Raw genomic sequence first — 57,231 nt, 5'->3', positions numbered from 1 at the left:
GGTGATCGTGAAAGGGAGGACGACGCGTGAGGAGATCCTCGCCAAGATCGGCACACCCAACTCGATCCAGAGAAGGTCGGTGGGTGTGGCCACCGGCCCGGCCCAGGTCTGGAACTACTGGACCGCGCCGCCGCTGCAAGCCGTGGCGAAGGGAGGACAGCAGCCCGTCACGACGCTGACGGTAAGCTTCGATGACAGCGGCGTGGTGCAGGAGTACAAGGCGGTGGATACCAGCGTGGTCATACAGTAGGGGGACCGCCAACGTTTCAAAGGCCCGCGACTGCTCCCTCAGAAGGGGCGCAGCGCGGGCTTTTTAATTCTGGAGATGGACTTTGCGGCGGGTGCGGCCGCCGGGCCGTAGCTCCTGGGGTTATCGGAGTGGCAGCTCGAGGTGCACGTCCTCGGGTAGCTGGTGCCGTCGTAGCTGGCCACGATCTTGAAGTTGGTGGCGAAGTTGATCAGGTGGGAGTTTTTCTGGTCGCTGGCCCCGGCGGCACGGCTGGTGCCGTGGGGGTCGTGGCAGATGAAGCAGGGCACCCCCTGTTGCACGACATGCACGTCGTGCAGGGCGAGCCCGCTCGCCGGCACCGAGAACGGGGAGGTGGCGGCGAAGAGGCGCTCCTGGGCATGGCAGCGAAAGCACAGCGCGTAGTTTGAGTCGCTGTAACTGCGCGGGTAGGTCTCGGTGTCGTAGCGGGCCAACAGCAGGTAGGGGTAACTGGAGCCGTGGGGACCGTTGGGGCCGGTGCCTCCGGCCTTGACGCTCTGGTCGCTGCCGTGGCAGGCGGTGCAGTAGATGATGCTGGAACTGGTGTAGCCCAGGTCGTTGCGCAGACTCTGCACCGGCGAGACCTTGCCCGGGCCCTCGACCGGGTGGTACGAGGGGTTCTCCAGGGCGAATTTCAGGCGCAGGTTGAGCGAGGGGAGCTGCCGCACGATGGTGCTGCTGGAGAAGTTCTTGTCCGCATGGCACTTGAAGCAGACCTCGTACTCGTAGAGGGCGGTGTCCTTCACCTCCCCCCCCAGGGCTACCCCCCTGACCTTGTCCAGGGCGCCGCTGACCGCCGGGGCCACGGCACCCAACGCCTGCACTGCGTGCGGGTTATGGCAGTCCTCGCACTCCACGTGTTTCTGCATCCCCAGGATGGACTCGGCGGTGTCGTGCACCCCGGTGGTGTCGCGCACGTCGTGCCTGGAGGGGAGCGCGAGCTGCGACTGGATGTCGCTGGCGCCCCCGGTGGCGGAATGACAGGGGAGGCAGTTCATCTCCTCCGGGTACCCCTTCATCAGCCGCTGCGGCATCTTGGCGTTGTGCGGGACGTGGCAGTTCAGGCACCCCTTGAGCGCCCCGAGCAGGCTCGACTTGTGTACCGAGCCCTGCCAGCCGGTCACGTTGTGACAGCTCACGCAGAGCGCGGAGTTGTCGTTGCTCATCACCAGGAACTTGCCGTAGGGGTCGGTGTGGGCATTGTGGCAGGTGGTGCACTGCATGTTCTCGTTAGCATCCAGCTTGAGCTTGTGGTCGATCTCGCTGGGGAGCTTCAGCTGCTTGTTCTTGGTGACCAGGTCGGCCCCGTACTTAAACGAGACCGGGTGGTCGTTGGTGAGATCGGCGCCGGTCTTCCCCCCGATGTTGCTGGGACTCTCGATCGGTATGGTGGTGAAGCCGCCGGCCATGGGGATGCTGACGTCGTTGATCAACGCGCCCACGGCGATGGTGCCGTCGTGGCAGGAAAGGCACAGCCGGGAGGAGCCGGTGGGCTGCCCCGGTTGCGCGAAACGCGTGGTGGAACTGTAGGTGCTGTAGACGGTGGTCGCCATGGGGCGGCTCCAGAGCGGGGTGACGCTGCTGGCATGGTGCGGTGTGTGGCAGAAGATGCAGACCTGGGTCTCGCTGTCCGTCTTGATCGGCCCGGGGCCGCTCTTGGACAGGTTGTGCTTGGTGGTCAGAATCCCTTCTCCGGTGGCCGCTGCCGCCGTGGTGGCGGACAGGGCGAGAAAGGCCAGCAATATGGCGCTGCGGGTGGTTTTGTCAAAGCCCATCGTCGTTCCCCTGCCGGCCCTAGTCGAGCCAGATGTACCCGAATAGCTGGATTCTGTTGTTGTAGCTGTCAGCGACGAAAATGTTGTCGTCCTTGTCGATGGCGATACCGGAGGGCATCCAGAACTCCCCCTTGCCGTTGCCGGTCGAACCGAAGGAGATCAGCAGTTTCCCTTCCTGGTTGAACACCTGCACCCGGTCGTACTGGGCGTCGCAGACGTAGACGTGCCCCTCGCTGTTGACCGCGACCCCCTTGGGTTTGCCGAAGTACCCGGGGGTGTCGCCGGCCTGGCCGAACTCCCTGAGGTAGGCGCCGTCCCGGGTGAAGACCTGGATGCGCGCGTTGAGCGGGTCGGTGACGTAGATCCTCCCTTTGAGGTCCACGGCCAGGTCGGTGGGCAGGTTGAACTCCCCGCGCCCCTTGCCCGGCCTGCCGAAGCGAAAGACCTCCTTGCCCTGACCGTCGAAGGCGAGCACCTGCCCCGCCAGGGTGTCGGTAACGTAGATCATCTGGTTGAGCGGGTTGAACACGATCCCGGTCGGTCGCTGCAACCCGGTGACGAACGGGGTTACCCGCCGCTCACCCAGGTTGAAGCGGTACACCGCACCGGCGGCGGAATCGGTGACGAAGGCGGTGTTGTGCTCGTCCTCGGTGACCCCGATCGGGAGGGTGAACTCCTTGCCCCCCACGAAGTAGTAGCGCTTGAACTCCCGGTCGTAGAGGTGCACCCCCTTTTTCTGGGAGTCGACCACCAGGATGCGCCGCCTGCAGTCGGCGTGGATACCGTAGGGGCGGGCGATGGTATCGGGGTTGTCCCCGGAGATGTCACGCCAAAGCCTCGCCCAGAAGCCGTTGCCGATCTCGAGGTTTTCCGGTGACTTGGCCGCCCCGGTCCAGACGATCCGCGTCGCATGGGGGCGCGGGGGCCAGTTGCGGGTCGCCTCCTGGTCGCGCGCGCCCATGGTGCATCCGGCGGCGCAGAGGGAGCAAAGGGCGAGAAGGCTCAACAGCGATAGGGAAAACGGTGTGCCTGGTCTCAAAACGATCTCCTGAACGAGAGGCTGATGGATTCGCTGGACGTGTTGCCGCCGGCGGAAAAGGTCCACAACGCGCTGGTATTGAGCAGTACGAAGAGCTTGCCGAAGGAGGCCTCCAGGTTAGCCCCGACCGAGGCAGTGTGAAAGATGCTGTCCCCGCTGGTCATGTTGGCGTAGTTGGCCTTGAACTTGCCGGCTATGCGCCCGAAGTTGCGGCGGTAGGTGCTCTGCAGGGAGAGGCTGTTGGCCCAGTACTGGTCGTCCCTGCTGTTGGAGCTCTGCAGCGTGAAGCGGTCGTTGGCGTTTAAAGAGACATCCCCGCCTGCATACGGGGTGGAGGTCCCCCAGGAGCCGGTCAGGTAATACTGGTTCTGGGCGTAGTCCTTGTCGTAGCCGAGCTCCGCGGAGAGGTTGTGGGGGGCGAGGTTTGCCGTAGCGCCCAGGTCAAAATGCCTGGTGCCGCTGGTGGTGAGGGAGGTGGCCTGCCCCTTGACGAGCCTCTGCTCGCTTTGGGTGGCGTTGGTGTAGATGCGGTACTTGCCGGCAAAGAGGTTCACCGCTGCGTTGGCGCTGTGGTTGGTCCCGACGGTGACGATGTTGGGGTCCTGGCTATAGCGGTAGCTGATCAGGACGTCGGTGTCGACGAGGTTATGGTCGGTCAGCTCGATACCCTCCGGGACAATGGTGTAGAAGGAGGGGGGATAGGGAAGCTGGGACTGCGCCCCCACCACGGTGATGGTTTCCGGCTGGAAGCTCGGCTGGTTCAGCCTGATGCGCCCCGGCGTCACGACGGGGACGCCGTGGCGTTCCTCGGAAACGAAGATGGAGCTGACCCCGCCGGTGTGTTCGTTGCGGTTCATCGTGTAGCCGTAACCGACGGTCGTGTCGCTGGCGCTCGGGAGCCTCTTGTGGTAGCCAAGGGTGAGGGTGCCGGAGATGAAGGTGTTCTGGCCCTCGTCGTAGCGGTCCCGGGCAGCCGAGGCGCTGAGCGCGGTCCTCAGGCTCCCCATGAGTTTGTGGGTGAGGGAGCCTGATACCCCCTGGCTCTGCGACTTCTGCTCGAGGGAGCTGCTCTTGGATGAGAAGTAGGTGGCGTCCGCCTGGAGCACCTTGCCGAACTCCCAGCCCAGGCCGCTGTTCAGGGTCTGGGTGGTGATGACGCTGGTGCCGGCATTTTGGTGGTAGCCGTAGGTGAGCGAGAAGTTACGCGCGAGGTTTTGCGCCGAGCGCCAGGAGTTGTGGTAGCCACAGTTCGCCGTGCCCGACGAACTGTGGCTGGAACTGTCGTTGCCGATGGCCTCGGAATCGCTCTCGGAGAGGTTGACCGACGCGCTCATCATGCCGAGGAGCCCGAGGCTGGGGCGGGTGTTCAGGTTGAAACTGTGGCTCTTTTGGGTGATGTCCCGCCCCTGGCCGGAGGTGGTCTGCGACTGTTGCGAAAGGCTCAGCTCTGACGGCACGAACTGGTTCTGAACCGTAAAGACGGTCAAGAGATCGTCGTGCTCACTCTCGTAGTCGGGCGAGAAGGGGAGCGACACGGTCTCGCGAGCGGAACTCGCCGCGATGGATACCGGATAGGGGGTCGACGGCAGCAGGTACGCGTTCAGGTTGTAGCGCAGGCGCAGCTGCGAAGAGCGGGCGGTAGTACCCCGGGCCTCCTCCTTCTTTTGCACCCCCTCGACGTCGAGCAGGGCCCTCCCTTTCCACAACAGCGGGTTCACCACGAAGTAGTCGAACTGGACGCCGTAGTCCTCGGTATAGTTCTGATCCACCACGGTGCTGTTGGCGGCGGAGGAATCCTTGGAGTGCTGCAGGGAGTAGGTCGCCCCGACGGACTGTCCGAAGTCCCTGACTCCCAAAAGGGAAAAGGCCTCCCCTTGCCCCGGGCGACAGCAAAGAAGCAGACACAAGGTTCCGAAAAGGCGAGGTACGAGCCGGCGAATCAGCAGAATCCTCCAGTTATTGCATTGCACGTGGTAGATGCCGCCCCCCGTCCTAGTCTACTTCAGGAAATACTTGCTGGTTCCGGAATGCGGGTCATGACAGTCGACGCAGACGACCCCGCTCTTCGTGATCCTGTCGTGCATGCCGGCCGCCGCGCGCCGCTCCGAGTGGCACCGGTCGCAAAGCGATGCCGGCGGCCTGGCCAGAAGAGACGGATAGCTCGCCTCGTGCGGCAGGTGACACCCCAGACATTCCCCCTCGGCGGCGGGGCCGTGGGCGAAGCGGTGCTTGAGGATCTTCGGGTGACACATGAAGCAAAGCTCGTTGGGGGGCTTCAAAAGCCCGCTCACCGAGGTCTTATCCGACTGGTGACAGCCGTTGCAGCGCTTCTCGGCATAGGGAGGGTGGCTGCTGCCTTGCAACTTCTGCTCGACCGCCTCGCTCTTTCGCGGCGGCTCCGCCGCCTTCTTGCGCACCTGCTCGTCCAGCTCCGCGCAGTACTGCTCCTGGGGGGGGAAACTGGGGACTTCGTCGAAGAAAGTCACCAGGAACCTGTGGGTGGCCGCCGGCCCGCATCCGGAAAGGAGCACGAGCGCCGCCAAAAGCCACAGTACCTGTCGCGCCGCAATCCCCATCGGCACTCCTACTGCGCCGCGCGCGGCGCTGCCGGGGCCTGAATCGCCGTGCCCGGTCCGGCGCCCTTATCCTTCCCTTCCTGGGCGGCCTTGGCCTCCTTCTCCTTGGCCTCTTGGGCGGCCTTCGCCTTCAGTATCGCCTCCTCGGCCTTCTTGATCTCATCCTGCCGCACTTTCACCATCCCCTCGTAGTCGACCCCTTTTTTCTTGCCGAACCCGTAGACGCTGATCTTGCTGGTCCCGAACTGGCTCACCGCGAAGAGCACCTGCTCCAGGACGAAGTCGGGGTCCGCGAACTGCTGGTAGTAGGGGAGGTCATCCTTGGAGATGGCGATCCCCGAGGGGACGTTGAGGCTCCCTGGGGTCCCCGGCGCGCCGAAACCCATGAGGAGTTGGAACTGGTCGGTCAGAAGCCTCACATCCTGGCTGGCCGCGTCCACGATGTACATGATGCCGTTGTCATCGAAGGTGATCGCCCGTGGCCGGTTGAACTCGGACAACGCGGTCCCCAGCTTGCCGAAGGCCCGCTGCGGGTGCCCGTCGCGGTCGAAATGCAGGATGCGGCCGTCCAGGTTGGTCACGTAGACGTCGCCGGTCTTGGTCACCCCGAGTCCCAGCGGCGTGAACAGCTTGCCCCGTTCCTCCCCTTCCTGGCCGAAGCTGCGCACGGGCGCCGAGGTCTTCCGGTCGTAGACGCGCACGAGCCCCTGTCCGGAGTCGAGGACGTAGAGGTAGAGATCGTCGCTGGCCAGCGACACCGGCTTCATGTTCTCGTCGGCGCCTATCTTGGCGAGGAAGGCGCCGTCCGGGCCGTACTTCATGACGCACTTGCGGGCGCTGTCGGCCACGAAGATGAAGCCGTCGGCGTCGACCGTGACGGTGAGGGGCTTGGTGAGCTGCCCCGGCCCCTTGTTGCCGGAAAGCACCGAGACCTTCTTGCGCGGCAGATCGAGGATGACGACCTGGGCCTGGATGGTGTCGCAGAGGTAGATGACCCCTTTATGCACCGCTATCCCGTAAGGCTTAAGGATCGGGATGGTCCGTTCCTCCTCCTGGCCCAGATCGATGAGCGAGATCGACTTCTTGCCCACCACGTCCGTGGAGTCGGTGACCTTCTTCAGGTACTGGATCCTGGGAGCGTCGGGAGGAGGGGGCCAGAACTGCTTCACGTTTTTCTCCCCGGAAGCGCAACCGGCGACCAGGGAGAGAGCAAACGCGGCGACAGCAAATCGTGGTGCTATTTCCTTCAACATAGAGCGCTCCTTATACCGTGGCGGGAAGACCATTACGAAGAGACAATTAAAACATGCGCATACATATAACAAATACGATGGAATGGGAAGCAAAAAACCACTCGGCGCGCGGCGCCGGGAGGCCCCATGGCGGCAATTCCCCCCCTTTCCGAAAAAAGGGGCCGCCACTAGGTGGCGGCCCCTCTCCGAAGGTCACAAGGACTTCACGGAGTGTTACTGGGTCAGCGGCACGGTGCCGTTGGACTTGTCGTGGCAGGTGAGGCAGAAGGCGGAGTTCACCTGTGCACCGTAGAGCAGGTAGCCGCGCATGTTGGTCAGCGGGGCGGTGTTGCCGACGGCCTTGCCGTTGTGGACATCGTGGCAGGAGGCGCAGGTCACGAAGTCTTTGACTTCCGGCAGCATGGGATCGGTGTACAGGACGCTCTGGATGCTCTTGGTGGTCGCCTGGCTGTTGCTGGAGTCCCTGAACTTGGTCCCGGTCGGCATCAGCTCGTAGTCGGTGACGTTGTCGGCGGTGTTCAGGTAGTCGGTGTACTTCATCCCGATCGGGTGGTCGTTGCTAAGCCCCATCCCCTTGGCGATGCCGATGTTCTTGGAGCCACCTTCCGGGCCGCCGAAGGCGTCGCTGGCCGCGATGTTGGCGCTGCCGGTCTGGCCGTAGTAGGAGTCGAGGGCGATGCTGCCGTCATGGCAGGTCAGGCAGAGACGGGACGGTCCGATGAGCGGATCGTAGGCTTTGCCGATGGAATCCGGGCTGAAGGTCTGGCTCTTGTACGGCTCGTACCCAACGGCCTTACCGAGGTCGGTACGGCTCCAGAGGGGAGCGTACACGTAGTACTGGTTGGCCTTTGTTTCATCCGCTGCGGTCAGTGGATCGAGGTTGGTGCCGAGGTTGGTGACTTCGGTCCCGTTCCAGGTCTGGTTGTTCTCGTTGCTATGGTGCGGGGAGTGGCAGAAGGCACAGATTCTGCCGCCCGGGTCTTTGACGCCGTAGGTGCTGCCGGCGCCGCCGAAGCCTGCGTTGCCGCTCAGGTCGTGAACCGAGCCTACGATGCCGGCGCCCTTGGAATCGGCACCGTTTGCGATAGCCGCGCCGAGCGCGAGTCCTGCGATGGCCGCAACAGCCACAAATTGCTTTTTCATTTCCTGTTCCTCCGTTTGTGATGGTAGTGAAAACTCGCTGCTCGGCTCTCTTTACGTGCAACTTCGTTTTTCACTCGATTAAAGACCGTTGCCGCCTCCCCCCAGAGGGGCTCCGGAATTATCAAAACGTAGTCACATGAGCAACCTCTGTGCCAAGCGTTAACATTTCGTCAAGTGATTGAAATCACACGGAGCAGCTGACGGCGCCCCGGAGCGGGTGGGGAATCGGGGTGGGTGAGATGCCCCACATTGGGGGTGCCATGGGGTGAGCGTACGCGGAGGCGGGCAAAAAAAATCCCCCTGGCGCGTGGCGACAGGAGGAAAAAGGATGGGCTCGGGGAGGCTTACCGCCCTACCCCCTGCGCCTTGGCGTTGTCCACCGCCCGCTCGCGATCGTAGGCGAGGGGGAGGTGGCAGCCGGGGGCGCAGCTGCCGCCGGTAGCGGTGAGCTTCAGGCGGGTCTTGATCTGCCACTGGCCGAACCGGGTCCCCTGGGGGTTCATCAACTTGTCGTCCCCGCCGGCGTGGGTTTCGTGGCAGGCGAGGCAGGAGCGCCCCTTGATCCGGTCGGTGACGTGCAGGTAGTGCAGGTTGCGCGCCCCGTTGCGGAACTTGGTGTTCACGGTGGTGTCGGGGTAGCGGAGCAGGTTCTTGTTGTGGCACTTAAGGCAGAGATCGTAGGCTCCTTCGCGGTAGGGGGCGTAAAAAGAAACGGGGTAGTTCCCCAGCAGCAGGCGCCGGTAATCCGAAGCGTGGGGATTGTGACAGCCGTCGCATTTACCCTCCTTGAGAGGGCCGTGCAGCGTCTTTTTCCCCGCCAGTTCCTTGGCGATATCCCGCAGCGGCAGATTCCCCAGGGGTTTTCCCCCATGGCAGCCCAGGCAGATCGCCTTCTGGTCGCCGGCCATGAGTCCCTTGGCGGCGGAGAAGTGGGTCGAGTGGCAGTTGCCGCACCCCTTGGCGTCGGTCAGCGGTTGGTGCACCAGCTTGGCACTGCTCATCTTCTTGCCGATCTCCTTGTGGCAGCGCAGGCAGAGGTCGGGCATCTTCTCCTTCAACAGGGACGGGTGCACCGAGCTGTGCGGATCGTGGCAGGAGGTGCAGGGGGTGTTCTTTACCGGGCCGTGCACCCGGGCCGCCTGTTTCATCCCCTTGGCGAAATCCTCGTGACACTTCAGGCACAGCTCCTTGAGGTCTCCCTTTAAAAGGGCCTTCCCCGCGGATTCGTGCGGGTCATGGCAGGCGGTGCAGGCGCCTTCCGCGACCGGGCCGTGCACGTGCGGCTTCTTGAAGGGGGCCGCGTCGTGGCACCCGAAGCAGAGCTCCTTCTGATTCTCGTCCGCCTGCGTCAGGTGCCTGCCGTTGCCGCCGTGCGGGTTGTGGCAGGAGGTGCACTCACCCTCCTTCACCGGCGCGTGCACCACCTTTTTCTTCCCGAGGGCGTCGTGGCAGGTGGCGCAGAGTGCGCTCCCTTTGGCGACCAGCTCGAAGCTCTTTCCCTTCTGCTGCGGGTGTCCCGGGGTTTTCTCCCGGTGGCAGGAGAGGCAATTGCCCTGGGCGGGTTGGTGCGGGTGCTTGAAGGAGGCGATCTTGGCATGGCAGCCGCCGCTCAGGCAATTCTCGGCGGCCGCCGCGTTGCCGGCGGCGCAGGCAAGGAGCAGGGTCAGCAGTAACAGATACGTTTTCATGGCGGCTTCCTTGGGGCCGGTCCGCTGGCGACGCCGGGGCCGGGCGAGGTCACACATATATTAATAGCTATATAGAAAGTGACGTCTTGTTAACCCATACCGCACCGGAAGTCAATGCGAAAATGGGGTAACCTCCTTATTTCCCCGAAGTTCCCGCCCGGCAAGCGGGCGACCGGGGCTGGTGCCCCAAGGTGGGTCATTTGCCCCAGCCGCCACCGGGGTGGCAGGGGAGCTGGGGGTTTTCCCGCAACCCTTCGGGGTGACGCCACCGGGCCTCCCCGCGCAAAGTATCGCGAAAACTTAATATTTAAATTCGATTCATTCTTGGCTCCGGAATTGCTATAGCAACCGCAGTCCCGGGCGGGAGACCGTCCGCCCCTCCCGGGAACTTCATACCGACAGTTAACGTTGCCAACAAAGGAGACCGTGCAATGAAGAGAATCACCACCACCATCGCATCGACCACCGTAGCGCTTCTCTGCCTCGCCGGCTGCGCCGGCGCCAACAAGGCCGCCGTCCCCTCCCCGGCCCCACAGGCACAGGCGGCCGAGGTGAAGGACGCGGTGCAGCTCGTAAATGGTGTCGCCATCACCCGCGCCGAGGTGGAGCGCGCCACCCGGGTACTGTTATCGCAAAGCGGGCAGCCGCAGCAGCTCCCCCCGCAAGCCATGCAGCAGGCGACCCAGGCGGCCCTGGACCAGCTCACCACGGCCGAGCTCCTCTACCAGGAGGCCGCCAAGACCGAGATCAAGGACCTGGACCAGCAGGTGGAGAAAAAACTCGCCGAGAGCAAGGCGCTCTACCCGAACCCGGACGCCTTCGAGGAGGCGCTCAAGGGGAGCGGGCTCACCGTCGCCGAGATGACCAGGAACGCGCGCAAGAGCATCGTGATCAACAGCTTCATCGAGCAGCGCTTCGCCGCCAAGGCCGAGGTGAGCGAGGCCGACGCGCAGAAGTTCTACCAGGAGAACCAGGCGAAATACTTCACCCGCCCCGAGAACGCCCGGGCCAGCCACATCCTGGTGAAGGTGGACGAAAAGATGAAGCCGGAGGAGAAGGAGAAGGCCAAGCAGAAGGCGGAGGCGCTGTTGCAGCGGGTCAGGGGGGGGGAGGATTTCGCCGCCGTGGCCAAGGCCGAGTCGGGCTGCCCGAGCGCCGCGGTGGGAGGCGACCTGGGGAGCTTCGGCCGCGGCCAGATGGTCCCCCCCTTCGAGAAGGCGGTGTTCGACCTGAAGCCGGGGGAGATCAGCCCGGTGGTGGAGAGCCAGTTCGGCTTCCACATCATCAAGCTGGTCGAAAAGCACGAGGCGGGCAAGGTGAGCTACGACGAGGCCAAGGGTAAGATCTTCGAATACCTGAAGGCGGAGAAGATAAGACAAGCCGTGACGAGCTTCGTGGACGAGTTGAAGAGCAAGGCGAAGATCACCCGGAGTTAACCAAGAAGCGCAAGGGGAAAGCCCCTGCCACCATACCTGTTATTCATTTATGCAGCCAGCGCCGACGTCTCCCGGCCTGGCTGCTTTTTTGTCACCCCTGGCGCAACGCGTCCAAAAGCCGGCAGAGCAGGTCCGGGTTGTAGGGCTTGACCGTGGCGGCGCAGAAGCCGTAGGCGTGGAAGTCCTGCATGACGACGTCGTTACTGTAGCCGCTGGAAACGATGAGGCACGCTCCCGGGTCCCGCGCCAGGATCTTTTGGGCCGCCTCCTTCCCCCCCATGCCGCCGGGCACGGTAAGGTCGAGGACCGCGGCGAGGAAGGGGGCGCCGCTGTCGAGCGCCTGCTGGTACAGCTCCACCGCCTCCTGGCCGCTGGCGCAGACGGTAACCTGGTACCCCTGCTCCGAGAGGGCTCCCGCAGCGAGGCTCCTGATCATCTCCTCGTCGTCCATGACCAGCACCGCGTTGCCGCGCCCCGCCTGTGCCGGCGGGTACGGCTTGTGCTGCGCGACGACCGATTCCGCCCCGAAGACGGGGAGGTACAGGGTGAAGGTGGTCCCCCTCCCCCACTGGCTGTCGAAGCTGATCACCCCGCCGTGCCTGGTGACGATGGAATGTACGGTGGCAAGGCCAAGGCCGGTCCCCAGTTGCGCCTTGGTGGTGAAATACGGGGTGAAGATGCTGGACTTGTGTTCGTCGCGGATGCCGCTCCCCTCGTCCCGGAAAGAAAGCTCCACGTAGGAGCCGCACAACGGGGCGGGCAGCCTTTCCCGCTCGCCTGAGACCAGCCTCCCGCGCACCGTGAGTCTCCCCCCCTCCGGCATGGCCTGCACCGCGTTGATGCAGATGCAGTTGAAGGCCTGGCGCATCTGCCCGTCGTCGACGAAGACCGGCGGCAGGTCGGTGGGGAGCTCGATCTTCGCGCTGACGTTGGTCCCCTTGGTAGCGAACTGCACCGACTCCTCGACCAGCGCCGCCACCGGCACCCCCTTTCTCAGGGGCGCCCCCCCCTTGGCGAAGGAGAGGAGCTGGTTGGCGAGGCCGGCGGCGCGCATGGTCGCCTTCTCCGCCTGCTGCAACAGTTCGTGGGACCCGTGGCCGGGATCGAGGAACTTCTTGGCGAAGGAGATGTAGCCCAGCACCCCGGTCAGGGCGTTGTTGAAGTTGTGGGCGATGCCGCCGGCCAGCACCCCGATCGATTCCAGTTTCTGGTTGCGGACCATCTGTTGCTGCAACAGCTCGCGCTCGGTCATGTCGATCATGATGTCGACGATCCTGGCGCCGGAACGCTGGTTGCTGCAGTTCAGCTGGCGCGGGGAGCCGTCCCGGCACAGCGCGCTCATCTCGTAAAAGGTGGCCTGGTTTCCCTGTTCCCACGCCGCGATGGCCGCGCGCCGCTTCTCGAGCACCGCCTCGCGGTACTGCGCGTCCGGGCAGATCAGGGCGAAGAGCACGTCCAGGTCGGGCGCCTGCTCGGGACCGTAGCCGAAGGTGTCCATCATGAAGGAGTTGAGGTACTCGATCTCGCCCTGTTCGTCGGACCAGACGATGCCCAGCGGTAATTGCTGCACCAGGTTCTTCAGCTCCTGGCGCGCCTGGGTCCCCTGCTCGATCTCCTGCTCCAGGTGGAGGTTGACGGAGACCAGTTGCTCCTTGGAGGCGATCTCGAAGTCCATGGCCGCCATGAGCTCCGCGTGCAGGCGGCGGTTCTCCTGCTCGCGCTGCCAAAGCGACTCGGCCAGCCCGTTCAGCGAGGCCGAGGCCCGCCCCGGCTCGTCGTCGGAGACGATATCGATGCGCGAGACGTAGTCCCCGCCGTGGACCTTCTCCAGCCCCCGCATCAAGGTGTTGAAGGACGCGGTCACGCGCCGCAGGATCAGGTAGCAGGAGAGGCTCACGAAGAGCCAGCAGACGGTGGCGAGCACCAGGCTAAGGGCCGCCAGGCGGCGCCCTTCCCGCCACAGGTCGGCGGTGCCCCGGTAAAGCCGCACCTCCCCGACCAGGTCCCCGGGGGCGTCCTGCTCTCCGGCCAGTATCTGTTCCGGCGACAGGCTCAGGGGATGGCCGTGCACCTCCGCCGTCTGGCTGAGCAGTTCCTCGCGTGAGTAGGGCAGGGAGGCGGGAAGCCGGACCAGCACCTTGCCGCGGGCGCTCACGATCTCGACGGCGCGGATACCGGGGAGGCGCATGGTGTCGGCAGCATGGGCCTGCAAAAGTTCGGTGCTCTCCGCGTACAGGGGGAGGCGCACCGCATCGGCCAGGGCGTGGGCCTGCAGTTGCAGCATCTGCACGGCGTGACTCTTGTTCTGGCGGATCTGGTGCAGCACGAACAGGGTGCCGCAGACCACGGCGATGACCGCCGAGAAAAGGGTGAAGCGCAGGAAGAGCTTGAACTGAAAGCTGGAGCGGAAGGTGCGAAAGCGCTGGGGCAGCGACAACCTGTTCATGGCGAAGGCCTTTTCGGGCTGGCCCCGGCAGCACCCCTGCCCGCCGGGGGAAGAGTGACGCGACGGCCAGGCCGTGGTCGACGCGGGACCCGGGGCACCTCATCCATCGGGATGAGATGCGGGATCAGGACCACAGTGACGGTATGGTGTATGACAAAAGCGAAGAGGGTACAGTTAAAATTGCAGCTTGCGGCCACACTTTGTCGACAGAGTCGACGACGATAAACTACAAGATAGTATTAATGTAAATTATTTTGACAGTATACTCTCAAACTGTTAGGTATACCACCTGTTTTATGCCAGTTTTTCCAGAAAAAGATGCGGCTGTCAATGTTCTTTTTTCGATGGAGCGGGATATTTGACTGGTAAATTCCTCCGCAAAGTTTTGCTCGCCTCACTGATGCTCCTGATCCCGCTGGCGCCGATTAGCGCCAGGGGAGAGGACGGGGACGAGGTGACCCGTTCGCTGGGCCTCTCCGAGGAACAGCCTGACGGCGTCTCGCGCCTGCCCCGCCCCGCATCCCTCATCGCCGAAAACGTCACCGTAGTCACCGCCGACGAGATCGCCCGCCTGAACGCCCACACCGTCGCCGACGTGCTGCAGACGGTCCCGGGCGTGCAACTGGACCTGTTGCAGACCCCGGGGGCGATCCTGCTCTACGACATCCTCGGCTCATCGAACCGGCACATCCAGGTGCAGATCGACGGGGTGCCCCAGAATTTCGTCTCGTCGGAAAACCTGGCCCACGTCGGCATGATCCCGGTGCAGATGATCGAGCGCATCGAGGTGATCAATGGGGCGGCCTCCGCGGCCTGGGGTTCGGCGCTGGGCGGCGTCATCAACATCGTCACCAAGTCCCCGGTGACGGAGCGTGGGGCCGCGGGCCTCGCCTCGGCCTCCATCGGCAGGAAGGCGACCAGCGACTTAAGGGGCGAGGTAACCGGCAGCAGCGGGGGATTCGGCTATTACCTGACCGGAGGGACCATCCGCTCCGACGGGGTGGTGCCCGGCAACGACGTCGACTTCGGCCACGGCTTCGGCAAGATCACCTACGACTTCATCGGCGGCGCCAAGGCCACCCTGGGGGTGGACGCCCGCTACGCCGACACGGGGATCATGAGCTCGGCGCGTTACGACTTCTTCGAGACCGGGGCGGTGCGCTACCTGAACGGTTACCTCGCCCTGCAGGTCCCCCTCTCCGGGCGCGCCAGCCTCGAAATGACCGGCCGCGGCGGCGTGCGCGACGCCGAGGACCGCCGGGGGGTACTGTCCCAGGGGCTCCTTTTCTTCAACGCCCAGGCGCGCGAAGTGCACCAGGGGTACACGGCGGCCCTGACTCTTGGGGACGCCCGCCTGGGGGTGAAGACCGGCCTCGAGTTCGAGCGGATCGGGGTGACGCAGCGCGAACTGGTGCGGCATGTGCCGGGAAGCGACGCCGACCTCACCCTTACCCGTTACTCCGCCTACGCCAACGGCACCGTCACCGTGGGGCGGCTCTCGCTGCTCCCGGGCGTGCGGGTCGACCACCTGAACCTGCTCGACGACCCGATCAGCGCGACCATGGGCGCCACCCTGCGCCTGGGCGAGAGCACCCTTTTGCGCGGCTACGCCGCGCGCGGCTACAGCCTGCCGCTCATCAGCTTCTACGGCTCGGCGAACGGCCAGTTGCAGCACGAGTTGCAGCAGGTGGCGACGGTGCAGTGGGGCTTGGAGAGCACCGCCGTCCCTTACCTCTGGCTCAAGGGGATGCTGTTTCACAACAACGTCTGGAACGTCCAGGATTACGATTACCAGGCCGGAATCATGCGCACGCAGAGGCAGCGCCGCCACGGCGTCGACCTGGAACTGCGCACCTCCCGCTGGCACGGCTTCGCGCTAACCGGCGCCTACACCTTCACCGACGGCAGAAACCCGAAGACCGGGGCGGAACTGGACGTCAACCAGAGCGGCCCCCGCCACGCCGTCAAGGGAGCGCTCAGCTACGACAACGCCGCAGCGGGACTCTCCTGCGTTTTGACCGGCAACTACGCCGACTGGAACGTCGGCCCGGCTGCGCACCCGGTGGCGACGCTTTTCGACCTGCACGTGAACCAGAAGCTGCTGCCGGCCCGGGACACCTCGCCGGAACTCTTCTTCTCCGTGCGCAACATCCTCGACGCCAAGCTGTACCAATACGAGTTCCGCCAGACCGCACCGCGCTGGTTCGAAATCGGGGGGAGGTTCCGCTTCTGATGCGCCCCCTTCTTTTTTGCATACTGATCACGACCCTCTCGCTTGCCGCCCCGGCGCTCGCGGCGGACCTCCTGATCCTGCAGTCCAGCCGCAGCCCGGTCTACTCCGAGGCCCTGCGCGGCCTGCGTGCCGCCGCGAGAACCAACGAGCAGCCCCTGGTGCTCTCCGACTACGCCGAGGTGGACGTACAGCGCCTGGTCCGGGAGGAGCGCCCGAGGCTGGTGATCGCGGTGGGGGACAAGGCCTTGAGCGCCTGCCGCAAGCTCAGGGAGGTGCCGGTGCTCTCCATGCTTTCCCTGTCGCTGTCCCAAAAGCCCCAGTCCGACCACGTCGGGGGGGTGGCCATGGTGGCTCCCCCGGAGCGCTACCTGGAACTCTTCGGCCAGTTGGGCGCCAAGCGGGTCGGGGTCCTCTACGACCCGAAACTGTCGGGACTCTACCTGAAGCGCGCCGCCGTCCAGGCGGCCGACCGCGGCATCATCCTGACCATGGAGCCGGTGCGCCACTCGCGCGACCTGCAGGGGCAACTGGAGAAGCTCAAGGGAGAGGTGGACCTCTTGTGGCTCTTGCCGGACAGCACCGTGGTGACCACCGTGAACATGGAGGCGCTGCTGCTCTTTTCCATGACCCAGGGCATCCCCGCCGTCACCTTCACCGGCCAGTACCTCAGAAACGGCGCCGCCGCCGCGCTCGACATCGACCCCTACGACATCGGGGTGCAGACCGGCGAGCTGGTCTCCTCCCTGTTGAGAAACGGCGTCTACCCGAAGGTTCCGGTGCAGGACCCGCGCAAGGTCCGGCTCCAGGTGAACGACAGCGTGCTGCGCAAGCTGCGCCTCAAGACGCCGTAGGGGGATATCCCCCATCGCAATGAAGGGCCGACGCAAAAGAGGCCAGCCGTGAACCGGCTGGCCTCTTCTTATTGCTGCGCTTTTAACGGCCCGTTTACCCCAGCAGCTCGTCCACCGGGGTGTAGTCGAGCCCGAAGGCCTCGGCGACGCCGCGGTAGGTGACCTGGCCCAGGGCCACGTTGATCCCCTCCCTGACGCCGGGGTTCTGGCGCGCCACGTCCCGCCAGCCGCGGTCGGCCAGCGCCACCGCGTAGGGGAGCGTGGCGTTGGTGAGGGCCGCGGTCGAGGTAAGCGGCACCGCGCCCGGCATGTTGGCGACGCAGTAGTGCAGCACCCCCTCCTCGAGGTAGGTCGGCTCGCGATGCGTGGTGGGACGCGAGGTCTCGAAGCAGCCCCCCTGGTCGATGGCGACGTCCACCAGCACCGCCCCGGGCTTCATGGTCTTCAGCATGTCGCGGGTGACCAACTTGGGGGCCTTGGCGCCGTGCACCAGCACCGCCCCGATCACCACGTCCGCCTCCTTGACCAACTCGCGGATGGTGGCCGGCGAGGACATCACCGGGAAACAGTTCTTGGGCATAACCTCGGAGAGGTGGCGCAGGCGCTCCAGGCTCATGTCGAGGAGGTAGACCTTGGCCCCCATGCCGCAGGCCATCTGCGCCGCGTGGGTGCCGACCACGCCGCCGCCGATCACCACCACGGTGGCCGGCGCCACGCCCGGGACCCCGCCCAGCAGGATGCCGCGCCCCCCCTGGGCCCGCTCCGCGTACTTGGCCGCCTGCTGGGCCGCCATGCGACCGGCGACCTCGCTCATCGGGGTCAAAAGCGGCAGCGAGTTGCCCGGACCGGTGATGGTCTCGTAGGCGACCGCGATGCCGCGGCTCTTGATGAAGGCGCGGGTCAGCCCCTCGGCCGCCGCGAAATGGAAGTAGGTGAAGACGATCTGCCCCTCGCGGATCAGGTCGTACTCGCTGGGCTGCGGCTCCTTGACGTGCATGACCATGTCGCTGCGGCGGTAGATCTCAGCCGGCGTGGCCACGACCTCGGCGCCGGCCTGGCGGTAGGCATCGTCCTCGAAACCGCTCCCCGCACCGGCACCCGCCTCCACCAGCAGGGTGTGCCCGTGCCCCACCATGACCTCCACCCCCGCCGGGGTCATGCTGACGCGATTTTCCTCCACTTTGATTTCCTTCAGAATTCCGACGATCATCTTCGTTTCCTTTCTTTTTGGTAGCGGTAAGCTGTCGGAGCAGCCGCGGCCGGACGCCCGGCGCACGTGGAAAATGATACCAAAATCGCGCCGATTTTTTCTTGCGAATCCTGGGGAAAGAGGTTATTTTTTCGCAGAACATTTCAACAAAAGGGGACAACAGTGAAGGATCTTGCGCCTGGTGCCGTAGACAAGATTGATCGGGCCATTCTCACCGAACTGCAAAAGGACGGCAGGCTCTCCAACGTGCAGCTGGCCGAATTGGTCGGGCTCTCCGAAAGCGCCTGCCTGCGCCGGGTGCGCCTTTTGGAGCAAAGCGGCATCATCGACCGCTACGTGATGCTGGTCGACCAGGGGGCCATCGGCAAGCCGGGCAACGTCTTCGTGCGTGTCACCCTGGACGGGCAGCAGCGGGAGAACCTCTCCCAATTCGAGGAGGCGATCACCACCGTGCCCGAGGTGATGGAGTGCTACCTCATGTCCGGCGACGTCGACTACCTGTTGCGGGTGATCGTCAAGGACACCGACGATTACCTGCGCCTGCACAACAAGCTGACCGGCCTCCCGGGGGTGTTGCGGGTGCAGTCGTCCTTCGCCCTGCGCACCGTGATCAGCAAGACCTCCCTCCCCCTGTAACCCCCTCCGGACCATTATTTTTCTAAAATACGAGCGTTACCTTTTCGTGGTAGTTTCATAAAGGTACTGTTACAACCCGTCGTTGCAACAGTCTGAATTTGAAAAGAACTTTCACAGCGGGGGGCTACCACTCTCATTAACCAACCGCCTTCTGAATCCGCCCAGTTAAGACAACCGCCCTGTGCCTCACGCACCCTCCTCCCGCCCTCTTTTTTTCCTCTTTGGCACCACCTCTTCCGGCACTGCATCGCACCTGCTACAGAAAGTCCATTTTTGCATGTAGCTAATTCTTGATGTTTTTTTCTTGTTGACCATTTTAGTCGTGATGATATATATCAGATCCAGAATCAACACAACTTGTGGTACACGATAATACTAAACCACCCGCGAGGGTGGGACGGAAAGCCTACAGGGTCTCACCGAGACAGCCGGGTCGCCGAAATATCACTCACGATATTCGCGCCCGGCTTTTTTGTGCGCGTCATTCGGGGGTAGATGCCTTGAAGTAACGCAACGCAGACCATATATCCGCAGCTTTCCCTGCGGAACCAAGCCCTGATACACGACAATACCAAACCACCCGCGAGGGTGGGACGGAAAGCCTAGGGTCTCACCGAGACAGCCGGGTCGCCGAAATATCTTCACGATGTTCGCGCCCGGCTTTTTTCGTGCCCGAACGCCAACTGTGTCGAACGCGCAGTCCGTATTACGCTTCCGGAGTTACAGCCTGAGCCCCCGCCACCTGGTAGCGGCAGGCAAGCGAAAAGGAGGAACTACCCACTCCGGATGTCCCGAAGCTGTATGAGGAAAAAACCGCAGTATCTCACACAAACACAAAATGGTTTCTTACAACCAAAGGAGCTCGCATGACTCAAAAGAATCAAGGAAGGTTAGTGGTGTTGTTTGTCTTCGCACTGTCCCTGCTGTCCTTTCAGCTCTGGCGCAACGAGGCGCAGGCACAGTCGTCCTATTATACGACCATGGGGTGCGTGAGCTGCCACACGACGACCGCCACCTGCAACGGCTGTCACGCCCACGGCACCCACGCCACCAGCACCAAAAACACCATCAACGTGGCGGGGGCGACCGACAAGACGTCTTACGCGCCCGGTGACACCGTGTCCGTCACCATCACCGGCGGCTACCGTACCGGCTGGGTCCGTGCCGTCGTGCTTGACCAGAACGGCACCCAGGTGGCCATCTCCAACGGCACCGCCAGCGGCATGGGGAGTTCGACCACCTTTCCCGCCATCCTGACCGCGCCGGCACCGGCCGCCGCCGGTACCTATACCTGGAAGGTGGGGTGGTACGGCAACCAGTACGATATTTCCTCCGCGGCCTTCGGCGCCGGTTGGACTCCTGACCCCAACAACCCCAACCACGGCTACCAGTACGTCAGCACCAACTCCTTCACCGTCGCCGCGGCTCCCGCCGCCGACACCACCGCGCCGGTGGTGGGGACCTTCACCCTGCCCGCCACCGCGACCAGCCTGACCGTGCCGGTTTCCGCCTTCACCGCCACCGACAACGTCGCCGTCACCGGCTACCTGATCAGCACCAGCTCCGCGGCTCCGGCCGCCTCCGCCGCCGGGTGGAGCGCCACCGCCCCGACCAGCGTCACCGCGGTCGCCGGGGTGAACACCTTCTACGCCTGGGCGAAGGATGCCGCCGGCAACGTCTCCGCCGCGAAGAGCGCCAGCGTCACCGTCACCCTCCCCGACACCATCGCTCCGGTAGTGGGTAGCTTCACCCTGCCCGCCACGGCAACCACCCTGACCGTGCCGGTCACCGCCTTAACCGCTACCGACAACGTCGCCGTCACCGGCTACCTGGTCAGCACCAGCTCCGCGGCTCCGGCCGCCTCCGCCGCCGGGTGGAGCGCCACTGCCCCGACCAGCGTCACCGCGGTCGCCGGGGCTAATACATTCTACGCCTGGGCCAAGGACGCCGCCGGCAACGTCTCCGCCGCGAAGAGCGCCAGCGTCACCGTGACCCTCCCCGACACCACCGCTCCGGTGGTGGGTACCTTCACCCTGCCGGCCACCGCGACCAGCCTGACCGTGCCGGTCTCCGCCTTCACCGCGAGCGACAACGTCGCCGTCACCGGCTACCTGATCAGCACCAGTTCCGCGGCACCCTCCGCCGGCGCCACCGGGTGGAGTATGGCTCCCCCGGCAGTAGTGACCGCGGTCGAGGGAAGCAACACCTTCTACGCCTTCGCCAAGGACGCGGCTGGCAACGTATCGATCGGCAAGAGCGCGACCGTGACCGTAACCATTCCGGCACCGACCGCCGACACCACCAACCCGACCCTGGTCGTCTCGACCCTGGCCAACGGCTCCTACACTAACAAGGTGACCCTCAACATCAGCGGCAGCGCGACCGACGCCGGCGGGCTGCAGTCGCTCACCATCAACGGCCAGGCCGTCGCCGTCGGCGCCGACGGGTCCTTCAGCGCCGCCGTCACCCTGGTCACCGGTGCCAACGTGATCACCGTGGTGGCCGTGGACCAGGCCGGTAACGCCCAGAGCGACGTCCGTACCATCACCTTCGACCCGACCGCGCCGGCGCTCGCCATCACCGCACCCGGCGACAACAGCGACTCCGCGCAGTCCTACATCACCGTGACCGGCACCGTCGATGAAAGTTCCGTGGTCACCGTGACCGACAACAGCGGCAACCAGACCTCGGCGGCCATCAGCGGCAACACCTTCAGCGCCACCGTCAACCTGGTCGCCGGCGTCAACACCATCACCATTACCGCGACCGACCTGGCCGGCAACGCCACCACCGCCAAGCGCACCGTAACCTACACGCCCAGCGGTGCCCTCACCATGGCGGTCACCTACCCGGCCCAGGACATCACCACCAGCAAGAGCAGCATCGTCTTGACCGGCACCGTGGCGGACACGGTCGGCAAGGCCACCGTCCTCGTGAAAATGAGCGGCCGCACCTACAAGCCCAGGGTCGACAGCACCGGTGTCTTCAAGCAGCAGCTCAGGTTCCTGAAAAACGGCCTGTACGTAGTCACCGTAGTCGCCACCGACGCCGCGGGCAACAGCAGCACGGTCACCCGCAACGTTATCTACCGCAAGGCGACCCTGAGCGAACTGAGGCTCAAGCGCAAGGAGCGCTACGACGACTAACCCGGGCATCTGCCCGGCATGAAAAAAGGCCACCTCCGCAAGGAGGTGGCCCGAACTTGACCCCGCTTTCTCTCTCGGAAGCGGGGTCTTTTCTTTGAGCGAGAGATGCGGACTAGCCGCCTTCTACGACTTGAACTGGTGCGCCAGGCGCTGCAGTTCAACCCAGTTGCCGTTCAACAGGGAGGCGGCGCCGGTGCATCAAAAAATTGACCGGCCTGTAACAGAACCACAAGAAACCTCGTCTATGCTGGCGGCATCGAGGAAGATCATACCGCGTCGACATGGGAGAAACGAAGATGCAAGTTCGCCAGCCCGCCGGGCACCACGAGCAACAAGCCTCAGGCACGGCAACCAGAAATCCTGTACGCCTTCTCGCTGAACTTTGCCAGCACTTGAACGCCGCACCGGACCCGTTCGAAGCACTGGGGATGCTTTTGCAATCGGCAATGGAGGCCACCAATGCAGCCGAGGCGAGAGCGGGAATGGTTATTGACGGCGACGTGGTCGTCACGGAGCGGTCGCCTGTTGCAATCCCTACCCAATTGCGTCGCAGCGATGCAGCCACCCATACCACGTATCAGCGCCTGTCGCGACAGCCGGAGGTCCGAACCAGCAGCGACGGTTCCATCACAATTCCGCTCGTGGACGACGGGCAGGGGATATTGGCCTGGATCGAGCTCAAACGCGCGGCCTCCGCCCCGTTCGCACAGGCGGAGGTTGAACTCCTGGAGGGGATGGCGGCCGCGACTGCGCTGGCACTAGAGACGGGCAGGATGAGGTGCGAGCACCGCAACTCCAGCCGGGCCAGCGACGAGGCCAATTCTCTTCTATCGGCTACCATCGAATCCACGCTTGACGGCATCATGGCCGTCGATGCCAACGGAGACATCATAGCGTACAACCGCCGCTTCATAGAGATGTGGGAGGTTGAAGACGAGGACTTGGCCCGCGGGGACAGCAACGACCTGCTCTTGTCGTTACTGGGTAAGCTCAAAGACCCGGTCCTGTTCTTTGAAAAGGTGAGCGAGCTTTACTGGCAGCCTGAAGCGGAAAGCTACGACGTCGTCGAATTACGGAGCGGCAAGTGCTTCGAACGCTTCTCCCGCCCGTGCCTTAGCGAAGGAAAGGAAGCCGGACGGGTCTGGACCTTCCACGACATAACCGAGTTGAAGAAACTGGAAAACCAGTTGCTGCATGCTCAGAAGATGGAGGCGATAGGCACGCTCGCCGGCGGCATCGCCCACGACTTCAACAACATCATGACCGCCGTGATCGGCTATACGGATCTTCTCCAGCGGGAGTTCTCCCCTCCTGCACCATACCGCGGGTTCCTCGAGAATATCCACACAGCCTCCCACCGCGCCATAGCGGTGGTAAAGAACCTCCTCACCTTCAGCAGAGAGGAAACGCTCCCCACGGCGAAACTGGAATGCAACGCCCTGCTCCAAAATGTCGGCGGGCTTTTGACCAGGCTAGTCGGGCGGGATGTCGATCTCGTAGTGAATCTCTCGAGCGCACCACAAGGAGTCCTGGTGGACCAGGGCCAGATCGAGCAGGTGCTGGTGAATCTCACCACCAACGCCCGGGACGCCATGCCGCGTGGCGGCTCCCTCACCATCGATGTGGCCGACGTCGAGCTTTCAGTTCAGGAACTCGCCGGGCAACACACCGCGAAGCCCGGCCCGTATGTGAAGATCTCCTTTTCGGACACCGGGCTCGGTATCGACGAGGCAGCTACAGGAAGGATTTTCGACCCCTTTTACACCACGAAAGAGGTGGGCAAGGGCTGTGGACTGGGCCTCTCCATAAGCTACGGCATCGTGAAGCGCCACGGCGGGATCATAGAGGTGGCAAGCCGCCAGGACGAGGGAGCGACATTCTCGGTTCTTCTACCCAAAGTGGACCTGAACCCCGTACCGGGGACGCTAACGCTATCTCCCACGACCCAATCCGCCGAGACCGTACTGCGGGCGGAAGTGCACTCCCTCACCTCTCCCCGTCCCCTCGGCTTCATCGTCTGAGGTAGCCACCCTCGCAGGCCGGCGAGCCTTTCCATAGCTCTAGTGCCTCATCGTGGTCAGCCCCGGTTAAAGCTCACCGCAGCAAACCTTTCCCCCGAGCCCCCCAAAGCAACTATTCACGGCACTTTGACGGAACCGTAACCTTTTCTAAACAAAGAAAAGGTAAGAACTATATGAGCCTCGATTTCAGTCGGCGCTATTGATAGGGGATGACATGCAAACGATTCTGATCATAGAAGATGAGCGGGACCTCGCGGAACTGCTAGCTTTCAATCTCGAACGAGAAGGATATAAGACGCTGACAGCTTACGACGGCGCCGAGGGGCTTGATACCGTACAGCGGGTGCTGCCGGATCTGATCCTCTTGGACCTGATGCTGCCCGGGATGTTTGGTACCGACGTGTGCAAGACGGTGAAGAAATCGGAACAAACCGCGCATATCCCGGTGATCATGCTGACGGCAAAGGGAGAGGAAATAGACAAAGTCGTCGGCTTCGAGGTCGGTGCCGACGATTACGTGGTCAAACCGTTTTCCACGCGAGAGTTAATGCTCCGCATCAAGGCGGTGCTGCGCCGGAATGCGCCCGAGCCGGTGGAAAGCAACATCATCACTATGGGCGGCATCAGGATCGACACCAGCCGTCACCTGGTGACGGTGAACGGTAATGAGCTCAATTTCACCACCACCGAATTCAAGCTTTTGTACACCCTGGTGATGCGCTTTGGGAGGGTCCAAAGCAGGGAGGTGCTGCTGCGCGATGTATGGGGCTACAACTTCGTCGAAGACACCACCCGCACCGTCGATACCCACATCACCCGTCTGCGTAACAAGATGGGCACGGAGGGAGACATGATCAAAACCGTGCGGGGCTTCGGTTACAAACTGGAGCTGCAATGAGGTTCAAAGTCATCCTAATACAATCCTTCGTCTTATTGGCGTTTGCCGCCGTGATCTACGGCCACAACCTGCGCCTGTTCGGACCGGGCTGGGCGCTGCTTATGACTGTCTCTATCGTGCTCTGCTCCACCTACCTGGTTTCGGAAGTCAGCATGACCCCCTTGCGCGCCATGGCGGTCATGGCGTCCAGGATCGGCAAGGGTGAGATCAGCACGCGACCTCACGCGGCGACCGATCCCCGGGTTAGCGAGCTCGCGAGGGTGATCCATGAGATGGCGGCGAAGTCGGAGGCTCAATTGGACCGCTTGCAGGCGGAAAAAAACCGGCTGGACACGATCCTGCGCGGCATGGGCGAAGGGATCATGGTGGCCGATCCGCAGGGAAGCATCACTCTCGTCAACCCGGCATTCAAGGAGCTGTTTGGGCTGCATTGCGACGTTGAGGGGCGAATGCTCATCGATATCTCGCGCCACCCCGCACTGCATGAATCCTTCCGCGACATCCTCACTTCGCGCCGGGAGCGTGTCGAGGAGCTGCAGTTGCACTCGCCGAAAGAGACCACCCTTCTGGTGCACTGGGTGCCGCTCGTGGAGTGCACGATGCTGACCGGCGTTGTGGCGGTGTTCCACGACATCTCCGATATCCGGCACATGGAGAAGATGCGGCGAGATTTCGTCGCCAACGTCTCCCACGAACTCCGCACCCCCATCACCATTATTAAAGGGTATGCCGAGACCCTGCTTCGCGGCGCACTGGAACACCCGATACAGGCGAACAAGTTCGTCAGCATCGTGCACTCGCATGCGGACCGGCTCGCCTCCCTGGTCAGCGACCTGCTCACCCTATCCCAGCTGGAATCCGGGGCAGTCCCCCTCGACGCCACGAGCGTGCAGGTCCACGACACAGCCCAGCACGTGGTGGCCCTACTGGAACAGAAGATACGGGAACGCGGCATCAGGGTCGACCTCACCGGACTTGAGGGCGCGCCGTGCGTCATGGCGGATCCGGGACGACTGGAACAGGTCATCGTGAACCTGCTCGATAACGCGATCAAATACACCCCTACCGGCGGTTCGGTGACGCTCCGCTCCACCTGCGAAGGAGGCAACGTCACCATCGCCGTTCAGGATACCGGCATCGGCATCCCATCGAAGGACCTCCCGCGCATCTTCGAGCGCTTCTACCGGGTCGACTCGGCGCGCAGTCGCGAGGCGGGGGGGACCGGCCTGGGGTTGTCCATCGTGAAGCACATAGTCCAGCTGCAAGGGGGGACGGTATCGGTGCAAAGTTCCGGGCAAGGCTCCACCTTCTTTGTCACGCTCAACCGGGCCGAAACGTCCGACAGCGCGGCACTGGCGCCGACCACGGCACAAGCCTGACCTGCGCAAAGCTCTCCTCCCCAGTGAGAAGCCCCATTTCTCTGCCAGTAAAGGTAACCGAGGTTTCACCCTTTGTTCACACGGTCTCCATGTTACTGCGGTACACAGGTGTCATTGATCGAAGCAGATCAAGTGGAAGGGGGAAACGACGTCTATGCGGCGTCGAAAGGAAGGTTCACATGTGCCAGGAAGAATTGGTGAGGCTCGAAGACATAAGCAGGAGCGCTGTGAGCGTGGGGAGCGCCCTCAACGTACAGCACGTCCTGCGCCGGTTCCAGGATGACCCGGAGCTGCCGCTCATCGCGGTCACCGAGGACGGACGCTACAAAGGGTCGGTGAGCCGACGCGAACTGCTGAACCTGCTCAGCCGTCCCTTTGCCATGGAGCTGTATTCCAAAAAACCCGCTGACTGCCTGTTGGCAGACCTCAAGGGGAAAGGCGTGGTGTTACCGCCGGACCTCGAGGTAAACGAAGCGGCAGTGCAACTGCTCGCGGTCGATCCAACCCTGCAGACGGATTCGTTCCCCCTCGTTGCTGACGGCAACTGCCTCGGCGTGGTAGCCGTCGCCGACCTGATGATGGCCGTCGCCGAGCAACAAAAGGAACTTCTGGATGCCCTAGGCCGTTTAAGCTCGAGGATCAGGGAGGAAGTAGCGCGCGGGGCGAAGATACAGCAGGACCTCCTCCCCCCGACGCAATTCCGCTTTGGGCCGCTCACCCTGGGCGCTGGCGTCACCACCAGCTCCGAAATTGGCGGCGACTTCTTCGACTATTTTCAGGCCGGTGAAAATCGTCTCGGCCTGGTGATCGCGGACGTGAGCGGCCACGGTGTCCAGTCCGGCATGGTGACCACCGCGGCAAAAGCAAGCCTCCATACCCTGGTTTCCCTTGGAATCACCACCCCCTCCGGGCTGCTGACCGGGATGAACAACGCCATCCTGGCCACGGCGCGACAGACCCTCCTCATGACCTGTCTGATTGCCACACTCGACCTGTCCGCGGGTACTATCTCCGTCGCTAACGCTGGACACAACTTCCCCTTCCTCATCCGCGCCTCCGGTGACGCCCCGCAGATGCTCGAAACGGTTTCCGGGTTTCCGCTGGGGTTCGAGCGCGACGCACAGTACCCGGAGACGACGACGACCTTCGCCCCCGGCGACTGCCTCTTCCTCTACACCGACGGCGTGGTCGAAAGCGCCGATGCCTCGGGAGAGGAATTCGGCTACCTGCGGCTGCAGGAGCTGCTGATGAAGGAGCGATGCCTCCCCCCACACCTACTCCATAAGCGGCTCTTGGAGAGCATCTTCGCCTTCACGGGCCAAAGAACGCTGGAAGACGACGTAACGACCTTGATCGCCTGCCATGGCGCCTAGCTCACAACACAAGGAGACAGAAGACCGTGAAGAAGATTGCCGCCCTATTCCTGGATGAAACCGACCGAGCCGACTGGGAAGCAACCATGTCGGAGGTGGCTGAGCTTGTTTGCCTTACCGTCGACGGAAACCTCGCATCCACGCTCGACGCCCTCCTGCAGTCCGGTACGGACTCCGAACCGGGCGTCATCGTGATTTCTGCAAAACTTTATCCGGCGGTGTACCCCGAACTGGTGGTGCGGCTGCGCGCGCTGTGCCCTGGAGCTGAATTCCTAGTCATCTCGCGCGACGGCTGTGCGCCGCCGCTCAGGCCCCTGCTGGCAGATCGCATCAGGCACCTCACCATCAGTTCTACGGCAGAGCAACCGGGAGACGAACGTCTGCCCGAGGTGCTGAACAGGCTAGCCCGGCGGCGTCCCTGGGACACCACGTCCTGCCTCAAGGCCGGAACGACCGTGCACAGCTTCGAGCTTAGCTGCAGCGACGACAAGGAACGGGTGATCGCCAAGCTGGAGCGGGTGCTGGAGGGTCAGGGCGAGGAGATGGAACTGTTGAGGCAAAAAGCCTCCCTGCTGGCCGATGAACTCCTCGAAAACGCAATGTACGGCGCCCCCCGTGCCGACCGCGGCACCCCCATGTTCACCAAGGGAGCAAAGCGCGAGATGCTGCCGCAGGAAATCATTGTCTTCAGCTTCGGTTTCGACGGCGAGGTGCTGGCCCTCGACCTCACCGACAACTGGGGCAGCTTGGAGCCCGACCAGGTGCTCGAATACCTCGCCCTCAATGCCGACGGCTTCCAGAACGCGGACGAGTGCGGGGGGCGCGGGCTCTTCATCATCTGGCGGTTTCTGGACCAGTTCCATGTCAGCGTACAGCCGGGCAGGCGCACGGCAGTCGGTGGTCGACTGCACCTCGCATCCACGCTCGACCCGACTGCGCCGCGCGGCTTTCACATCATCAAAGAGGAGATAGCAGCATGATCACAATACCCACTTCAAACGACAACTCTGCAGCGTGCGATTTTTTTGCACTGGAAGGCACCATCGACGCTCACTCGGAGGCGCTGCTCATGGCGATCCCCGCGAGGGTGAAGCACCCGGTGGTCCGTTTCGACTTCACCAACGCGGGAAGGATTAACTCGATGGGAGTGGCGCTCTTGCTGCGTTGCTTCAAGGAAATCAGGAGCAAGGCGGAGATCAGGCTTGAGGGGTTGAGCCAGATGCACGCCATGCTCTTCAAGATGACAGGGGTTTTCCTCCTGGCGACGCCGGTCGAGCGAAAAAAGGAGGCGGCGGCATGAAGTTGCTCGACCTGCTTTTCGGCGGACCGTTCGGCCGCTTCGATCGGTCGCTGGGACAACTACAGGAGATACGGGATTCCTACCACCAGCTCAATATCGAGATTTACGGCGAACAACTGGCGGCCCTGCTCAACGACTGGTAGAACTGGCGCCTTACGCTGCGCCCCTTGAGGCAGCCGATCAACAAGGGGTGCAGCGCAAGTGCCAGCGACACCACAATGCTTATCATCCCCTCCATCCCTCCATCCCTCCATCCCTCCATCCCTCCATCCCTCCATCCCTTCATCCCTTCATCCCTTCATCCCTTCATCCCTTCATCCCTTCATCCATCCCTTCATCCATCCCTTCCATCCCTTCCATCCCCTTCACCGTTCCCCACATAAAAGCCCAATCAGGGCCCTATGCCTCCCTTCAAAGCATCGAGCGGAACGTGGGACGTTCACGGCAAGCCCCCAGTGTAAGACAGCCTCTCTCCGTTGGCAAAACGGCAGCAGCAGGACACAAAAAAACCCCAGGTCACCGGTATGCGCCGGCAGCCTGGGGTCGTTTTCGCTTGAAGCGGAAAAGCTACTTGATGGTCTTGACGGTCTTCTGCACCATCTTCACCACGCTCTCCGGCAGCGGCGCGTAGAGCATCGGAGCGGCCATCTTCTGCCCTTTGGTCATGGCCCAGTTCAGGAACTCGACCAGGTGCTTCCCTTTAGCGGCATCCTTCTGCTGCTCGTACACCAGCAGCCAGGTGAAACCGACCACCGGGTACGCATCCTTGCCCGGCTGGTTCACCAGGGAGATGCGGTAATCGGCGGGCATGTGTTTCACGGCCGCAGCGGCAGCGGCGCTGGTGGACTTGATGGAGGGCTCTACGAACACGCCGGCTTGGTTCTTCAGCGAAGCGTAGGGAAGCTTATTCTCGAAAGCGTAGGCGAGTTCGACGTAGCCGATGGAGTACGGGGTGGTCTTGATCTGGCCCGCTACCCCTTCGTTGCCCTTGCCGCCGAGGCCAACCGGCCACTTGACGGAAGCACCCTTGCCCACCTTTTGGGCCCAGTCACGGTTTACCCCGGTCAGGTAATCGGTGAAGATGCTGGTGGTGCCGGACCCGTCGGAGCGGTGCACGACGATGATCGGCTTCGCCGGGAGATGCACGCCTTTATTGTCATCGGCGATCCTCGGGTCGTTCCACATGGTGATCTTGCCGAGGTAGATGTTGGCCAGGTCCTCGGAGTTGAGCTTGATGCCGGTGCCGACGCCCGGCACGTTGTAGGTCACCACGACGGCGCCCATGACGGTGGGGATGTGGATCAGCTTGCCGGGAGCGCCCTTCAACTCGTCATCGGAGAGGAACTTGTCGCTCGCACCGAAGTCGACGGTTTGTGCCGTGATCTGCTTGATGCCGCCGCCGCTACCGATGGACTGGTAGTTGAACTTCACGCCCTTGTCCACCTTGGCGTACTCGGTGAACCACTTGGAGTACAGGGGGTACGGGAAGGTGGCGCCAGCGCCGTTGATGAGGGTCTCTGCGGATGCCTGAGCTGCGGTGCCCACGGCGACCATCAGGGCCAGGGTGGTCAATACTTTCTTCATGCTCTTGATCATTTTGTAGTCTCCTTTCTGGGTTTGTGGGGACTATAAGCCAGAAATGTCGCAGTTTCGTTACAGTCAGAGCAAGAATTTGTAAATATTACCCTCCGCCCCATCCCGCCCCCGTACGCGGCTGGCTGGAAGCGCGACTGGCGCCCCGGCGCACCGGCACAAAAAGATCTTCCTCCCAATTTCGCCTGGCTCAAGGCGTTTCGTCACCCGTCGCTGCACTGTCTGTAGCCCGTGCAAGGATTCATGAACTTTTAGCGTATCTGTAACAACGCTGTAACATTGCTCCGGCATCCTAGCCACGACGCAGGGGGAAACAGAGAAAAGATCCTCGGCGCAGACGGTTCAATGACGGAGGCGGTGCTTGGAGATAGACGCACGCAGTTCCTACTGCAGCAATGAAACGGAGACAAACGTGGCACCAGTGACGACACATACACGCCCGGCTCAAAGCGCAAAGAAGGTAAATGGAGATTACGTCTTTCGTTGTCTCACCACCTTATTCGCCCTCAGCATCCTGGCGATACTGGCACTCATGATCTATGAGATGACCGGCGAGAGCATGCCCGCGATCAAGGCGTTCGGGTGGAAGTTCGTGACGTCCAGGGAATGGGACGCCGTGCAGGGAATCTTTGGCGCCCTCCCCTACCTGTACGGGTCGGTTGTCTCGTCGGTGCTCGCTCTTTTACTGGCGACCCCGCTCAGCATCGGCGCGGCCCTCTTCATAACGGAGGTAGCTCCCGGCAAGATAGGCGCCATCGTGGCGCCGCTCGTCGAGCTGCTGGCCGCCATCCCTTCGGTCATCTACGGCCTGTGGGGAGTACTGGTCATGGCGCCCTGGCTCCAATCCACGGTGCAGCCCTTCCTGATCGAGCACTTCGGTTTCATCCCGCTCTTCCAGGGAGCGCCCTACGGCGTCAGCATGCTGGCGGCCATCTTCATCCTCATGATCATGGTGGTGCCGATCATCACCTCCATCACGCGCGAGGTGCTCCTGGCGGTGCCGCAAAGCCAGAAGGAAGCGGCCATCGCCCTCGGGGCCACCCGCTGGGAGACCATCAAGATCGCCATCCTTCCCTACGGAAAGTCCGGCATCCTAGGCGCTGCCATCCTGGGACTCGGGCGCGCCATCGGTGAGACCATGGCCGTTACCATGGTGATCGGCAACGCCCCCAACATATCGCTTTCCCTGCTCTCCCCCGCGTACACCATGCCGAGCGTCATCGCCAACGAATTCGCGGAGACGACCTCGAAGCTGCATGCCTCCGCGCTCATGGAGATCGGCCTGATCCTCATGTTGGTTACTCTGGTCGTCAACGCCCTGGCGAGGCTGTTGATCTGGAGCGTGTCGAGAAGCGCCAAGGGAGGTGCGGCATGATGCAGGGCGTCACATTGCGCAAGATGAAGAACCACCTGATGAGTTTTGTCATGCTCGCCTGCACGCTGGCCGTTTTGATACCGCTGGGGCTCATCTTCTTCCACATCGTCAAGATGGGGATCAGTTCGCTCTCCCTGGACTTCTTCACCCACATCCCGGCACCGACCGGCGAGCCGGGCGGTGGTATGGCCAACGGCATGCTCGGCTCTTTGATCATGATCGGGGGAGCTTCCTTGATCGGGCTTCCCATCGGCATCCTCGGCGCCATCTACCTCTCGGAATTCGGCGGCTCCAAGATCTCCACCCTGATCAGGTTCGCCGCGGACGTCCTCTCGGGCACCCCCTCCATCATCACCGGCATGGTGGCCTACACGCTCCTCGTTGTGCCGATGAAAGGATTCTCGGGCCTGGCGGGTTCGATCGCCCTGGCGATGATCATGATTCCGATCGTCTTACGCACCACCGAGGAGCAGTTGAAGATGGTTCCCGGCTCGCTCAGGGAGGCGTCGCTCGCCCTCGGCGTCCCCTTCTGGCGCACCAGCCTCAAGGTGACCCTGAGAAGCGCCCTCTCCGGCGTGCTGACCGGCATTCTGCTCGCTGTCGCCAGGATCGCAGGGGAGACGGCGCCGCTGCTCTTCACCGCGCTCGGCAACCAGTTCTGGAGCAAGAACGTCATGCAGCCGATGGCGGCGCTCCCCCTGCAGATCTTCAGCTTCGCCATCGCTCCCTACGAGGACTGGCACAAACTGGCCTGGGCCGGAGCGCTGGTACTGGTCACCGTCATGTTCGCCCTGAGCCTCACAGCCCGCTACTTCGGCAGGACGAGACAGGCAAGGTAGCTTTTACGGAAAGATAAAGGAAAAGAGGAAAAGATGAATAACAAGGTACAGCTGGAACAGGTCAACATACATTTCGGCAAGACCCACGCGGTGCGCGACATCAGCATGACCTTCCCGGAAAACAGCGTGACCGCCATCATCGGCCCGTCGGGCTGCGGCAAGTCCACGCTCCTGCGCTCCATGAACAGGATGCACGACCTAGTACCGTCGGCGCGTGTCACCGGAAAGATCCTGGTGGACAACGGTGACATCTACGACAGAAGCGTCGACCCGGTAGCCATCCGCCGCCGGGTGGGGATGGTCTTCCAAAAGCCCAATCCCTTCCCCGCCATGTCCATTTATGATAACGTCATCGCCGGCTACAAGCTGAACGGCAGGCTGCCACGCGATGAGGCGGACGAAATCGTGGAGAGCTGCCTGAAGCGCGTGGCGCTCTGGGACGAGGTGAAAGACCGGCTTAGAAGTAACGCCATGATGCTTTCCGGCGGCCAGCAGCAGCGCCTCTGCATCGCGCGCACCATCGCCGTCAAGCCCGAGGTGATCCTCATGGACGAGCCCGCCTCCGCCCTCGACCCCATCTCGACCCTGAAAATCGAGGAACTGATCGAAGAGCTTAAGGAGCGCTACACCATCATCATCGTCACCCATAACATGCAGCAGGCCGCGCGCGTTTCCGACTACACCGCCTTTTTATACATGGGTGACCTGGTCGAGTGCGGAGAGACCAAGAAGATCTTCACGACCCCCGAGGTGAAGCGGACCGAGGATTACATCACCGGCCGGTTCGGCTAATCCGTAAGCTGCGAGCGGCGCAACCATAAAAATACCGGAGAAGACATGGAAAGAGAACATTTCAGCAAGCAGTTCGACAACGAACTGAACCAGATACGCGAGAAGCTCCTGGAGATGGGCGGCAAAGTCGAATCGATGATCGCCAACGCGATGAAGTCCCTCGTGGAAAGGGACACGGAACTCGCGGAGCGGACCATCGCTTTCGACCACGAGATCAACACCCTGGAGATGATGATCGACGATCGGTGTCTGGAGGTCCTGGCCCGCCGCCAGCCGGCCGCGCGCGACCTGCGCTTCATCACCCTGGCTTTGAAGATCGTGACCGACCTGGAGCGGATCGGCGACCAATGCGCCAATATCTGCAAGCGCGCCCGCGAACTGAACCAGGAGCCGTCGCTGAAGCCGTACATCGACCTGCCGCGCATGGCACAGGCCGCTTCGAACATGGTGACGGAAGCGCTGGACGCCTTCGTGCGCGGCGACGACGAGCTGGCCATCAAGGTCTGCCAGGACGACCAGTGCGTAGACGAGCTGAACGAGCAGATCCAACGCGAACTCCTGACCTTCATGATGGCCGACCCGAAGACCATCAGCCGCGCCATGAAGATCATCCAGGTCTCCAAAGGCCTGGAGCGCATCGCCGACCACGCCACCAACATCGCGGAAATGGTCATCTTCATGATCAAGGGCAAGGACATCCGACACACCATCGCCTGACGCGTCCGGCGCTGTCACGTTACCCGGCACGTTCACAAAAAGGACCGTAACTACGGTCCTTTTTGTTTAACCGGCCCCTTCTTCGCCGCGAGATTTCACACAATCCGGTCAGAGTGGTAACCGAACTGAAACATGAAGCTGCTATCTTTCCACCGTCACAATGAACGGAAAAAGGAGACAGCTCATCATGTGGAAAAACATCGTTAAAAGCTTCCTTGCACTTGCCCTGGCCTTTTCGGCCGCTTCCGGCTCCGCGTACGCGGAAACCGCCCTTACCGGCGCCGGCGCCACCTTCCCCCATCCGCTCTACAGCAAGTGGTTCCGGGACTACCAGGCGGTCGATTCAGGTGTCACCTTCAGCTACGACGCGCAGGGAAGCGGCGAGGGCATCCGGCGGATTCTTGCCCGAGAGGTAGATTTTGGCGCCTCTGACAAGTTCCTCTCTGACGAGGAACTGAACAAGGCCCCCGGCAAGCTGCTGCACATTCCCACGGTAATGGGGGCGGTAGCCGTCACCTACCACCTCCCCGGCATCGGTTCCGGCCTGAAGCTGACGCCGCAGGCGCTCGCCGGGATCTACCTCGGCAAAGTCACCAAGTGGAACGATCCGCTGATCGCGAAGGCGAACGGCAAGCTGAAACTTCCGGCCGAGGAGATCGTCGTGGTGCACCGCTCCGATGCAAGCGGCACCACCAGCATCTTCACCGATTACCTGAGTGCGGTGAACGCATCTTGGGCTAAGAATATCGGGAGGGGAACCACCGTAGCCTGGCCTGCGGGCATCGGCGCCAAAGGAAGCAACTCGGTGGTCAAGAAGATCGAGGAGACCCCCTACAGCATCGGCTACGTCGAGATCGCCTATGCGCTGGAGAACGAGTTGGATACCGCGGCGCTGAAGAATCAGGCCGGGAAGTTCGTCAAGCCGACCATGCTCTCCACCAGGGCCGCTGCGGTTCAGGGGATGAAGAAGCTCAAGGTGAAAGAGGGGAGCGAGCCGGACTACCGTCTGTCGCTGGTGAACCAACCTGGCAAGGACGCCTATCCCGTAGTCGGTCTGACCTGGCTCTTGGTGTATCGTGACCAGCAAGATCCGGTCAAAGGGAGGAAACTGGTAGAGTTTCTCACCTGGCAGTTGAAAAAGGCCGAGAAGATGACCTCCACCCTGCACTACACTCCGCTTCCCGACACCTGGTCCGGCCAAGTGGAAAATACCATCAGGAGCATCGTCGCGCCGCAGCAGTGACAGTCTGGCCACAACCGAACACCCCTATGACAGCAAAATGCCACGGCATCCGCCGTGGCATTGGTCACTGTGCCCAAGATTTAACCCTTCTGTAACAGGTTGTACACAATAGATCGGTATGAATGTACGGTAAAAAGAGCCTGTGAGGTAACCATGCAAACCATATTGATCGTCGAAGACGAGAGGGACCTCGCGGAACTCCTCTCCTTCAATCTCGAGAGGGAAGGATTCAAGACCATCATCGCCACCGATGGTCTTGAGGGACTTGCGAACGTTGGCCATTGCCAGCCCGACCTGGTCATCCTCGACCTCATGCTGCCAGGTATGTTGGGCACGGATGTCTGTAAGAACCTGAAGAAATCCGAAAGAACCTCCCATATCCCGGTGATCATGCTCACGGCAAAAGGTGAGGAGATCGACAAGGTCGTCGGATTCGAGGTCGGAGCCGATGATTACGTCGTGAAGCCTTTCTCGAGCAGGGAACTGCTCCTTCGCGTGAAGGCGGTACTCAGACGCACCAATACCGAATCCGTTTCCAGTCCGATGCTTCTGTTCGGGCTCATAATGATCGACACGGACCGCCACATAGTCATGGTCGACGGTGAGGAGATCTTCTTCACCAGCACCGAGTTCAAACTGCTACACACCCTGGCGCAAAGACCTGGAAGGGTTCAAAGCCGTGACGTTTTGTTGCGGGATGTTTGGGGATACAACTTCGTGGAAGACAGCCGGACCGTCGACACCCACATCACCCGCTTGCGCACCAAACTTGGATCAGCCGGTGACCTTATCAAGACCGTGCGCGGTTTCGGCTACAAGCTCGACTTGCAATGACCTTAGTCGGCGGGCTGATAAAGCCAACCATCTGGGTTTTGGTGTACAGCTCGAAAACAAAAAGGGACTTGCAGCATCTGCAAGTCCCTTGATTTGGTTGGTTGCGGGGACAGGATTTGAACCTGTGACCTTCGGGTTATGAGGGCTATTAGCCTTCCATCACTACCCCGTACAAATTTAGCAACTTACAGTTATATTAGGCGGTTATGTATCATGAGGCAACCTACCATGTCAACCATTCTTACCATATTTACCAACGTTTGGTGTACAGTTTGGTGTACAGAAGTCCTCTGATGTCAATCAGCATCCAATTTTGACCCACCATCGGCATCTTGAGCCCCACACCTCAATCTGTAAAGGCTCAATATTTCATAGGAGGGTGGTCAACGTTCGACGCCGATAGTGGGTCATTATTCGAAGCCGATCCACAAGCAATTGGGCCTTGAGTAACTTTCCCGGCGGAATCGACGGCCTACCGGCAGACGCGGAGACGCTGTCAAAGAGTTTGTCCATTCCAGCCAAGGCTTCATCGGCCATTTTTCTGATGGCTCGCAATGGATGATCCTGGGGAACGAAGGATTCAGGGGGCACATAGGTGAAAAGAGCCTCTGTCTTGTTGTCCGTTCCGCGCATAACATTACTTTGTAATTGCAATGTGTTACTCGCCGAAGTTTACCACAAAGAGGCTCTTTTCTGAACTTAGATTTTCAACAACCTGTTAAAAGTTATAGGACATCACTAGTTTGAGCGCTTATTTCAACCCTCAGACTGACTTGGCAACCTGGCCACCTCAAACCTGCCCTCCAGAGTGCTTTTCCTAGCCAAAATAATATGATCTAAATAAAGGTGGCCATTATCAGGAAGTATCTTACTTAATAGTGATGCAACAATGAATACAGGTGCAACCAACATGATTTGTGTAATCTTATAAAAGATTGGATTGATATTAAAATTTTTGTAGATATAAATACCAAACAATTGCGCAATAGTTTCTATATAGGTGCTACTCTTGTCATGCTCAATTATTTCAAAACCATGACATTCCAATATATAATTGATACCAAATTCTGTGTATCTAGCAAAGTCGTAAGGAACTTCATGCTGGTCCCAGCAAAAAGGAATCGTAATCAGAATGAACCCATCTGGCTTGATAACTCTATAAATCTCATCCAATATATGATCAAGATTAAAAACATGTTCGAGCACTTCTGAAGTGAATACAGAGTCAAAATAATCATCTGCAAACGGAATTGTAATACCGTCATAATAAACATCTATTTGTGATTCAGTGTGATCATGTCCACTTTCTACAACATCAATTCCGGTATAACTTTTAACCTCAAATAAATCGTAATAAGGCTTTTTACCACAACCGAAATCTAGTAGAGCACCATTTAGACAATTTGCATACTTCTTAATGCCTCTGTGCAGCCCTCGTCTTGAAAAGTAAAATGAATTTAGAAAGATAGATCCAAAGCACGGGTAAAATACTTGTTTCTGATATGCACTCCTTAAAAAATCAAAAATCATCGCCAACTTCTCCAAAACTGTCAATTTGCATCCAATTTTGACCACCACCGGCATTTCGAACCCCACCAGCAATCTGTAACTGCCCAATATTCGCCGAGAGGGGGCAGCCTTGGATACCGATACTGGTTTAAAATTCAAAGACGATTCACAATGTTAGTGTTATCGTCCCAGATAAAGTGTAATCCCCGGTTTGATCAGATCGATGTTCAGGTAGTGTTTCGTGCGTCAAGTCTTGATCTGATCAAAAAGAAGCCGCCAAACCCGACAGCAACCAGAATTAGCGTATGCGGCTCAGGTACAGGTTGTGCTAGAGGGGTGATGCTTCCCTGCAAGTGCCAATATGGGCCGGCTGAAATCGACAGAGAAGTCAGCTCGATTTGGGTTTGATTCTTAGGGAGCATCACACCGTCGACAATGTCTTTGAGTGTAAAGTCAACCCATAAGTGCTCGAAATATGTACTTTTCACGTCCCCAGTGAAATACAATCCTCCATCCGTGCCCATCTCAATATAGCCATCACCAGCAGAGTTCTCGAAGAGTTGGCAGATAGCTGTATTATTTCCTAGCTGCCAACTCTGTGGCCCAAATTTCAAGGAGAATAATAACATGTCGTTCGTCGGAATAAAGAATTCCGAGTTAGCTGGCAAAAGATCAGAATCGTAGATTAGGGTGCCAGTAAAGCGGCTTCCCGGTGAGAAGTTATCTCCTGGTACAAAGGTCGCACCTGCATTCAGGTCTGGCACATTGAGGTTCGTCACGGCACCTGCAAAATCAATGGTCGTTGGTGTGGCGAGCGCATTGCCCAGCATGAAAAGCCCGAATATAAGTGATAAACCGAAAAAAAGTGTTACCTTTCCAATTGCGGTAATCATGAGATCCTCCTCTAGCTTTCAGTTGTTGCTTGATTTGCTCAGGGGTGCTTTCTCGTAAATCGCAACGGTTAGAATGTTATGTGCGGCTTCCACCTATGTCAGACCTGAACCCTTCGTTCCCAGAACCATCCACTGCGTGTCAATAAGAAAATGCCAGATGGCGTGTCAATCGGCATCCAATTTTAACCCACCATCGGCATGTTGAGACCCACCCCTCAACCTATAAAGGCTCAATATTTCATAGGGGGTGGGTCACCGTTGGACGCCGATACCGGGTTAAAATTCGAAGCCGACCCACAACCTTGCACGCCGATACTGGATTGAAATCCGAAGCCGATCCACAATCTACCATCAGAAAACCCATGACCACGAGGTACATCCTCGAGATAAGCATGCTAATCCTTCCTTTCCAATCTCTTCACGAAACCGTTAAATGAATTAAACCCAACACTCGTGACAAAGAAAAACCCCACCTATAAACAATAGGCGGGGTGGGGAGTGCCTCCGGAACCGAGAAATATATCACTCGGTAACCCGGCGATCCTTAAAGAGGACCCGTGGCTTTGCGTCGCTAGATTACTCTAGGTTTGCCTTTTCGAGATATCAACTTTTATTCAATGAATATACGTAAACCTAGACAGGTGTCAAGATTATTTGGAAATGTAGTATCCATCCAAATCTCCATGAGTATTTCCCAAAGAACTATGCAATAAGGGATAACGCAGCCCTTGTCAACACGCTTGCCTCCAGTATCATCGGCTACGGGATAAGACCAGCCATGGTAAGCCTCCTGTGGCGAGGCCCCCTTGGGCTTTGGTGTACAAATTGGTGTACAGACCAAAAACAAAAAGGGACCTGCAGAATCTGCAAGTCCCTGAATTTATTTGGTTGCGGGGACAGGATTTGAACCTGTGACCTTCGGGTTATGAGCCCGACGAGCTACCAGACTGCTCCACCCCGCGTCATTGAGTCCCAACTTGTACCACAGCCTTTCCGTCACCGTCAACCTTTTTCTTGAAAAAAGTTTGAGCGATCAAAAGAACCGTCCCGACGGGATGAAGCAGGCGGAACAAAACGAACGGGGGAGCCGCCTTTGAGGCAGCCCCCCCGTCTCGTCCAGCCCAATCGGCACGCCGCCTTAGGGGAAGTTGATGTCCACCTGGGTGGTGAAGGTATTCTTGCCGGCCAACTGCTGGTCGTTGTAGATGTCGTAGCCGAGGATCACCGAGACGTTCTTGGAGAAGGCCCAGGAGGCGCCGAAGCTGAAGGCCCCGACGGTGTTCTTACCGCCCTGGTAGTCGGCGGCGAGCCAGAGCTTGTCGGAGATCTCGCTCATGGTGCGGTCCCAGGAGAGGAGCACGCCGTCATCCTTGGGCCCGATCACCTTGTCGTTGCCGAAGTAGTAGCCGGCGGAGAGGCGCCCCACGACCGGAAGGGTCTTCGCGGCGAGACCGTACATGATGTTCTGGTCGGTGCGGAAGGCGCTGTTCTTGTCGCCGTTGGTGCCGAAGCCGTAGCCGCCCACGGCGAGAGCCGGGGAGAGTTCGAACAGGGACCCTTCCGGGGTGCCGATCTTGGCGTTGAAGTAGATCGGCCTGCTGTCATAGCCGTTGGAGCCGCTGGTGATATAGTCCACACCGACCTCGGCCTGGATCTTCTCGAAGGGGAGCACGCCGGCAGTGACGCCGAGGTCGTAGACGTTGCCTACGCTGGAGTTGTTGGAGGTGCGGGTGTAGTTGTCGACACCGAGGTGCAGGCTCTTGAAGCCCTGGATGTCGGTGGAGGGGATCCAGATCTGGGTGGAGGGGGTCGCCATTGCGATCCCGCTGGTTGCGATGGTCAGCGCCGTTGCCATGATGAGGCTTTTGATGGTTCTTTTCATGTCTTACTCCTTTGTAATTGTATTTCTTTCTGTATTGGTGCTGCGTAGATCTCTCCAAAACTGCCAACCGTTACGTCCGAACCTCCCCCTTTCACTGGATTGCATAAAAAAAGGCGCCTCTCATCCATAGTGGAGAGGCGCCTTTGCCTGTCTTGCCTGCGGTCCCGTGCACTTCGTTGTGCTTCGGTACCTGATCATCATTTAGCAGAAGCTGTGCCACATTATCGTTTTCAGCAGAAGCCGTAATCGTTACACCTAGTTACGCAAAAGTGGCCGATCAACGACCTCGATCCGCCTGACCCAATACAGGCAGAACCGCCTAATACTTGTGCAACGACGGGGGCTCCCACCGCCGCCTCGTGCACCCACGCGACAACCGCGCCGCCACAATGCGAACCGGCCTGGATACCGGTTTTATGACCCTTTATTTATTTGTAAAGCGGACCAAGAAAAGGTAGATTGTCCCCGTTGCAACGAGATCCGGCAGGCGCCGGGGCGGAGGATGTACGTGGTCATCACCTTCATAACGATTTTCGCGATAGGGATCGCGGCCGGCGTGGTCGGGGCGATCCTGGGCCTTGGTGGCGGCATCATCATCGTCCCCGCCCTCACCCTCGGTTTTGGCATGCCGATGCGTACCGCGGTGGCAGCCTCGACCGTCTGCATCATCGCCACCTCGACCGGTGCCGCGGTGGCCTTCCTGCGAGACCGCCTCACCAACACCCGGGTGGCGATCTGGCTCGAGATGGGGACCTCGCTGGGGGCCCTGACCGGTGCCCTGGTGGCGGCCCTGGTGAACCAGCGCGTCCTGTTCGTCCTGTTCGGCCTGCTGCTGGCCTATTCCGCCTACAACATGTTCCGCACCCGCAAGGAGCACGCGAGGCCCGAGGTGATCCCGGACGCCATCTCCAGCAAGCTCAGGCTGGGGGGCTCCTACTACGACAAGGCGCTGGGGCGCCGGGTGGAGTACCAGGTGACCCGGACGCTACCGGGGCTGATCATCATGTACTTCTCGGGGGCGGCTGCGGGGCTTTTGGGGATCGGGGCGGGGATCTTCAAGGTGCCGGCCATGGACCAGGTGATGGGGATGCCCTTCAAGGCGTCCAGCGCCACCTCCAATTTCATGATCGGGGTGACCGCTGCCTCGGGGGCGGTAGTGTACTTCGCGCGCGGCGACGTGAAGCCGCTGGTGGCGGGGCCGGTAGTGCTCGGGGTGCTGCTCGGGGCGATACTGGGTGCGCGCCTGATGATGCGCATGCCGGCCAGCAAGATCAGGCTTTTCTTCATGCCGATCTTGGCCTACACGGCCATCGAGATGATCTACAAGGGGGTTAAGTGGTGGTAGCGATCGAACCGGAGGAAAAGACAGAGCATCCGATCGAGCTGGTGCTGGCGAGGCTGTTGCGGCTGGGTTCTCTGGTCGCTGCGGCGCTGCTGGCGGTGGGGATCGCCCTGATGATACTCGGTCAGACCGGGCTCGCGCCCAAGCTGATCACCGCGGGGCTCCTGGTGCTGCTCGGCACCCCGGTCATGCGGGTGATCGCCGCCGCCGTGATCTTCGTGAAGGAGCGCGACTGGCACTTCGCCCTGTTCTCCCTGGTGGTGCTCTGCGCCCTCGCCGCAGGAATCTACTTCGGCAAGGAGATGTGACCGGGGCTATGCCCCTTCCTCCTCCCTTCCCGCTTTACCGCTGCCTGCCAGTTTCTGGCGCGCTCTTTCGGCAATCTGCCGCCTGCGCGGCCCGCTCACCAGCTTCTCTTCCAGAAAGGCGATCATGGCGATTCCCGCCGTGACCAGCACCCCGATACCCAACAGCTTCAACACGAACATCGCTTACCCCGCTTTTTCCTTCGTCTTTACGCCTGCCCAATCTGCCTGAAGCGCCGTCGGTTGTCAACCTTCCCATCCCCATGCCCGTGAACAGCCCCGCCAGATTAGATTGGCATAACGTTTCTTTTCATGTAGAATAAAGCGGCTTTTCCCTCATGATCTGCAGTCCCTCACCGATAAGGAATGGATCTGCTTCGCCCCCAGGGGCTACATTAACGAAGGAGGAAACTATGAAGAGCAGCAAGCTAGCACGCAGGATCGCAGTAGCGGCAGCGGCCCTGGCCGCAACGGTCGGCATCGCTTTCGCTTCCAGCGAGGTAAGCGGCATCACGGCCGACCAGGCGCTTCAGAAACTGATGGACGGCAACACCCGCTACGTCGACAGCAAGCTGTCGGCATCGGCGCTGTGCGACGCCTCCGCCCGCGGCAAGCTCGCCAAGAGCCAGCATCCCTACGCCATCATCCTCTCCTGCTCCGACTCCCGCGTCCCCCCCGAGATCATCTTCGACCAGGCGCTGGGTGAGGTCTTCGTGGTGCGCGTGGCGGGCAACGTCGCCGATCCGCTGGTCCTGGGGAGCGTCGAGTACGCCGCCGAGCACCTGGGCTCCCCGCTCATCATGGTGCTGGGGCACGAGCGCTGCGGTGCGGTCACCGCGACTGTCGCCGGCGGCAAGCCGGAAGGGAACATCGGTGCCATCGTGAAGGAGATCGCGCCTGCCGCCAAGAAGGCCAAGGCCGCCTGCAAGGGCAAGGCGAAGGAGGAGATCGTGGAGTGCGCGGTGGAGATCAACGCCAAGGCCGTCGCCGCCCAGCTTCCCAAGAAGTCCAAGCTCCTCGCCAAGGAGTTGAAGGAAGGCAAGATCAAGATCGTCGCCGCCAAGTACGACCTCGACGACGGCAAGGTTACCCTGCTCAAGTAACCCTATGCGCAGACAAAAAAGCCGCCCTCCCTTGCCGGGGGCGGCTTTTTCAGTATCGAGGGCGACAGCGTCAGGGTTGCGGCCGGTGCAATTTCGGGATTAGGGCTTGGTCCAGTTCGGCCATCCGCGCTTCCCCCAGCGCCAGGAGCGCCTCGCGCAGTACGCCGGCCTGTGCCACCAAGCGGGCCACATCGACGCCGAGGCAGGTATCCGAGACCCGCATCAGGAGGTCGGGGCCGCGCCGCAAAAGCCCCTCCGCTCCCTTGAAGTTACCGTTGCGCCAATGGTACAGCGCCACGGCGACCTGCAAAAGCCCCTGGTAGAAGTCCCGCAACTCCCCCTTCTCACCCACCCACAGTTCCTCGAGCGTCTCGTGGCACTCGAACCACTCCCCCCCGTTGAACTCCTCGATGGCCTGCTGCAGCTCCGGCGAAGGCGCCTGCTGGCACGGCGTCGGCGGCATGCTCACCGCTAGTTCACCAGCACCGGGCGCAGTCCCGGCAGGAGTTTTCTTGCCTGGCTGTCGCACCCCACGCAGGAAATGCGGTCGATGTACAGCCCGTCGCCACCCGGGATGCACGAGGTGGCGGGTTGATCGGGCAGGGTCGAAGACTTGCCGCAGCCGGCGGCGCCGCTGGTGCAGATCCTGCTGATGCGCACCAGGGAGTACCGGGTCGCGGTGTGCTGCTGGTAGGTTTCACCGGGGAGGAATCCGGAGCAGTCGGTGGCGGGGACGATCACCCACCACCCGACCAATTTGCCGTTTTTGTCGTACTCCTTGTTGGAGCGGTCCGCCTGGGGATCGTACATCATCGCCTTGATGTCCCGCAAGACGGCGTCGGAGTTGCTGGCAGCGGCGAAGATTGGGAGACCGCAGACTTCCTGCACCGGCATCTCCTGGCAGACCAGGTCGGACATGGAGTTGGTGATGGTCGCCGGATGCAAAAGCGAAGTGTAGAGGTAGCGGCCGGAGAGCGAGCCGCCTGCCTTCGGGTCCCACGGGGCATGGCTCATGTGGCGTTCGGGGATACTGCAGATCTGGGGGAAGGTGCAGGAGGGCTGGCACGCCTCGGCGCAGATGGCGATATTGGAGCGGGTCCCCGGCACCAGGGCAGCGGTCGCCACCGGCGTGGAGCCGAAGTCCTCGGTGCCGCTGATCTTGGCGATGAAGCTCCCCAGGGTCCCCATCCCGACCGAACTGCTCTCAGCGGTGCGCCTGGTCCTGACCTGGATGGCGTTCACCGGGGTGGCCCCGGGGATATAGCTGCGGCTGCTCATGTTCCAGAAGCCGGTGGTGATGTCGTTGTCGCCGGTCAGGGCGTTGCCGTTGTTGTTCAAAAGCCCTACCAGTGCTGCGGCATCGTGCTTGCCGGTGACCAGGTCCACCGCGGCCGCGCGCGCCTGGGACTGGATCGGGTCCCGGGCGATGTCGAGGATGCGCGATGGGTCGGTCTGCGCCTGCGCAAGGTAGCGTTGCTTGATGTTCTGCGCCCCGGTCAGTGCCGCCATTTCGGCGGAATGCTGCAGATCCTCCTCGCTGACGTACATGTATCCGATGTCGATGGCAAGACCTGTCACGACCAGGAAGACGACCAGCATGATGGTGACATAACTGGTATCGAAGGCGGACTCTTCTTCAGGCACGATCATCTCCAGAGTGGGCGGTTGGGTGTTTAAGGGTGCGACATAATAGCATCATCGTTAAAAAAAGGGCCATGCAGAATTTGCATGGCCCTCATTTTTTCAACCTCGGCTACAGACCACGTTAGGCGGAAGCCTTGACGGCGACCTTTTCGCCAACCAGCTCGGTGGCCTCGACCTCGACCGCCTTCTTCTCACGCAGGAAAAAAGTGATCACGGTGCCCATCGCCAGGCAGGAGCCGGCCAGAATGAAGGACTTGTTCAGGCCGCCCGGCTGCGCGTTCATCATCTCGGATACGCGCCCCATGACCAGCCCGCCGACGCCCCAGGCGCTGAACAGCACGCCGTAGTTGAGGCCGTAGTTCTTGAAGCCCCAGTAGTCCTTGGCGAAGGAGGGGAACAGGGTCAGGTTGGAGCCGTAGTTGAAGCCGATCAGGGAGGCAAGCAGCACCAGCATGGCGGCGGAACCGGAGCCCACCACCGGGACGGCGGCGAACATCAGGATGGCCTGGAAGCCGAGCATGATGGTCAGGGTGGCGCGGCGCCCGATCTTGTCGGAGAGAACACCGGCGACCACGCGGCCGGAGGCGTTGCCGATGGCCATGATGGCCACCGCGACGAAGGCCATGGGGCCCATGCTCTTCTTGGCGAGACCCGCAACGGAGCCGATCACCATGAGACCCGCGCCGGCGCCGATGAAGAAGGTTGCCCACAGCATGTAGAACTTCGGAGACTTCAGCATCTCGCTCACGGTGGCGTCGTAGACGGCCTTCTTGGCCGGTGCCGCCTTCTCGCCCTCCTTCAGGGCGGGCTCGGCCGGGACATACCCTTTGGGCGGGTTTGCCAAGGCGAAGGAGAGGCCGCAGACGATGACCGCGAAGCCGGCTGCGAGGATGTACATGGACTGCTGGATGCCGTAGGCGCCCAAGAGGTAGCTGGAGAGCGGCGCGATGTAGACCGGCGCCAGGCCGAAGCCGGCGACCACGATACCGGCGATGAGACCGGTTTTCTTGGAGGAGAACCACTTGAGCGCCGGGGGGGTCGCCGCGGAGTAGCCGAAGCCGAAGCCGGAACCGGCCAGGACGCCGAAGCCAGTGACCCAGGCGGCGTAGCTGTTGGAGTATCCCATGAGGCAGAAGCCTGCGCCCACCAGGATGCCGCCGATCAGCGCCGTACGCGCCGGACCGATCTTGTCCTGGCACTTACCGGCCAGGATCATGGAGAATGCGAAGGCGAGACAGCAGAGCGCGTACGGGTCATTGATGGAAGCCTTGTCCCACTGGAAGGCGTCCGGGGCGTGGGACTCGATGGACGCCTTGACGGCCCCCTTGAAGATACTCCAGGCATACAGCACCCCGAGCGCCAGGTTGATTCCGGTTCCGGCGAAAACTACCTGCCAGCCCTTGTTAGATTTCGTCTGTGTCATGCCTTTATACCTCCATGTTGGGATTGACCGCTCTTGCCACAGACCTTAGCAACTCGCATACCAATGTTTTACGATTTCGTATATTTTTATTAAAGCAGCAAAAACAGTCACTTGCGAGCGAACACCCGCTCCGATCGGTGCAAGGGGGTCCACGTCGTTTTCGCACAACAGCAAAAGCCCCGGCCGCTGATAAAACCGCGGGACCTCCGCGATGCGGCGTGATATCAGCACGTTGATCACCGCTGCCGTACCGCCGGAGCGCATTCGCACAAATGCGAAAGGAGGTTTCGTGTTTTGCAAATTTGTAAATAAGGTGGAATTTGTATAACAGGAGGACCAACTTTGAGAGGACCAAAAGCAAAGGCCGGCTGAACGAAGAAGGCCGGCCTTGTCTCTTGCCATGCGGCGGCAGGTTTAGCAGAAGAGGACGTTTCCCCTACGTTCGGGGCCGCGATAGTTCCTGCCCCCCATACCTCTCACGCTGTCGACGCCCACCTGCACGCACTCACCGTCGCTGCGCAAGAAGGAGACGATGGTAGCCTGCTCTATCAGTTCCTGGAGTTCCTCTGCCTTTACCAGCCCGCGTCTTTCATCAGCAAACACAACCGGGATCTTCATAGCACCCTCCTCCGTGGCCGTTCTGGATAGTCCAAGCTTTGTTAGCTTATTCTAGCAATGCCAACCGGGATGGCAAGAACCGTACTGGTATATTTCCTATCCCGACAGTCATATCAGCTACGGTCCGAGCACCTGCAGCCGCTCGGAGAGCATGCCGGGGTCATTTCCTTAATTGGTACACATTACCTCCATAATCAGGAGGTACCTTATGTCCATACGGCAGCGGCAAGAGCCACCACTAAGCCTGATCAACAAGGAGAAGTGACATGAAAAGACAGCTAAAGCAACTGGCACTGTTCACCTGCATCACCGCGTCAGCCGTTTTGGGAAGCCAGAACGCGTTCGCCGGCCACGGGCCGGTGCAAGGGGAAGGCGGCAAAGGGTGTGTGGAGCAGCAAAAGCATGGCGCACATCGGGACAGGTTGCGGAAGATGGCAGCGGAGTTGGGGCTCTCCGACCAGCAAAAGAACGAGGCGCAGGCCATCTTCGCGGCGGGACGCGAGAAGAATGCCCCCCTGTCCGCTTCCTTGAGACATGAGCGGCACGAGCTGCAGACCCTGGTGCGCTCCGGCCGCGCCGATGAACCCGCCATCAGGGCCCAGGCGGCAAAAGTGGCGGCGCTGCAGGCGGACTGCGCGGTGCAAAGGGGAGCCCAAGCGAGGCAGTTCGTCGCCCTGCTGACGCCGGAGCAGGCGGCCAAGTTCCAGACCCTGCGCGAGGCGCGCCACGACGGACGCAAGGGGCCCGGTCGCGACAGGTAACCCGCAACAGGCGCTGCCGCCCCGCTTCGGCAGCGCCTTTCCCCGGCGCAGCTCCTTCCTTGACACCACCTCCCTCGCATTCTTGCCAAGCCGCATAAACTCCCGCGCCCAATTGTGCATTACCCTCCAGTGGCGTAAAATAGCTCATGGTTCAAGGGAGGTGTCACATGAGAGCACTAAGACCCATCTTTCTAATATTGGCCCTTCTCCTCGGCGCCTGCGCCACCTATCCCGACCTTCAGCAGCAACGGATGGCCGCCCTGCCGCAACACTACAAGCAGTTCGACCTCCTGATGGGATACGAAGTGCAGCCGGCCGGAGGGAACACCATGGTGCAGGGGGTCGTGAAAAACGTGCGCTATTTCCGGATGCGTAACCTGGAGATCTGGGCGGCGCAACTGGACAGCCGGGGCAAGGTGCTGGCACAGGGGATGACGTTCATCATGCCGTCCGAGTTGGGGCTGGACGAAAGCGCGGACTTCAGCATCAAGATCCCCGCTCCTCTGACTGCGGGAGAGCGGATCCGCATCACCTACAAGTACTTCGGCACCGATGGCGGCAACCACGGCCTCGGTGACGGCACCAACTGGATGCAGAGTTTCGAGACTACGGTCCCGGCGCGGTAGCCGGCCGTTCCCACGAGGCGGTAACCACAACCATAACTACAGCACAGGCACAGCCGATGGCCAACAAACGGGATGAAGACAAGATCAGCGGTGACGTCCAGGAAGCCTCGCAACGGGACAGGGATCAGCATTTCCGACTGATGGCGGAGCAGGTGAAGGACTACGCCCTGATCCTGCTCAACATGAAGGGGGAGATCGTTTCGTGGAACAGCGGCGCCGAGCGGATCACCCGCTACCCGACCCACGAGATCCAGGGGAGGCACTTCTCCGTGTTGCACCCCAAGGAGGAGATCCGCTCCGGTGCGCCACAGCGAGAGCTATCCATCACCGACAGCATGGGGAGCGTCGAGTTGCAGGGGTGGCGCCTGCGCAAGGACGGCAGCCGATTCTGGGCCGCCATCGCGATGAACGAATTGCGGGACGCGGCGGGCGAGCGCACGGGGTACGTGCTGATCATGCACGACAACACCGAGCGGCGCGCTTCCGAAGAGACTATGGCGAAGAGCCGCAACATGCTGGAGCGGCTCTTCGAAACGGCCCCCGATGCCATCGTGGTCGTAGACGGGGGGGGACAGATCCGCAAGGTGAACCTGCAGGCCGAGGTAATCTTCGGTTACATGCGCGAGGAACTGGTGGGGCAGCGCATCGAGCTCCTCATCCCGAAGCGCTTCCACAAACGCCACCGCCAGCACCTGCGCAACTACTTCGCCGACCCCAGGGCCCGCAAGATGGGGATCGGGCTGGAGCTGTACGGGCGCCACAAAAACGGTTCCGAGATCCCGGTGGACATCATGCTGAACCCCATCGAGGCACAGGAATCGACCTGGGTCTTCGCCGTCATCCGGGACATCACCATTCAAAAGCAGGGGGAGGCGAAGATCCTGGAACTGAACCTCGCCCTCAGGAACCAGCTGGAACAACTGGCGGCCACCAACCGCGAGTTGGAGTCCTTCAGCTATTCGGTCTCGCACGATCTGCGTGCACCGCTTCGGCACATCATCGGCTTTGTCGATCTGCTGAACTCGAAGGCGGGGACGGGGCTGGACGAAAAGAGCCGCCACTACCTCGAGGTGATCGGCGGGGCTGCGAAGAAGATGGGGCTGCTCATCGACGACCTGCTGGCGTTCTCCAGGATGGGGCGCAGCGAGATGATGAAGGGATGGGTGGATCTCGGGCTTTTGGTGCGTGAGATCGTGGCTGACCTGCAGGGGGATCAGCAAGAGAGGGAGGTCCAGTGGGATATCGCTCCGCTGCCGGTGGTTTTAGGTGACGCCGCCATGCTGCGCCAGGTGCTCATCAACCTGATCGGCAACGCATTCAAGTTCACCCGGTCCCGTACCACGGCCATCATAGCCATCGGTGCGGTGGAACGGGAACACGAGCAGGAGATCTACGTCAAGGATAACGGTGTCGGTTTCGACGAGGCCTATGCCAGCAAACTGTTCGGGCTGTTCCAGCGCCTGCACTCCAACGAGGAGTTCGAGGGAACCGGCGTGGGGCTCGCCATCGTGCAGCGCATCGTGCTCAGGCACGGCGGCAGGGTGTGGGCGGAGGGGGGAGTGGGCACCGGCGCCTGCTTCTGGTTCTCGCTGCCCAAGAAGGTCGACCCGCAAGAGGACTCGCCGGCTAAAGCTTGTTCCTGAGCGTTTCCTTCAACTCAAGGATCGCGAGGGTCTGCATGTACTCACCCAGGAAGTCGATGTTCTTGAACGCCACTCCCTCGCCGAAATAATCGTCGATCTCATGAATCGCCTGTTTCATCAACTTCTGCCCCGGGGTCAATCTGGCCAGATCTGGGTTCATCGTTCGCCCTCCGCGTTCCGGAATAATGAGTGTTGGGCCGATTGGACAATTCTAAATATCCTGCCCGTTGTGTCAACAACTCCGACGCTGTACCGCGAGGAGATTTGTCTTTACCCGCCGCCGCAATCGGGGTACCCTGTGCCGCACTAAACATCATCCTGGCGGCCGCCCGAGCCGCCTTACCAGCGCGAGCACGGCCCCACATGAAGATCCTGTTCGTCTCACTTTTCCTGCCGCAGCACAAGGCTTACCACGCCGGGGGGCGCTACGTAAACGAGTTGGTGCGGCGCCTGTCGCAGCAGCACGAGGTCCATCTGGCTACCCGCCTGGAACAGGGAGAGGAGCCGCTGCTGGCGGAGCTCGCTCCGTACTGCGCCCGGATCCACCCCTTCAGCTATCCCCGCCTCCCCAAGCGTGGGTTAATGGCCTCGCTGCGCCTGGCGGCCAACTACCTCGCCTTCAGCCTCTTCGCCAACCGCCTGATACGGCAAGGCGACTACGACCTGGTCCAGGTGGAATGGGTGGAGAGCGCGCTCATGATCCGCCGCGGCCGGATCCCGATGGTCCTCGACGCCCATGACGTCATCACCAAGCCCGCCCGGCGCTCCTACCAGCGCAGTAGCGGCCTGGCGCGCCTGCCGCAGTGGCTTCGCTGGCAGGTGGTGCGGTTGGTGGAAGGTACCATAATGGCCCGATTCGACCGGATCTTCACCATGTCCGACTTCGACCGCCGCTATCTGCTCGACCTAGCCCCCGGGCTGGCCGTGACCACCGTCCCCATTCCAGCGGGGATGGATCTCACCCCGACCGCTTATCCGCGGGTACCGGAACGGCTCCTGTTCCTGGCCTCCTACAAGTACCGCCCGACCAACGTGGAGGCGGCCCTGTGGTTTCACGCGCAGGTCCTGCCGCTGGTGCGCCGCGAGTTCCCCGAGGCGGAATTCGTCATCGCCGGCTTCGGTCCCCCGCCGCAGCTGATGGAACTGGCGGAGCGGGATCCGGGAACCCATGTCACCGGGTTCGTGGACGACACCGACCCGCTTTACAAGAGCGCGGGCGTTTTCGTGGCGCCGATTTTAACCGGAGGCGGCATCATCGTCAAGGTCTTGGATGCCTTGGCTGCGGGCGCCCCCGTGGTCACCACCTCGTTCGGCAACGAAGGGATCGAGGCCGTCCCCGGCGCGGACCTGCTCGTTGCCGACACGCCGCAGGATTTTGCCCACGCGGTGATCACCCTTTTACGTGACCGGGAGCAGGCCGAGCGGTTGGGAGCCAGCGGCGCCGCCTTCGTGGCCCGCAACTTCAGCATCAGCGCCGTGCTGCAGCGCATCGAGACCAGCTACCGCGAACTTACCGCCGACACGGCAAAAGCAAACCTCGCCCCCCAGCCGCGTCCTTGATCCCGACCTCGCCCCTGAATCCGATCCGACAAACGGCAAAGAGCAGATCATAGACGTTCACGACGTTGAAGACGTGGGTCGAACGTAGAACGTAGAACGGTTCTATCAAAAATGGGTTGCCTCGTTCGAGGCGTCGTTGCTATAGTGCGCTGGCATTTTTGAGTGGGGGTGAGGCATGTCGGATTTGGAAAACCAGATGGGGCTGTTTGAACTGGCGGGGATAGTGGAATCCCCCGTGCCGCAAGCGCCGCCTGCACCTGCAACAGCACCTGCAGCAGCGCCTGCACCTGCACCCCAGCGGGAGCCGGCACCCCGCCCCAAGCAGCCCCGGCAGGCGGTCGCCGCGCCACCGGCACCGAAAATGGAAGCGCCCGCGGCGCGCAGCAAGAAGCGGGGTCGCCTCCCGAAGGGGGCGGTGAAGGCAGTCTCTGGCCTGGTGCCGGAAGGGGACGTACGCCTCACCGCCAACATCAGGCAGGATTTACACCTAAAGCTGAAGATCGCCTCCGCCTACCGCAGGATCACCATCGGCGAGATCATCGAGGAACTGATAGAGAAGTACGTCTGAAGCGCCCCGCAGCATAGATGCAGCGACCGCTGCCTTGACGCCGAGCCTGCAGCCACTGCCCGCGTCGCCACCCTCCCCCAAAAGCCGGATATCGTTCGTGACCACCGATACCCTTTGCCTCCCCCGCAACCACTACCATACGGCTGCCGACGACCCAACCCAACTTGCATGGCGTAAAAAAACAACCCCGAACCGGATGGGGCGGCTCGGGATTGGAATGGCTACGGCTGAGCATGAAGTTTATTTGTCGTGGCAGGTTTTGCACAGCGCGCTGCCGTAGTCGCTCATCACCAGGTGCCCCTTTTCGGTGTTCAGAGGATCATGGCAGGTAAGGCAGCCGACCTTGCCGTTTGCGAAGATCATCTTGGTGTTGGCGCCGATCGCCTTGTAGCCGCGGCCGGCGGCGACGTACGAGTCGTAGGTCATCCCGATGGGGTGGTCGCTGTTGAAGGAAGTCACCCTGGAAGTCCTGTCGAAGGGACGGTTTCTAAGATCCACGTTTATTTGGGAGGCGCTCACGCCGTCATGGCAACTGAGGCAGCTGACCGACAGGGCATCAGCAGTATCCACCCGTTCAGCCGTGCCCTTCTTCAGCCTGTTGAAGATGGCGGAGAGGCCGCCGGTGGATTCATCATCGGAGTAGGCCGCGGGTACAACGTTGCCGTACATCTCGTCTACCGCGCCGCCGGCAGTGTAGGTTGAACCGCGTACCGCGTCGATCTTGACCAGGTAATCCCTGCGAGCCTGCACCGATTTCTGCAACTGCAGCGTGTACGCGCAGGTCTCACCAGTCGAGCTGGACCCCATGGTCCCGAAAGCACCGGCACCCTGGGCCAGGCCCAGGATCATCGCTGCCGCACATACCAACCCGGTCATCCTCTGCATCGCGCTTTTTTGGTTTCTTTCGGTTCTCATGGCCCACCTCCCGGTTCGTTACCTAACCTGTTACAAGGGAGATACCATTTACAAAAGAGGGCCAAATAAACTTATAACGCATCGTTTTTTATAGATTAAATCCGACCAGCCTCAAAGAAGTTGATCTTCCATTTCAAAAACCTCCTGTGCAAGTGTTGAACATCTGAACAGGTGCTATTTTCGGATTGATCAGGAAATGCCCTTGCGGCGGGGGCTCAGGAGAAGGTCAAGGAATGAACAGGAAGAAGTCACAGCACAACAAGGACGGGCGGAGGCAGTCAACGTTGCAGAAACAATGGTGTAAACGGCTTGAATTGCTGTTGCCACGGCAGGATTAGTGGTTGAAGTAAGTTTTTACTTAGTATAAGATGCGACAATCACACGTCTTGTATGGGAGTGGGAAGTTGCCCCGATTCTTTTGCCGCCTGATATCCGTCCTCAGCCTGTCCCTGTTAGCTTCATCCCCTGGACACGCAGTGACGGCAATACCCAAAACAGTGAAGCCTATAGATTCGTTCGGGATCTCTCCCGTCGTCGGCGGCTACTACTTTTCCTCCAGCCAATCGCTGGATCCCGCCCCTACCTATGGCTTGAGACTAAGCTACGACCATGTCGGCAAAGGGCTCATGGACAGCATCGGGGTTGAGACCACCTTTAACTACCTAAGCACCACCGTCAAGAACCAGGACAAAAAGGCAAGCGCGTACCTGTTCCGTGCCGACGCCATCTACTCCTTCAATCCGAGGAGCAAGTGGGTACCGTTTCTGGCGTTGGGCGCCGGCGGGATCTCCATCGACCGCGATGGGACCCGGGACAACAGCCCCTTTCTCAACTTCGGCGCCGGGATCAAGTACTACTTCGACGATTACCTGGCGATCCGCGCGGACCTGCGCCAGCTCATGGTGTATAGCAACGTCAACACCAGCAACGACTTCGAGCTGACCACCGGCCTGACCTACTACTTCGGCAAGGAGCGCAAGAAAAAGGCGCCCCCCACGCCGCCGCCCAAGCCGCAAGCCGCGATACCGGTTATCCCTCAAGAAGAAATACCGGTAACCCCTGCGGCCCCGGAAGCCCCCCCGGTGGCGGCACCGCCGCCCGACATCCTTGAGCTCCTCGGAGCAACAGGCGCAGCCGCCCTGGGTCTCAACACCATGCCGCCGCAATTCCCCGCCGGTGCTGCCCCCCAGGCCCAGCCCAAGATCCCGGCCAAGGCGTATCAGTCCACGCTCAAGCAGGGACTCAAGGCTGCTCCGGCACCTGCCCCGGCACCCGCTCCGGCACCCGCTCCGGCACCCGCTCCGGCACCTGCTCCGGCACCTGCTCCGGCACCTGCTCCGGCACCTGCTCCGGCACCTGCTCCGGCACCTGCCCCGGCACCTGCTCCGGCACCTGCCCCGGCACCTGCCCCGGCACCTGCCCCGGCACCTGCCCCGGCACCTGCCCCGGCACCTGCTCCGGTTGTGCCCCAGCCGGCACCGGTACAGCAGGAAACCGTACGCAAGCCGCAACGCTCGATCCGAACCCTGACCATCGAGTTCCTGTTCAGCAGTCCGGCGATCCGCCCCATCTACCAGGCGCAGTTGGCGGCATTCGCGGCGTTGATGAAGGAGAATACGGAGTCCACCGTGCTTATCGAAGGGCACACGGACAACGTAGGCGACAGCCGGTCCAACATCGCCCTGTCGCAACAGCGGGCGCAGAACGTCAAAAACGAGCTGCTGAAGCATGGCGTCGATCCCTCCAAGGTGAGCATCAAGGGGTACGGCTTCAGTAAGCCGAGAGCGACCAACAATACCAACGCGGGCAGGCAGAAAAACCGCCGCGCGGTGGTGACGCTGACCTTGGTGATAACGCAGTAATTTGCACCTGTGACCGCAGGCGCGTCAAGCTCCGGAAGGGTTCCGGATCACTTTCACGAGGAGTTTTAAATGAACATCATGAAGACGCTGACCACCGCAACGGCATTGACCATACTGGCTGCCTGCGCGGGTTGCTCCCTTCTTCCCGGCATGACGGCCAAGCCTGCCCCCACCCCGACCCATCGGTCCAACCTCCTCACCGGAAAGGTGACGGAAGCCTTCGACTCGGGCGGGTACACCTACGTCAACCTCCTGAAGGACGGCGAGAGCACGTGGGTAGCCGCACCTGTAATGAAGGTGGTCGTGGGACAGGAACTGCAACTGCTCCCCGGCGCCACGCTGCCAAGCTTCACCAGCAAGTCCCTTGGCCGCACCTTTGAAAACATCGTCTTCTCCGGCGGCCTCCCCCCCGCACCGAAGGGTTCGGCAGCGGGAGCAGCCGATGCGGCAGCGACCGGTGCGGGAGCAGCGGGAGCAACTGGGGCGGCAACCGCCCAGGGCGGCCCGACCGAGGTTGCAGAAGTCATCATGGCCGGCACGGTAATCGAAGCTATTGCCGCCAGCAACTACACATACCTGCATATCGAGAAAGAAGGCAAAGCTGCGTGGGCAGCGGTGCCGAAAACCGCCGCCACCGTAGGCGACGAAGTGCAGCTTGCCCCGGGAACGGCGATGGGGGAGTTCAGCAGCCAGACCCTCAACCGTACCTTCAAATCCATCTACTTCGCCGACGGAGTGGAGATAACCAAAAAGAACCCGAAAGCTCCGACGCCCGCCGCGACAGCGCCCGCCGCGACAGCGCCCGCCGCGACGGCTCCGGCCGATGGCGACGCGTCATTGTTCGCCGGTCATCCGAAGATCGATCCCGCAGACATGGACAAAGCCATGGAAAAAGCGATGGCCGCTGCCGCTGCCCCCATTACCGGCAAAGTAACCGAGACCGCCAACGCCGGTGGCTACACGTACATCTGCGTTGAGAAAGATGGCGCCAAGACCTGGGTTGCCGTTCCTCCCATGGAGGTTAAGGTCGGCGAAGAGGTGTCTCTTGCCTCCGGCAACGTGATGACGAACTTCTCCAGCAAGGCCCTCAATCGCACCTTCGACAAAATCATTTTCTCCAACGGCCCCACCGCGAAATAACTGTTTTCCCCATAGTTGGACCCTACCGGGGCGGAGATTATCTCTCCGCCCCTATTTCATTTTCGAGCCCCCTCTTGCCGCGCCCCCGGCAGCAGCACGTGGCGCCACCCCTCTCAAGAACGCCCCTCGGTTCCTCCCGCGAAATCACCGTCGCACCACCGTATCCATGTGATAAATATAATGTTTCTTCCAACTTGACCGTCTTGACAACGTATTCCCCCCTTCTATTTTTAACCCGTGAGAATGCATTGTATTTCAATCAGGAGGTGTTACGGACACTCACGGAAAGGGAGGGTTCGGTATGGTCAAGAAGTCGCTGCTGTGCCTATGTGCTTTTTTGTCTGGCTCCATCGCGGTCTTGTGCTGGAGTGCCACAGCTTGGCAGTTGCAAACCAAACTGTCCAACACGGGGGGAACGCTCCAGGTGCGAGACAGAGCCCCACAGACCAACGCCGGGAGCGTCATCTACAGCAACTTCACCACATCCGCCCCTGTTCCGGTGACCGTTGCCGCCAAGACCGGGTACAGGATATCTTCCCTCACCAGGAACGGGATTGCTATCCCCATCGGGAACTACACCTCACACTACCGCACCAGTTTCCAAAAAAGCGGCGGAGCCACCCAGTCACTCGTGGCGGGATTCTCCGCGCAACAGTTCATCGTAACCGCCTCCGTCTCGGGCCCCGGGAGCATCACTCCCGCCAGCGCCAAAGTGACCTACGGGGGGAGCGCAACATTCACCGGCGTCCCCAGTTCCACCGGTTGCTACCTCGCCTCGGTGAGCGGCGGCAGCGTCACCGACCTCTACGGGGGCGCCATCACATATCCCTACTACGGGCAGGTCAGGATAACGGTAAATTCGATTACCTCCCCCCGGAGTGTGTCTGCGCGATATGTCTCCTACAGCGTCAACGCCGGCGTTGACCAACTGGCGCAGGTCAATGGCACGGTCCTGCTTTCCGGGAGTATGGAGGGGAGCGGTGCTCCCTCCTGGAGCCAGCTCTCCGGCCCCGCAGTGTATCTGAACGACGGAGGCACGCTCACTCCGAGCTTCATCCCGACGAGCGCAGGCACCTATCAATTCAGGCTCACCCAGACTGTAACCGGCGTCACTGTCGCCTCGGCCACGACGCAGGTGGACGTGGTGGCTTCAATCATTGACCACATGCGGCAAGGCTGCATGGGATGCCACGCTGCCACCGGGGTCCTCCCGGCTCCCTATGTCTTCCCTGGCTGGTCCTCGTCGAGCCATAAAGTCGCTGGAGTCTCCTGCATCACCTGCCACACCACGGCAGCGATGCCGACGCCGATAAACTCCTACAGCGTGGACCAGAACACCTTCGCCTACAGTTCCGGCGCCGGCAGCTTCTGCC

The 57,231-nt window shown here is 61.3% G+C and carries 50 protein-coding genes, 1 tRNA gene, 1 pseudogene and 3 riboswitches (2 of these 55 running past the window's edge); of the genes and pseudogenes, 30 read left to right on the top strand and 22 right to left on the bottom strand.

The features are described from left to right. Positions 1-250, top strand: partial view of a hypothetical protein gene (locus JFN90_RS13285; protein ID WP_199395596.1) — the 3' portion only. It extends 125 nt beyond the left edge of the window; 250 of the gene's 375 nt are visible here — the last part of the coding sequence; its start codon lies beyond the left edge, outside the window; it ends in the stop codon at positions 248-250. A 38-nt stretch (positions 251-288) separates the two neighbouring features. Here JFN90_RS13285 and JFN90_RS13280 read toward each other — a convergent pair whose 3' ends face one another. The 7 genes from JFN90_RS13280 to JFN90_RS13250 all read right to left on the bottom strand — a co-directional run bounded on the left by JFN90_RS13280 (position 289) and on the right by JFN90_RS13250 (position 9,742). Next, a complete protein-coding gene (locus tag JFN90_RS13280; RefSeq protein WP_199395595.1) occupies positions 289-2,043 on the bottom strand; it encodes a cytochrome c3 family protein in 1,755 nt (584 codons plus the stop codon). A gap of 19 nt (positions 2,044-2,062) precedes the next feature. Continuing rightward, positions 2,063-3,082, bottom strand: coding sequence for a 6-bladed beta-propeller (locus JFN90_RS13275; RefSeq protein WP_236018995.1), 1,020 nt, complete (start codon positions 3,080-3,082; stop codon positions 2,063-2,065). Beyond that, complete coding sequence (locus JFN90_RS13270; RefSeq protein ID WP_199395594.1) at positions 3,079-4,938, bottom strand: hypothetical protein; 1,860 nt, start codon at positions 4,936-4,938, stop codon at positions 3,079-3,081. The genes JFN90_RS13275 and JFN90_RS13270 overlap by 4 nt, the downstream gene beginning before the upstream one ends. Positions 4,939-5,079: 141 nt before the next feature. Then, on the bottom strand, positions 5,080-5,658 hold the full coding sequence (locus JFN90_RS13265; protein WP_199395593.1) for a cytochrome c3 family protein: 579 nt from the start codon (positions 5,656-5,658) through the stop codon (positions 5,080-5,082). A gap of 8 nt (positions 5,659-5,666) precedes the next feature. After that, positions 5,667-6,911, bottom strand: a complete 1,245-nt coding sequence (locus tag JFN90_RS13260) for an NHL repeat-containing protein (protein ID WP_199395592.1) — start codon at positions 6,909-6,911, stop codon at positions 5,667-5,669. Between the two features lie 213 nt (positions 6,912-7,124). Further along, positions 7,125-8,054, bottom strand: coding sequence for a cytochrome c3 family protein (locus JFN90_RS13255; RefSeq protein WP_199395591.1), 930 nt, complete (start codon positions 8,052-8,054; stop codon positions 7,125-7,127). 344 nt (positions 8,055-8,398) lie between these two features. After that, positions 8,399-9,742 (bottom strand): cytochrome c3 family protein, encoded by a 1,344-nt coding sequence (locus tag JFN90_RS13250; RefSeq protein ID WP_199395590.1) that lies wholly within the window; start codon positions 9,740-9,742, stop codon positions 8,399-8,401. A 431-nt stretch (positions 9,743-10,173) separates the two neighbouring features. Here JFN90_RS13250 and JFN90_RS13245 point away from each other — a divergent pair, with 431 nt between their 5' ends. Further along, a complete protein-coding gene (locus JFN90_RS13245) occupies positions 10,174-11,178 on the top strand; it encodes a peptidylprolyl isomerase (RefSeq protein WP_199395589.1) in 1,005 nt (334 codons plus the stop codon). 91 nt (positions 11,179-11,269) lie between these two features. Here JFN90_RS13245 and JFN90_RS13240 read toward each other — a convergent pair whose 3' ends face one another. Further along, positions 11,270-13,624, bottom strand: a complete 2,355-nt coding sequence (locus JFN90_RS13240) for a hybrid sensor histidine kinase/response regulator (protein ID WP_199395588.1) — start codon at positions 13,622-13,624, stop codon at positions 11,270-11,272. A gap of 358 nt (positions 13,625-13,982) precedes the next feature. Here JFN90_RS13240 and JFN90_RS13235 point away from each other — a divergent pair, with 358 nt between their 5' ends. Both JFN90_RS13235 and JFN90_RS13230 read left to right on the top strand, forming a co-directional pair. Continuing rightward, a complete protein-coding gene (locus tag JFN90_RS13235) occupies positions 13,983-15,857 on the top strand; it encodes a TonB-dependent receptor plug domain-containing protein (protein ID WP_236018994.1) in 1,875 nt (624 codons plus the stop codon). Then, positions 15,857-16,708 (top strand): ABC transporter substrate-binding protein, encoded by an 852-nt coding sequence (locus tag JFN90_RS13230; RefSeq protein WP_199395587.1) that lies wholly within the window; start codon positions 15,857-15,859, stop codon positions 16,706-16,708. Before JFN90_RS13235 ends, JFN90_RS13230 begins: the two co-directional genes overlap by 1 nt. A 94-nt stretch (positions 16,709-16,802) precedes the next feature. Here JFN90_RS13230 and ald read toward each other — a convergent pair whose 3' ends face one another. Beyond that, on the bottom strand, positions 16,803-17,918 hold the full coding sequence (ald, locus tag JFN90_RS13225; protein WP_199395586.1) for an alanine dehydrogenase: 1,116 nt from the start codon (positions 17,916-17,918) through the stop codon (positions 16,803-16,805). 162 nt (positions 17,919-18,080) lie between these two features. Between ald and JFN90_RS22540 the strand changes: the two genes are divergently transcribed. From JFN90_RS22540 to JFN90_RS13180, 9 genes are all read left to right on the top strand, one after another. Then, complete coding sequence (locus tag JFN90_RS22540) at positions 18,081-18,554, top strand: Lrp/AsnC family transcriptional regulator (RefSeq protein WP_199395585.1); 474 nt, start codon at positions 18,081-18,083, stop codon at positions 18,552-18,554. Positions 18,555-18,918: 364 nt separating this feature from the next. Beyond that, positions 18,919-18,995, top strand: a riboswitch (cyclic di-GMP riboswitch). A 119-nt stretch (positions 18,996-19,114) separates the two neighbouring features. Continuing rightward, a riboswitch (cyclic di-GMP riboswitch) is annotated at positions 19,115-19,189 on the top strand. Between the two features lie 231 nt (positions 19,190-19,420). Next, positions 19,421-21,700 carry a hypothetical protein gene (locus JFN90_RS22410; protein ID WP_199395584.1) on the top strand — a complete coding sequence of 760 codons (2,280 nt, stop codon included), beginning with the start codon at positions 19,421-19,423 and terminating at the stop codon, positions 21,698-21,700. A gap of 296 nt (positions 21,701-21,996) precedes the next feature. Further along, a complete protein-coding gene (locus JFN90_RS13210; protein ID WP_199395583.1) occupies positions 21,997-23,721 on the top strand; it encodes a two-component system sensor histidine kinase NtrB in 1,725 nt (574 codons plus the stop codon). A 214-nt stretch (positions 23,722-23,935) separates the two neighbouring features. Further along, positions 23,936-24,619, top strand: a complete 684-nt coding sequence (locus JFN90_RS13205; RefSeq protein ID WP_199395582.1) for a response regulator — start codon at positions 23,936-23,938, stop codon at positions 24,617-24,619. Beyond that, complete coding sequence (gene pnpS / locus JFN90_RS13200) at positions 24,616-25,998, top strand: two-component system histidine kinase PnpS (protein WP_199395581.1); 1,383 nt, start codon at positions 24,616-24,618, stop codon at positions 25,996-25,998. Before JFN90_RS13205 ends, pnpS begins: the two co-directional genes overlap by 4 nt. A gap of 179 nt (positions 25,999-26,177) precedes the next feature. Further along, positions 26,178-27,371 (top strand): PP2C family protein-serine/threonine phosphatase, encoded by a 1,194-nt coding sequence (locus tag JFN90_RS13195; protein WP_199395580.1) that lies wholly within the window; start codon positions 26,178-26,180, stop codon positions 27,369-27,371. A gap of 26 nt (positions 27,372-27,397) precedes the next feature. After that, a complete protein-coding gene (locus JFN90_RS13190; protein WP_199395579.1) occupies positions 27,398-28,351 on the top strand; it encodes a hypothetical protein in 954 nt (317 codons plus the stop codon). Next, complete coding sequence (locus tag JFN90_RS13185) at positions 28,348-28,671, top strand: STAS domain-containing protein (protein ID WP_199395578.1); 324 nt, start codon at positions 28,348-28,350, stop codon at positions 28,669-28,671. The genes JFN90_RS13190 and JFN90_RS13185 overlap by 4 nt, the downstream gene beginning before the upstream one ends. Next, positions 28,668-28,814, top strand: coding sequence for a hypothetical protein (locus tag JFN90_RS13180; protein ID WP_199395577.1), 147 nt, complete (start codon positions 28,668-28,670; stop codon positions 28,812-28,814). The genes JFN90_RS13185 and JFN90_RS13180 overlap by 4 nt, the downstream gene beginning before the upstream one ends. A gap of 424 nt (positions 28,815-29,238) precedes the next feature. Here JFN90_RS13180 and pstS (JFN90_RS13175) read toward each other — a convergent pair whose 3' ends face one another. Beyond that, complete coding sequence (gene pstS / locus JFN90_RS13175) at positions 29,239-30,267, bottom strand: phosphate ABC transporter substrate-binding protein PstS (RefSeq protein ID WP_199395576.1); 1,029 nt, start codon at positions 30,265-30,267, stop codon at positions 29,239-29,241. Between the two features lie 418 nt (positions 30,268-30,685). On the opposite strand from pstS (JFN90_RS13175), the gene pstC reads away from it, so the two are divergent. From pstC to JFN90_RS13145, 6 genes are all read left to right on the top strand, one after another. Beyond that, the gene (pstC, locus tag JFN90_RS13170) at positions 30,686-31,639 is read left to right on the top strand and encodes a phosphate ABC transporter permease subunit PstC (RefSeq protein ID WP_407931927.1); all 954 of its coding nucleotides are present in this window, start codon (positions 30,686-30,688) and stop codon (positions 31,637-31,639) included. Then, positions 31,636-32,478: a phosphate ABC transporter permease PstA gene (pstA, locus tag JFN90_RS13165; RefSeq protein WP_199395574.1), complete on the top strand. Its 843-nt coding sequence runs from the start codon at positions 31,636-31,638 to the stop codon at positions 32,476-32,478. The genes pstC and pstA overlap by 4 nt, the downstream gene beginning before the upstream one ends. Positions 32,479-32,511: 33 nt before the next feature. Next, a complete protein-coding gene (gene pstB / locus JFN90_RS13160) occupies positions 32,512-33,270 on the top strand; it encodes a phosphate ABC transporter ATP-binding protein PstB (RefSeq protein ID WP_199395573.1) in 759 nt (252 codons plus the stop codon). A 45-nt stretch (positions 33,271-33,315) separates the two neighbouring features. Then, positions 33,316-33,987, top strand: coding sequence for a phosphate signaling complex protein PhoU (gene phoU, locus JFN90_RS13155; protein WP_199395572.1), 672 nt, complete (start codon positions 33,316-33,318; stop codon positions 33,985-33,987). Between the two features lie 187 nt (positions 33,988-34,174). Continuing rightward, positions 34,175-35,230, top strand: a complete 1,056-nt coding sequence (gene pstS, locus JFN90_RS13150; RefSeq protein ID WP_199395571.1) for a phosphate ABC transporter substrate-binding protein PstS — start codon at positions 34,175-34,177, stop codon at positions 35,228-35,230. Between the two features lie 153 nt (positions 35,231-35,383). Beyond that, positions 35,384-36,064: a response regulator gene (locus JFN90_RS13145; RefSeq protein ID WP_199395570.1), complete on the top strand. Its 681-nt coding sequence runs from the start codon at positions 35,384-35,386 to the stop codon at positions 36,062-36,064. 426 nt (positions 36,065-36,490) lie between these two features. Here the strand turns inward: JFN90_RS13145 and JFN90_RS13140 are convergent. The 5 genes and pseudogenes from JFN90_RS13140 to JFN90_RS13120 form a co-directional block, all read right to left on the bottom strand. Next, positions 36,491-36,697: pseudogene (locus JFN90_RS13140) on the bottom strand (IS5/IS1182 family transposase); the annotation flags it as partial. 123 nt (positions 36,698-36,820) lie between these two features. Beyond that, positions 36,821-37,648: a class I SAM-dependent methyltransferase gene (locus tag JFN90_RS13135; protein ID WP_199395569.1), complete on the bottom strand. Its 828-nt coding sequence runs from the start codon at positions 37,646-37,648 to the stop codon at positions 36,821-36,823. A gap of 152 nt (positions 37,649-37,800) precedes the next feature. Continuing rightward, on the bottom strand, positions 37,801-38,466 hold the full coding sequence (locus JFN90_RS13130) for a hypothetical protein (RefSeq protein ID WP_199395568.1): 666 nt from the start codon (positions 38,464-38,466) through the stop codon (positions 37,801-37,803). A gap of 525 nt (positions 38,467-38,991) precedes the next feature. Continuing rightward, positions 38,992-39,068, bottom strand: a riboswitch (cyclic di-GMP riboswitch). 283 nt (positions 39,069-39,351) lie between these two features. Beyond that, a tRNA-Met gene (locus JFN90_RS13125) sits at positions 39,352-39,428 on the bottom strand. Between the two features lie 176 nt (positions 39,429-39,604). Next, a complete protein-coding gene (locus JFN90_RS13120; RefSeq protein WP_199395567.1) occupies positions 39,605-40,348 on the bottom strand; it encodes a hypothetical protein in 744 nt (247 codons plus the stop codon). Positions 40,349-40,850: 502 nt separating this feature from the next. Between JFN90_RS13120 and JFN90_RS13115 the strand changes: the two genes are divergently transcribed. Then, positions 40,851-41,693, top strand: a complete 843-nt coding sequence (locus JFN90_RS13115; protein ID WP_199395566.1) for a sulfite exporter TauE/SafE family protein — start codon at positions 40,851-40,853, stop codon at positions 41,691-41,693. Then, positions 41,687-41,998, top strand: a complete 312-nt coding sequence (locus JFN90_RS13110) for a DUF1634 domain-containing protein (RefSeq protein WP_328755673.1) — start codon at positions 41,687-41,689, stop codon at positions 41,996-41,998. The genes JFN90_RS13115 and JFN90_RS13110 overlap by 7 nt, the downstream gene beginning before the upstream one ends. A gap of 6 nt (positions 41,999-42,004) precedes the next feature. Here JFN90_RS13110 and JFN90_RS13105 read toward each other — a convergent pair whose 3' ends face one another. Further along, a complete protein-coding gene (locus JFN90_RS13105) occupies positions 42,005-42,178 on the bottom strand; it encodes a hypothetical protein (RefSeq protein ID WP_199395564.1) in 174 nt (57 codons plus the stop codon). 230 nt (positions 42,179-42,408) lie between these two features. Here JFN90_RS13105 and JFN90_RS13100 point away from each other — a divergent pair, with 230 nt between their 5' ends. Next, a complete protein-coding gene (locus JFN90_RS13100; protein WP_199395563.1) occupies positions 42,409-43,098 on the top strand; it encodes a carbonic anhydrase in 690 nt (229 codons plus the stop codon). 70 nt (positions 43,099-43,168) lie between these two features. Here the strand turns inward: JFN90_RS13100 and JFN90_RS13095 are convergent, their stop codons facing one another. The 4 genes from JFN90_RS13095 to JFN90_RS13080 all read right to left on the bottom strand — a co-directional run bounded on the left by JFN90_RS13095 (position 43,169) and on the right by JFN90_RS13080 (position 46,783). Then, positions 43,169-43,561, bottom strand: coding sequence for a DUF309 domain-containing protein (locus tag JFN90_RS13095; RefSeq protein WP_199395562.1), 393 nt, complete (start codon positions 43,559-43,561; stop codon positions 43,169-43,171). Between the two features lie 8 nt (positions 43,562-43,569). Next, on the bottom strand, positions 43,570-44,748 hold the full coding sequence (locus JFN90_RS13090) for a pilus assembly protein TadG-related protein (RefSeq protein ID WP_199395561.1): 1,179 nt from the start codon (positions 44,746-44,748) through the stop codon (positions 43,570-43,572). A gap of 115 nt (positions 44,749-44,863) precedes the next feature. Further along, entirely contained in the window at positions 44,864-46,165 is a 1,302-nt protein-coding gene (locus JFN90_RS13085; RefSeq protein WP_199395560.1) for an L-lactate MFS transporter, read from the bottom strand. Positions 46,166-46,579: 414 nt separating this feature from the next. Continuing rightward, entirely contained in the window at positions 46,580-46,783 is a 204-nt protein-coding gene (locus JFN90_RS13080) for a GSU3473 family protein (protein ID WP_199395559.1), read from the bottom strand. A 266-nt stretch (positions 46,784-47,049) separates the two neighbouring features. Between JFN90_RS13080 and JFN90_RS13075 the strand changes: the two genes are divergently transcribed. The 3 genes from JFN90_RS13075 (at position 47,050) to JFN90_RS13065 (ending at position 49,813) form a co-directional block, all read left to right on the top strand. Then, the gene (locus JFN90_RS13075; RefSeq protein WP_199395558.1) at positions 47,050-47,544 is read left to right on the top strand and encodes a Spy/CpxP family protein refolding chaperone; all 495 of its coding nucleotides are present in this window, start codon (positions 47,050-47,052) and stop codon (positions 47,542-47,544) included. A gap of 167 nt (positions 47,545-47,711) precedes the next feature. Continuing rightward, positions 47,712-48,170: a hypothetical protein gene (locus JFN90_RS13070; protein ID WP_199395557.1), complete on the top strand. Its 459-nt coding sequence runs from the start codon at positions 47,712-47,714 to the stop codon at positions 48,168-48,170. Between the two features lie 56 nt (positions 48,171-48,226). Continuing rightward, on the top strand, positions 48,227-49,813 hold the full coding sequence (locus JFN90_RS13065; protein ID WP_199395556.1) for a sensor histidine kinase: 1,587 nt from the start codon (positions 48,227-48,229) through the stop codon (positions 49,811-49,813). Here the strand turns inward: JFN90_RS13065 and JFN90_RS13060 are convergent. Further along, the gene (locus JFN90_RS13060) at positions 49,797-49,973 is read right to left on the bottom strand and encodes a hypothetical protein (RefSeq protein WP_183348221.1); all 177 of its coding nucleotides are present in this window, start codon (positions 49,971-49,973) and stop codon (positions 49,797-49,799) included. The genes JFN90_RS13065 and JFN90_RS13060 overlap by 17 nt on opposite strands. Before the next feature lie 203 nt (positions 49,974-50,176). Here JFN90_RS13060 and JFN90_RS13055 point away from each other — a divergent pair, with 203 nt between their 5' ends. Then, the gene (locus tag JFN90_RS13055; RefSeq protein ID WP_199395555.1) at positions 50,177-51,373 is read left to right on the top strand and encodes a glycosyltransferase family 4 protein; all 1,197 of its coding nucleotides are present in this window, start codon (positions 50,177-50,179) and stop codon (positions 51,371-51,373) included. Positions 51,374-51,548: 175 nt separating this feature from the next. Then, on the top strand, positions 51,549-51,941 hold the full coding sequence (locus JFN90_RS13050) for a hypothetical protein (protein ID WP_199395554.1): 393 nt from the start codon (positions 51,549-51,551) through the stop codon (positions 51,939-51,941). A gap of 240 nt (positions 51,942-52,181) precedes the next feature. On the opposite strand, the gene JFN90_RS13045 is transcribed toward JFN90_RS13050, so the two are convergent. After that, complete coding sequence (locus JFN90_RS13045) at positions 52,182-52,856, bottom strand: cytochrome c3 family protein (protein ID WP_199395553.1); 675 nt, start codon at positions 52,854-52,856, stop codon at positions 52,182-52,184. Positions 52,857-53,353: 497 nt separating this feature from the next. Between JFN90_RS13045 and JFN90_RS13040 the strand changes: the two genes are divergently transcribed. From JFN90_RS13040 to JFN90_RS13030, 3 genes are all read left to right on the top strand, one after another. Beyond that, entirely contained in the window at positions 53,354-54,718 is a 1,365-nt protein-coding gene (locus JFN90_RS13040; protein ID WP_199395552.1) for an OmpA family protein, read from the top strand. Positions 54,719-54,787: 69 nt separating this feature from the next. Continuing rightward, complete coding sequence (locus JFN90_RS13035; RefSeq protein ID WP_199395551.1) at positions 54,788-55,858, top strand: hypothetical protein; 1,071 nt, start codon at positions 54,788-54,790, stop codon at positions 55,856-55,858. A gap of 424 nt (positions 55,859-56,282) precedes the next feature. Further along, positions 56,283-57,231, top strand: partial view of a cytochrome c3 family protein gene (locus JFN90_RS13030; RefSeq protein WP_199395550.1) — the beginning only. The gene runs 3,140 nt beyond the window's last position; 949 of the gene's 4,089 nt are visible here — the first part of the coding sequence; it begins with the start codon at positions 56,283-56,285; the stop codon falls past the right edge of the window.

This window comes from Geomonas propionica, assembly GCF_016458235.1.
GTDB classification, from domain to species: domain Bacteria; phylum Desulfobacterota; class Desulfuromonadia; order Geobacterales; family Geobacteraceae; genus Geomonas; species Geomonas propionica.
The sequence above is the reverse complement of the archived record's forward strand: the minus strand, read 5'-3'. Positions and strand labels throughout refer to the sequence as shown.

Excerpts from the sequence above, each read along its gene's own strand:
- pnpS (WP_199395581.1), top strand. The coding sequence starts at position 24,616 with ATGAGGTTCAAAGTCATCCTAATACAATCCTTCGTCTTATTGGCGTTT.
- pstS (WP_199395576.1), bottom strand. The coding sequence starts at position 30,267 with ATGATCAAGAGCATGAAGAAAGTATTGACCACCCTGGCCCTGATGGTC.
- JFN90_RS13060 (WP_183348221.1), bottom strand. The coding sequence starts at position 49,973 with ATGAACCCAGATCTGGCCAGATTGACCCCGGGGCAGAAGTTGATGAAA.
- JFN90_RS13080 (WP_199395559.1), bottom strand. The coding sequence starts at position 46,783 with ATGAAGATCCCGGTTGTGTTTGCTGATGAAAGACGCGGGCTGGTAAAG.
- JFN90_RS13210 (WP_199395583.1), top strand. The coding sequence starts at position 21,997 with ATGCAAGTTCGCCAGCCCGCCGGGCACCACGAGCAACAAGCCTCAGGC.
- JFN90_RS13130 (WP_199395568.1), bottom strand. The coding sequence starts at position 38,466 with ATGATTACCGCAATTGGAAAGGTAACACTTTTTTTCGGTTTATCACTT.
- JFN90_RS13105 (WP_199395564.1), bottom strand. The coding sequence starts at position 42,178 with ATGTTCGTGTTGAAGCTGTTGGGTATCGGGGTGCTGGTCACGGCGGGA.
- ald (WP_199395586.1), bottom strand. The coding sequence starts at position 17,918 with ATGATCGTCGGAATTCTGAAGGAAATCAAAGTGGAGGAAAATCGCGTC.
- JFN90_RS13085 (WP_199395560.1), bottom strand. The coding sequence starts at position 46,165 with ATGACACAGACGAAATCTAACAAGGGCTGGCAGGTAGTTTTCGCCGGA.
- JFN90_RS13245 (WP_199395589.1), top strand. The coding sequence starts at position 10,174 with ATGAAGAGAATCACCACCACCATCGCATCGACCACCGTAGCGCTTCTC.
- JFN90_RS13075 (WP_199395558.1), top strand. The coding sequence starts at position 47,050 with ATGAAAAGACAGCTAAAGCAACTGGCACTGTTCACCTGCATCACCGCG.
- JFN90_RS13185 (WP_199395578.1), top strand. The coding sequence starts at position 28,348 with ATGATCACAATACCCACTTCAAACGACAACTCTGCAGCGTGCGATTTT.
- pstB (WP_199395573.1), top strand. The coding sequence starts at position 32,512 with ATGAATAACAAGGTACAGCTGGAACAGGTCAACATACATTTCGGCAAG.
- JFN90_RS13090 (WP_199395561.1), bottom strand. The coding sequence starts at position 44,748 with ATGATCGTGCCTGAAGAAGAGTCCGCCTTCGATACCAGTTATGTCACC.
- pstS (WP_199395571.1), top strand. The coding sequence starts at position 34,175 with ATGTGGAAAAACATCGTTAAAAGCTTCCTTGCACTTGCCCTGGCCTTT.
- JFN90_RS13205 (WP_199395582.1), top strand. The coding sequence starts at position 23,936 with ATGCAAACGATTCTGATCATAGAAGATGAGCGGGACCTCGCGGAACTG.
- JFN90_RS13035 (WP_199395551.1), top strand. The coding sequence starts at position 54,788 with ATGAACATCATGAAGACGCTGACCACCGCAACGGCATTGACCATACTG.
- JFN90_RS13255 (WP_199395591.1), bottom strand. The coding sequence starts at position 8,054 with ATGAAAAAGCAATTTGTGGCTGTTGCGGCCATCGCAGGACTCGCGCTC.
- JFN90_RS13045 (WP_199395553.1), bottom strand. The coding sequence starts at position 52,856 with ATGAGAACCGAAAGAAACCAAAAAAGCGCGATGCAGAGGATGACCGGG.
- JFN90_RS13240 (WP_199395588.1), bottom strand. The coding sequence starts at position 13,624 with ATGAACAGGTTGTCGCTGCCCCAGCGCTTTCGCACCTTCCGCTCCAGC.
- phoU (WP_199395572.1), top strand. The coding sequence starts at position 33,316 with ATGGAAAGAGAACATTTCAGCAAGCAGTTCGACAACGAACTGAACCAG.
- JFN90_RS13280 (WP_199395595.1), bottom strand. The coding sequence starts at position 2,043 with ATGGGCTTTGACAAAACCACCCGCAGCGCCATATTGCTGGCCTTTCTC.
- JFN90_RS13265 (WP_199395593.1), bottom strand. The coding sequence starts at position 5,658 with ATGGGGATTGCGGCGCGACAGGTACTGTGGCTTTTGGCGGCGCTCGTG.
- pstA (WP_199395574.1), top strand. The coding sequence starts at position 31,636 with ATGATGCAGGGCGTCACATTGCGCAAGATGAAGAACCACCTGATGAGT.
- JFN90_RS13055 (WP_199395555.1), top strand. The coding sequence starts at position 50,177 with ATGAAGATCCTGTTCGTCTCACTTTTCCTGCCGCAGCACAAGGCTTAC.
- JFN90_RS22410 (WP_199395584.1), top strand. The coding sequence starts at position 19,421 with ATGACTCAAAAGAATCAAGGAAGGTTAGTGGTGTTGTTTGTCTTCGCA.
- JFN90_RS13120 (WP_199395567.1), bottom strand. The coding sequence starts at position 40,348 with ATGAAAAGAACCATCAAAAGCCTCATCATGGCAACGGCGCTGACCATC.
- JFN90_RS13100 (WP_199395563.1), top strand. The coding sequence starts at position 42,409 with ATGAAGAGCAGCAAGCTAGCACGCAGGATCGCAGTAGCGGCAGCGGCC.
- JFN90_RS13135 (WP_199395569.1), bottom strand. The coding sequence starts at position 37,648 with ATGCCGGTGGTGGTCAAAATTGGATGCAAATTGACAGTTTTGGAGAAG.
- JFN90_RS13230 (WP_199395587.1), top strand. The coding sequence starts at position 15,857 with ATGCGCCCCCTTCTTTTTTGCATACTGATCACGACCCTCTCGCTTGCC.
- JFN90_RS13180 (WP_199395577.1), top strand. The coding sequence starts at position 28,668 with ATGAAGTTGCTCGACCTGCTTTTCGGCGGACCGTTCGGCCGCTTCGAT.
- JFN90_RS13260 (WP_199395592.1), bottom strand. The coding sequence starts at position 6,911 with ATGTTGAAGGAAATAGCACCACGATTTGCTGTCGCCGCGTTTGCTCTC.
- JFN90_RS13145 (WP_199395570.1), top strand. The coding sequence starts at position 35,384 with ATGCAAACCATATTGATCGTCGAAGACGAGAGGGACCTCGCGGAACTC.
- JFN90_RS13195 (WP_199395580.1), top strand. The coding sequence starts at position 26,178 with ATGTGCCAGGAAGAATTGGTGAGGCTCGAAGACATAAGCAGGAGCGCT.
- JFN90_RS13065 (WP_199395556.1), top strand. The coding sequence starts at position 48,227 with ATGGCCAACAAACGGGATGAAGACAAGATCAGCGGTGACGTCCAGGAA.
- JFN90_RS13250 (WP_199395590.1), bottom strand. The coding sequence starts at position 9,742 with ATGAAAACGTATCTGTTACTGCTGACCCTGCTCCTTGCCTGCGCCGCC.
- JFN90_RS13050 (WP_199395554.1), top strand. The coding sequence starts at position 51,549 with ATGTCGGATTTGGAAAACCAGATGGGGCTGTTTGAACTGGCGGGGATA.
- JFN90_RS13115 (WP_199395566.1), top strand. The coding sequence starts at position 40,851 with ATGTACGTGGTCATCACCTTCATAACGATTTTCGCGATAGGGATCGCG.
- JFN90_RS13095 (WP_199395562.1), bottom strand. The coding sequence starts at position 43,561 with ATGCCGCCGACGCCGTGCCAGCAGGCGCCTTCGCCGGAGCTGCAGCAG.
- JFN90_RS13070 (WP_199395557.1), top strand. The coding sequence starts at position 47,712 with ATGAGAGCACTAAGACCCATCTTTCTAATATTGGCCCTTCTCCTCGGC.